General features: G+C 71.2%; 50 protein-coding genes, 2 pseudogenes and 1 riboswitch (1 of these 53 running past the window's edge). Of the genes and pseudogenes, 12 read left to right on the forward strand and 40 right to left on the reverse strand.

Features of this window, described 5'->3' with window-relative positions; all coding sequences use genetic code 11:
• Nucleotides 1–66: 66 nt before the first annotated feature.
• Nucleotides 67–1239 (reverse strand): acyl-CoA dehydrogenase family protein, encoded by a 1173-nt coding sequence (locus AB0N16_RS13855; protein WP_365796304.1) that lies wholly within the window; start codon nt 1237–1239, stop codon nt 67–69.
• 330 nt (nt 1240–1569) lie between these two features.
• On the opposite strand from AB0N16_RS13855, the gene AB0N16_RS13860 reads away from it, so the two are divergent.
• The gene (locus AB0N16_RS13860) at nt 1570–2820 is read left to right on the forward strand and encodes a glycoside hydrolase family 18 protein (protein WP_365796306.1); all 1251 of its coding nucleotides are present in this window, start codon (nt 1570–1572) and stop codon (nt 2818–2820) included.
• Nucleotides 2821–2878: 58 nt separating this feature from the next.
• On the opposite strand, the gene AB0N16_RS13865 is transcribed toward AB0N16_RS13860, so the two are convergent.
• The 5 genes from AB0N16_RS13865 to AB0N16_RS13885 all read right to left on the reverse strand — a co-directional run bounded on the left by AB0N16_RS13865 (nt 2879) and on the right by AB0N16_RS13885 (nt 7891).
• On the reverse strand, nt 2879–3538 hold the full coding sequence (locus tag AB0N16_RS13865) for a TetR/AcrR family transcriptional regulator (RefSeq protein WP_365796308.1): 660 nt from the start codon (nt 3536–3538) through the stop codon (nt 2879–2881).
• 65 nt (nt 3539–3603) lie between these two features.
• Nucleotides 3604–3744 (reverse strand): SCO1431 family membrane protein, encoded by a 141-nt coding sequence (locus AB0N16_RS13870; RefSeq protein WP_365796310.1) that lies wholly within the window; start codon nt 3742–3744, stop codon nt 3604–3606.
• Between the two features lie 96 nt (nt 3745–3840).
• A complete protein-coding gene (locus AB0N16_RS13875; RefSeq protein ID WP_365796312.1) occupies nt 3841–5220 on the reverse strand; it encodes a peptidase C39 family protein in 1380 nt (459 codons plus the stop codon).
• Nucleotides 5221–5395: 175 nt separating this feature from the next.
• Nucleotides 5396–6850, reverse strand: a complete 1455-nt coding sequence (locus tag AB0N16_RS13880; protein ID WP_365797106.1) for an amino acid permease — start codon at nt 6848–6850, stop codon at nt 5396–5398.
• A 90-nt stretch (nt 6851–6940) separates the two neighbouring features.
• The gene (locus tag AB0N16_RS13885; RefSeq protein WP_365796314.1) at nt 6941–7891 is read right to left on the reverse strand and encodes a hypothetical protein; all 951 of its coding nucleotides are present in this window, start codon (nt 7889–7891) and stop codon (nt 6941–6943) included.
• 271 nt (nt 7892–8162) lie between these two features.
• Between AB0N16_RS13885 and AB0N16_RS13890 the strand changes: the two genes are divergently transcribed.
• Together AB0N16_RS13890 and AB0N16_RS13895 are read left to right on the forward strand one after the other, a co-directional pair.
• Nucleotides 8163–8783: a hypothetical protein gene (locus tag AB0N16_RS13890; protein ID WP_365797107.1), complete on the forward strand. Its 621-nt coding sequence runs from the start codon at nt 8163–8165 to the stop codon at nt 8781–8783.
• A 430-nt stretch (nt 8784–9213) separates the two neighbouring features.
• Nucleotides 9214–11076, forward strand: a complete 1863-nt coding sequence (locus AB0N16_RS13895) for an AAA family ATPase (RefSeq protein ID WP_365796316.1) — start codon at nt 9214–9216, stop codon at nt 11074–11076.
• Between the two features lie 258 nt (nt 11077–11334).
• Here the strand turns inward: AB0N16_RS13895 and AB0N16_RS13900 are convergent, their stop codons facing one another.
• The 10 genes from AB0N16_RS13900 to AB0N16_RS13945 all read right to left on the reverse strand — a co-directional run bounded on the left by AB0N16_RS13900 (nt 11335) and on the right by AB0N16_RS13945 (nt 20623).
• The gene (locus tag AB0N16_RS13900) at nt 11335–12423 is read right to left on the reverse strand and encodes a hemolysin family protein (protein ID WP_365796318.1); all 1089 of its coding nucleotides are present in this window, start codon (nt 12421–12423) and stop codon (nt 11335–11337) included.
• The gene (locus tag AB0N16_RS13905; RefSeq protein WP_365796320.1) at nt 12420–13748 is read right to left on the reverse strand and encodes a hemolysin family protein; all 1329 of its coding nucleotides are present in this window, start codon (nt 13746–13748) and stop codon (nt 12420–12422) included. Before AB0N16_RS13905 ends, AB0N16_RS13900 begins: the two co-directional genes overlap by 4 nt.
• A 257-nt stretch (nt 13749–14005) precedes the next feature.
• Entirely contained in the window at nt 14006–14461 is a 456-nt protein-coding gene (locus AB0N16_RS13910) for a PH domain-containing protein (protein WP_365796322.1), read from the reverse strand.
• Between the two features lie 14 nt (nt 14462–14475).
• Complete coding sequence (hisG, locus tag AB0N16_RS13915) at nt 14476–15333, reverse strand: ATP phosphoribosyltransferase (protein WP_365796324.1); 858 nt, start codon at nt 15331–15333, stop codon at nt 14476–14478.
• A gap of 47 nt (nt 15334–15380) precedes the next feature.
• Nucleotides 15381–15653: a phosphoribosyl-ATP diphosphatase gene (locus AB0N16_RS13920; protein ID WP_365796326.1), complete on the reverse strand. Its 273-nt coding sequence runs from the start codon at nt 15651–15653 to the stop codon at nt 15381–15383.
• A gap of 34 nt (nt 15654–15687) precedes the next feature.
• Nucleotides 15688–16173 (reverse strand): 6,7-dimethyl-8-ribityllumazine synthase, encoded by a 486-nt coding sequence (gene ribH / locus AB0N16_RS13925; RefSeq protein WP_351707026.1) that lies wholly within the window; start codon nt 16171–16173, stop codon nt 15688–15690.
• 21 nt (nt 16174–16194) lie between these two features.
• Complete coding sequence (locus AB0N16_RS13930; protein ID WP_365796328.1) at nt 16195–17538, reverse strand: bifunctional 3,4-dihydroxy-2-butanone-4-phosphate synthase/GTP cyclohydrolase II; 1344 nt, start codon at nt 17536–17538, stop codon at nt 16195–16197.
• Nucleotides 17535–18185, reverse strand: a complete 651-nt coding sequence (pnuC, locus tag AB0N16_RS13935; protein WP_365796330.1) for a nicotinamide riboside transporter PnuC — start codon at nt 18183–18185, stop codon at nt 17535–17537. The genes AB0N16_RS13930 and pnuC overlap by 4 nt, the downstream gene beginning before the upstream one ends.
• On the reverse strand, nt 18182–18787 hold the full coding sequence (locus tag AB0N16_RS13940) for a riboflavin synthase (protein WP_365796332.1): 606 nt from the start codon (nt 18785–18787) through the stop codon (nt 18182–18184). Before AB0N16_RS13940 ends, pnuC begins: the two co-directional genes overlap by 4 nt.
• Before the next feature lie 156 nt (nt 18788–18943).
• A riboswitch (FMN riboswitch) is annotated at nt 18944–19074 on the reverse strand.
• Between the two features lie 262 nt (nt 19075–19336).
• Nucleotides 19337–20623, reverse strand: a complete 1287-nt coding sequence (locus AB0N16_RS13945) for an ROK family transcriptional regulator (protein WP_365796334.1) — start codon at nt 20621–20623, stop codon at nt 19337–19339.
• A gap of 133 nt (nt 20624–20756) precedes the next feature.
• On the opposite strand from AB0N16_RS13945, the gene AB0N16_RS13950 reads away from it, so the two are divergent.
• Nucleotides 20757–21971, forward strand: coding sequence for an MFS transporter (locus tag AB0N16_RS13950; RefSeq protein ID WP_365797109.1), 1215 nt, complete (start codon nt 20757–20759; stop codon nt 21969–21971).
• Here the strand turns inward: AB0N16_RS13950 and AB0N16_RS13955 are convergent.
• On the reverse strand, nt 21931–22389 hold the full coding sequence (locus AB0N16_RS13955; protein WP_365796336.1) for a thioesterase family protein: 459 nt from the start codon (nt 22387–22389) through the stop codon (nt 21931–21933). The genes AB0N16_RS13950 and AB0N16_RS13955 overlap by 41 nt on opposite strands.
• 86 nt (nt 22390–22475) lie before the next feature.
• The gene (locus AB0N16_RS13960) at nt 22476–23753 is read right to left on the reverse strand and encodes an alginate lyase family protein (RefSeq protein ID WP_365796338.1); all 1278 of its coding nucleotides are present in this window, start codon (nt 23751–23753) and stop codon (nt 22476–22478) included.
• A gap of 166 nt (nt 23754–23919) precedes the next feature.
• Between AB0N16_RS13960 and AB0N16_RS13965 the strand changes: the two are divergent.
• Both AB0N16_RS13965 and AB0N16_RS13970 read left to right on the forward strand, forming a co-directional pair.
• A pseudogene (locus tag AB0N16_RS13965) lies at nt 23920–24081 on the forward strand (nitrate reductase); the annotation flags it as partial.
• A 181-nt stretch (nt 24082–24262) separates the two neighbouring features.
• On the forward strand, nt 24263–25645 hold the full coding sequence (locus AB0N16_RS13970) for a solute carrier family 23 protein (RefSeq protein WP_365796340.1): 1383 nt from the start codon (nt 24263–24265) through the stop codon (nt 25643–25645).
• 96 nt (nt 25646–25741) lie between these two features.
• On the opposite strand, the pseudogene AB0N16_RS13975 reads toward AB0N16_RS13970, so the two are convergent.
• Nucleotides 25742–26022 (reverse strand): annotated as a pseudogene (locus AB0N16_RS13975) (glycoside hydrolase family 6 protein); the annotation flags it as partial.
• Between the two features lie 232 nt (nt 26023–26254).
• Here AB0N16_RS13975 and AB0N16_RS13980 point away from each other — a divergent pair.
• Both AB0N16_RS13980 and AB0N16_RS13985 read left to right on the forward strand, forming a co-directional pair.
• Nucleotides 26255–26941 (forward strand): DUF5995 family protein, encoded by a 687-nt coding sequence (locus tag AB0N16_RS13980; protein ID WP_365796341.1) that lies wholly within the window; start codon nt 26255–26257, stop codon nt 26939–26941.
• Nucleotides 26942–27036: 95 nt separating this feature from the next.
• On the forward strand, nt 27037–27966 hold the full coding sequence (locus AB0N16_RS13985; RefSeq protein ID WP_365796343.1) for an LLM class F420-dependent oxidoreductase: 930 nt from the start codon (nt 27037–27039) through the stop codon (nt 27964–27966).
• Here AB0N16_RS13985 and AB0N16_RS13990 read toward each other — a convergent pair.
• The 10 genes from AB0N16_RS13990 to AB0N16_RS14035 all read right to left on the reverse strand — a co-directional run bounded on the left by AB0N16_RS13990 (nt 27963) and on the right by AB0N16_RS14035 (nt 39565).
• Nucleotides 27963–29675, reverse strand: coding sequence for an NAD(P)/FAD-dependent oxidoreductase (locus tag AB0N16_RS13990; RefSeq protein WP_365796345.1), 1713 nt, complete (start codon nt 29673–29675; stop codon nt 27963–27965). The two genes, AB0N16_RS13985 and AB0N16_RS13990, sit on opposite strands and share 4 nt — an antisense overlap.
• A gap of 58 nt (nt 29676–29733) precedes the next feature.
• The gene (locus tag AB0N16_RS13995; protein WP_365796347.1) at nt 29734–30522 is read right to left on the reverse strand and encodes a carbon-nitrogen hydrolase family protein; all 789 of its coding nucleotides are present in this window, start codon (nt 30520–30522) and stop codon (nt 29734–29736) included.
• Between the two features lie 151 nt (nt 30523–30673).
• The gene (locus tag AB0N16_RS14000) at nt 30674–31054 is read right to left on the reverse strand and encodes a DUF742 domain-containing protein (protein WP_365796349.1); all 381 of its coding nucleotides are present in this window, start codon (nt 31052–31054) and stop codon (nt 30674–30676) included.
• A gap of 7 nt (nt 31055–31061) precedes the next feature.
• Complete coding sequence (locus AB0N16_RS14005) at nt 31062–31604, reverse strand: roadblock/LC7 domain-containing protein (RefSeq protein ID WP_365796351.1); 543 nt, start codon at nt 31602–31604, stop codon at nt 31062–31064.
• Entirely contained in the window at nt 31594–34026 is a 2433-nt protein-coding gene (locus tag AB0N16_RS14010) for a nitrate- and nitrite sensing domain-containing protein (protein WP_365796353.1), read from the reverse strand. The genes AB0N16_RS14005 and AB0N16_RS14010 overlap by 11 nt, the downstream gene beginning before the upstream one ends.
• 95 nt (nt 34027–34121) lie before the next feature.
• Complete coding sequence (locus tag AB0N16_RS14015; RefSeq protein ID WP_365797111.1) at nt 34122–35528, reverse strand: HAD-IA family hydrolase; 1407 nt, start codon at nt 35526–35528, stop codon at nt 34122–34124.
• Nucleotides 35529–35628: 100 nt separating this feature from the next.
• Nucleotides 35629–36702 (reverse strand): ABC transporter ATP-binding protein, encoded by a 1074-nt coding sequence (locus AB0N16_RS14020; RefSeq protein WP_365796355.1) that lies wholly within the window; start codon nt 36700–36702, stop codon nt 35629–35631.
• Between the two features lie 3 nt (nt 36703–36705).
• On the reverse strand, nt 36706–37524 hold the full coding sequence (locus AB0N16_RS14025) for an ABC transporter permease subunit (RefSeq protein ID WP_365796357.1): 819 nt from the start codon (nt 37522–37524) through the stop codon (nt 36706–36708).
• On the reverse strand, nt 37509–38408 hold the full coding sequence (locus AB0N16_RS14030) for an ABC transporter permease (RefSeq protein ID WP_365796359.1): 900 nt from the start codon (nt 38406–38408) through the stop codon (nt 37509–37511). Before AB0N16_RS14030 ends, AB0N16_RS14025 begins: the two co-directional genes overlap by 16 nt.
• The gene (locus AB0N16_RS14035; protein ID WP_365796361.1) at nt 38405–39565 is read right to left on the reverse strand and encodes an extracellular solute-binding protein; all 1161 of its coding nucleotides are present in this window, start codon (nt 39563–39565) and stop codon (nt 38405–38407) included. Before AB0N16_RS14035 ends, AB0N16_RS14030 begins: the two co-directional genes overlap by 4 nt.
• 236 nt (nt 39566–39801) lie before the next feature.
• Here AB0N16_RS14035 and AB0N16_RS14040 point away from each other — a divergent pair, with 236 nt between their 5' ends.
• Complete coding sequence (locus AB0N16_RS14040; RefSeq protein ID WP_365796363.1) at nt 39802–40542, forward strand: GntR family transcriptional regulator; 741 nt, start codon at nt 39802–39804, stop codon at nt 40540–40542.
• A 178-nt stretch (nt 40543–40720) separates the two neighbouring features.
• Here the strand turns inward: AB0N16_RS14040 and AB0N16_RS14045 are convergent, their stop codons facing one another.
• From AB0N16_RS14045 to AB0N16_RS14065, 5 genes are all read right to left on the reverse strand, one after another.
• On the reverse strand, nt 40721–41173 hold the full coding sequence (locus AB0N16_RS14045; protein WP_046726552.1) for an Lrp/AsnC family transcriptional regulator: 453 nt from the start codon (nt 41171–41173) through the stop codon (nt 40721–40723).
• Between the two features lie 8 nt (nt 41174–41181).
• Nucleotides 41182–42636, reverse strand: a complete 1455-nt coding sequence (locus tag AB0N16_RS14050; protein ID WP_365796365.1) for an amino acid permease — start codon at nt 42634–42636, stop codon at nt 41182–41184.
• A gap of 312 nt (nt 42637–42948) precedes the next feature.
• On the reverse strand, nt 42949–44391 hold the full coding sequence (locus AB0N16_RS14055; RefSeq protein ID WP_365796367.1) for a GuaB1 family IMP dehydrogenase-related protein: 1443 nt from the start codon (nt 44389–44391) through the stop codon (nt 42949–42951).
• A 171-nt stretch (nt 44392–44562) separates the two neighbouring features.
• Nucleotides 44563–44874, reverse strand: a complete 312-nt coding sequence (locus AB0N16_RS14060; protein WP_365796369.1) for a barstar family protein — start codon at nt 44872–44874, stop codon at nt 44563–44565.
• An 82-nt stretch (nt 44875–44956) separates the two neighbouring features.
• The gene (locus tag AB0N16_RS14065) at nt 44957–45910 is read right to left on the reverse strand and encodes a Dyp-type peroxidase (RefSeq protein WP_365796371.1); all 954 of its coding nucleotides are present in this window, start codon (nt 45908–45910) and stop codon (nt 44957–44959) included.
• Nucleotides 45911–46218: 308 nt separating this feature from the next.
• Here AB0N16_RS14065 and AB0N16_RS14070 point away from each other — a divergent pair, with 308 nt between their 5' ends.
• Together AB0N16_RS14070 and AB0N16_RS14075 are read left to right on the forward strand one after the other, a co-directional pair.
• Nucleotides 46219–47514 (forward strand): MFS transporter, encoded by a 1296-nt coding sequence (locus tag AB0N16_RS14070; RefSeq protein WP_365796373.1) that lies wholly within the window; start codon nt 46219–46221, stop codon nt 47512–47514.
• A gap of 55 nt (nt 47515–47569) precedes the next feature.
• A complete protein-coding gene (locus tag AB0N16_RS14075) occupies nt 47570–48175 on the forward strand; it encodes a TetR/AcrR family transcriptional regulator (RefSeq protein WP_365796375.1) in 606 nt (201 codons plus the stop codon).
• 110 nt (nt 48176–48285) lie between these two features.
• Here the strand turns inward: AB0N16_RS14075 and AB0N16_RS14080 are convergent, their stop codons facing one another.
• Nucleotides 48286–50313: an ATP-dependent DNA helicase gene (locus AB0N16_RS14080; protein WP_365796377.1), complete on the reverse strand. Its 2028-nt coding sequence runs from the start codon at nt 50311–50313 to the stop codon at nt 48286–48288.
• A 322-nt stretch (nt 50314–50635) separates the two neighbouring features.
• The gene (locus AB0N16_RS14085) at nt 50636–51250 is read right to left on the reverse strand and encodes a TetR/AcrR family transcriptional regulator (protein WP_365796379.1); all 615 of its coding nucleotides are present in this window, start codon (nt 51248–51250) and stop codon (nt 50636–50638) included.
• 57 nt (nt 51251–51307) lie between these two features.
• Between AB0N16_RS14085 and AB0N16_RS14090 the strand changes: the two genes are divergently transcribed.
• Nucleotides 51308–52207 carry an alpha/beta hydrolase gene (locus tag AB0N16_RS14090; protein ID WP_365796381.1) on the forward strand — a complete coding sequence of 300 codons (900 nt, stop codon included), beginning with the start codon at nt 51308–51310 and terminating at the stop codon, nt 52205–52207.
• A gap of 182 nt (nt 52208–52389) precedes the next feature.
• On the opposite strand, the gene AB0N16_RS14095 is transcribed toward AB0N16_RS14090, so the two are convergent.
• The 4 genes from AB0N16_RS14095 to fmt form a co-directional block, all read right to left on the reverse strand.
• The gene (locus tag AB0N16_RS14095; protein ID WP_365796383.1) at nt 52390–53433 is read right to left on the reverse strand and encodes a sugar-binding domain-containing protein; all 1044 of its coding nucleotides are present in this window, start codon (nt 53431–53433) and stop codon (nt 52390–52392) included.
• Nucleotides 53434–53511: 78 nt separating this feature from the next.
• The gene (rpe, locus tag AB0N16_RS14100) at nt 53512–54198 is read right to left on the reverse strand and encodes a ribulose-phosphate 3-epimerase (RefSeq protein WP_365796385.1); all 687 of its coding nucleotides are present in this window, start codon (nt 54196–54198) and stop codon (nt 53512–53514) included.
• Nucleotides 54199–54361: 163 nt separating this feature from the next.
• Nucleotides 54362–55780, reverse strand: coding sequence for a transcription antitermination factor NusB (locus AB0N16_RS14105; RefSeq protein ID WP_365796387.1), 1419 nt, complete (start codon nt 55778–55780; stop codon nt 54362–54364).
• 84 nt (nt 55781–55864) lie between these two features.
• Nucleotides 55865–56717 carry the 3' portion of a methionyl-tRNA formyltransferase gene (gene fmt / locus AB0N16_RS14110; protein ID WP_365796389.1) on the reverse strand. Its footprint extends 80 nt past the window's final position, so the window shows 853 of its 933 coding nt (coding positions 81–933); its start codon lies off the right edge, out of view; the stop codon is at nt 55865–55867.

The following is a 56717-nucleotide window of genomic DNA, read 5'->3' on the forward strand; positions in this document are numbered from 1 at the left end:
CCCTGCCGGGCCGTCATGACCCGGAGTGGGTCAGGCTGGCGGCTCCGACGGTCTCACGCGGGCAGTTCAGCGACTTTCCGGTCCCGCCACATGACGGGCGATGACCATCCGCTGGATCTGGTTGGTGCCCTCGACGATCTGCAGGACCTTGGCCTCGCGCATGTAGCGCTCGACCGGGAAGTCCGCGGTGTAGCCGTAGCCGCCGAGTATCTGGACGGCGTCGGTGGTCACCTTCATCGCGGTGTCGGTGCAGTGCAGCTTGGCCATGGCGGCCTGCTTGGCGAACGGCCGGCCCGCGTCGCGCAGCCGGGCCGCCGCGAGATAGAGGGCCCGGCCGGCCTCGATCTGGGTGGCCATGTCGGCGATCATGAAGCGCAGGCCCTGGAAGTCGGAGATGGCGTGGCCGAACTGCCGCCGTCCGGTGGCATAGGCGACCGCTTCGTCCAGAGCCGCCTGGGCGAGCCCGATGGCGCAGGCGGCGATGCCGAGCCGGCCGGAGTCCAGTGCGGACAGGGCGATGGCGAAGCCCTGGCCCTCGTCGCCGAGCCGCCGTTCGTCGGGGACCCGGACGTCGTCGAAGTGGACCTGGGCGGTGGGCGAGCCCTTCATGCCCATCTTCTTCTCGGGAACCCCGCCGCTCAGGCCCTCGGCGTCACCGGGGACCAGGAAGGCGGTGATCCCGTGCGAGCCCTCCCCGCCCGTGCGGGCCATGACGGTGTAGAAGTCGGCGATGCCGCCGTGCGTGATCCAGGCCTTGGTGCCGTTGATCACCCAGTCGTCACCGTCCCTGACCGCCTTCGTGCGCAGGGAGGCCGCGTCGGAGCCGGAGGCCGGCTCGGACAGGCAGTAGGCGCCGAGCAGGCCGCCGCCGAGTATCGCGGACAGGTGCTCGACCTGCTGCTGCTTGGTGCCGTAGGCGGCGAGCGCGTAGCTCGCGAGGGTGTGCACGCTGACACCGAGACCGACGGTGAGCCGGGCCGCGGCCAGCTCCTCCAGGACCTGGAGGTAGACCTCGTAGGGCTGGTCGCCGCCGCCGTACTCGGAGTCGTACGGCAGGCCGAGCAGGCCTGATGTGGAGAGCAGGGTGAAGACCTCGCGCGGGAAGCGTCCGGCGTCCTCCTGCTCGGCCGCCTGCGGCGCGATCTCGCGCTGTGCGATCTCCCGGACGAGCGAGATCAGGTCCCTCGCTTCTTCCGTGGGCAGTTGACGCTCCACCGGCTGCGGGTCGCGGTCGGACATGGCGTCGCTCTCCTCCCTGTCGGGCCCGGGCGGTCACAGCCCGTCGGGTAGGGGCGGCTCCGCCTGTCGTTCGAGTGCGGCCGAGGTGGGCGTTCCGGGTTACGGAAGCTGCTGACCAGGGGCTGCGCAGTGAGTATGCCCGATCGGGGACCTTCCGTCACCAGTTAACGACCGCTTACTTCTCGAATTCCAGGTCAACACCCGACCGCCCCGAAATTGGTCCGAACCATTGACCCGACTGGTCTAGTCCTCCTAAGGTTCATGACCAACGCTTTACCGCGTTCATGCCAATCGGCGCGCGTTCCCCTCTCCCCCAGGAGGAGACACCCGATGCACACCTCTCACCGCTCCCGGTTCCGGGCGCTGCTCTCCGCGGCCTGTTGCGCCGTCCTCGGCGCCGGGCTGCTGGCCGGCGCGGGCACGGCGTCCGCGGCGGCCCCGTCCGCCCCGTCCGCCCCGTCCACTCCCCAGGTGCAGGCCGGCTCCAAGGTCGTCGGCTACTTCACGGAATGGGGTACCTACGACCGGAAGTACCTGGTCAAGAACGTCGAGACCTCCGGCTCGGCCGCGAAGCTCACCCACATCAACTACGCCTTCGGCAATGTCACCGGCGGCAAGTGCGCGATGGGTGACTCGTACGCGGCGACCGACCGCGCCTACACCGCCGCCGAGTCGGTGGACGGGGTCGCGGACACCTGGGACCAGCCGCTGCGCGGCAACTTCAACCAGCTGCTGAAGCTGAAGAAGAAGCACCCGAACCTCAAGATCCTCTGGTCCTTCGGCGGCTGGACCTGGTCGAGCGGCTTCGGCGAGGCCGCCAGGAACCCGGCCGCCTTCGCCCAGTCCTGCTACGACCTGGTGAAGAACTCCAAGTGGGCGGGTGTCTTCGACGGCATCGACATCGACTGGGAGTACCCGAACGCCTGCGGCAACACCTGTGACACCAGCGGCCGGGACGCGTTCAAGAACGTGATGGCGGCCCTGCGCTCGAAGTTCGGGAGCGGTGCGCTGGTCACCGCCGCGATCACCGCCGACGCGACCAGTGGCGGCAAGATCGACGCGGCGGACTACGCGGGCGCGGCGCAGTACGTCGACTGGTACAACCCGATGACGTACGACTACTTCGGCGCCTGGGCCACGACCGGTCCGACGGCCCCGCACTCACCTCTGAACTCCTACTCCGGCATCCCGACGGCGAACTACTACACCTCGGCGACCATCGCCAAGCTCAGGGGCCTCGGCATCCCGGCGGCCAAACTGCTGCTCGGCATCGGCTTCTACGGCCGCGGCTGGACCGGCGTCACCCAGGCGACCCCCGGCGGCACGGCGACCGGCCCGGCGGCGGGGACGTACGAGCAGGGCATCGACGACTACAAGGTGCTCAAGACCAAGTGCCCGGCGACCGGCACGGTGGCCGGCACGGCGTACGCCAAGTGCGGGAGCAACTGGTGGAGTTACGACACCCCGGCGACCATCGCGACCAAGATGACCTACAAGAACCAGCAGGGCCTGGGAGGCACGTTCTTCTGGGAGCTGAGCGGCGACACCTCGGGCGGTGAGCTGATCAAGGCCATCAACTGACCCCGGTCACGGGGGGCTTGGGGCGGGGGTTCCACGAGACCTCCGCCCCTTGCACGTGTCAGGCGTCCCGGCGGGCCGGGGCCGGGGCACGATAGGCGGGGTCCAGTTCCTCGATCGCGCGCATGGTGCCGCCGAGTGTCTTGACCAGCAGGTCGCGCATGGTGTCGCGGGAGAGTTCGGAGTTTGCGATCCAGGCGAGGGTGGCGCCCTCCACGCTGCACAGCCAGGAGAGCAGGCCCATCCTGGCGAGCGGGGCGATGTCGGCGCGGCCGTAGGCGCCTTCGGCGATGGTCGCGACGATCGCCTCGCGCACCCCGTCCCGGATGGAGTGCACCTCGGTGTCGAAGCCGACGCCGCCGCTGACGATCGTGCGGTACGCGGCCTGGTGGTGCTCGGCGTAGCGCAGATAGCTGTCGATGGTGCGGTGGACGCGGTCCACCTGAGGCAGATCCAGGCCGCTCGCCGCGTAGGTGACCAGGTCGGCGACGGAGTCCTGGATGATCGCCAGGTAGTAGCCGCGCTTGGACTGGAAGTAGTAGTAGATCAGCCCTTTGGCGACATGCGCCTGCCTGGCGATGTCGTCCATGGAGAGCGCGTCGTACGAGGTGTCGGCGAACAACTTCCGCCCGATGGCGATGAGTTCGGCACGCCGGGCCACGGAGCGCTCAGTGCCGCGCGCCCGGGGACGGGCGGCGGCACCTTGTTGACTAATATTCAATTTAGACCCTGGTCTCAGCGGGCTGCGGGACATCCGCAGTATGCCAGGTCGGCTAGTGGGTCAGGTCACAGCAGTCCGAGTTGGGTCACCAGCATGGCGATGACCACGACAAGGGTCCAGCCCATCACGTGTTCCAGGGCCTTCGGGCCGTCGTCCTTGGGGCCGCCGGTGCGAGCGCGGGCGGCGGTGGCGGAGTGCGTGGTCATGCCGTCCACCATGCCACCGATTGCGGCTTTTGCGGCGGAGAGCTTGGTCACAGGAGAGCGGCCCCCGGTCCCTACGGGGGCCGCTGTCGTACCCGGTCAGCGCACGCCCACCGCCGCGAGCGCCTTGAGCTGGCTCGTGGTCGGGCAGGCGGGGAAGTACAGGTAGCAGACGCCTCCGGTGCCGGAGACGACCTTGCCACTGGCGTTGTACCGCTTGGTGCGCAGCCAGACGTTCTCGAACTCCCGCCGTGGATAGACCCGGCGGACCGCGGCGTCGTCGGCCGAGAACGGGTCGTTGGCGATCACGTCGCCGTCCGCGGTGAAGCCGATCACCGTCATGAGGTGCCCGGAGGTGCCGTAACCGGCACCCGTCAGTTCGCTCTCCAGGAACGACTGGGACGTTATGGCCGGGATTCCGGCCGCGATCAGCGTCTCCAGGTCGGTGAGCGAGCCGAGTCGCGTTATCACGCCCTGGATGTCCTTGTAGGTGGCCGCGTAGGCGGCGTTGAACGGCCAGTTGCCGCAGCCCGCGTACTGGTAGTCGTAGGTGTATCGGGCCGCGAGGCAGATCTGGGGATCGGTGTATGACGGGTCGACCCAGGCCAGTTGCGCGGGGGTGGGCCGGCCGCCCCAGTACTCGACGATCATCTGCGAGGAGGTCGGGCTGCACCAGGCCTCGCCGCCGTTGTCGTACTCGGGGTACTGGCCCTTGTGGATCTCCTGCGAGTAGCGCGGGACCTTCAGCTCCCGGGCCAGGCCCGGGGTGGAGGCCGGGACGGTGAAGCGGTCCGGGATGTCCGAGCCCATGGCGCCGACCCGCCAGACGGTCGGGGTGAGCTTGGTGCCGGGCTTGCGGTAGAGGGTCAGGCGCAGCTGGTACGAGGCGAGCCGCAGGCCGGTGGTGGCGTCGTCGATGGCGAAGGTGTCCGTCCAGATGCTGCTCTTGCCGTCGGCCTGGCCGTCCACCGAGGTGCGTCTGATGTCCTGGTCGCCGGCCGCCCAGCGGCCCATCACGTACCAGGGGGTCGCGGTGCCGTCGGAGTAGGTGCCGTGCAGTTCGACCTGGATCCAGGTGCCGGCCGGGGTGTCCGCGTTCCAGGAGGCGATGGTCTCGGTGGCGGGCACGGTGAGCCGGTGCACCGGGCCGGTCCAGGTGCCGTACTCCCAGCCGGCGGTGGTGCCGGTGTGGGGGTCGGTGTAGGAGGTGGTGCCGGCCGGGGTGCCGATGACCGCCCCGGGGCGCTTCCCGGCGACCGCCACGACGCCCTTGGCGGTGCCGGTCTCCCAGTCGCCGTAGGTGGTCCATGAGCGGTAGTCGACGGGACGGGTCTGGGCCCGGCCGGTGTCCTCGGTGTCGGTCTCCGGCGCCGCGGCCGCGGGGACCGCCGGGACCACTCCCTGGGCCACGGCGGCCGCCGCGACGGAGGCGGCGACGGCCAGGACTGTTCTGCGGGACGGCTGTTCGGCTCTGCTCATGGGTGGAAGACCCCCAGGTGGGCACGGAGCTGCTGGTCCGGTACGGGACTGTGCGCCAACTATGGAGCAGGCTGCATGCCCCTGCCAGCACTTCCGCCCATGCCACGCCCACCAATATTGGTCTTGTCCACTGAAAGGGCCCCGGCGCTCTTCGCCGGGGCCTCCTTCACCGCCGTCAGATGAGGTCCATCGCGGCGACCTCGTCGGGGCGGCCGTAACTGACCGGGCCCTGGAAGCGGCGGCGGGCGGTGGCGAACCACCAGGCCGTGGCCACGGCAAGGACGACGGCCAGGGCGATCGGCGCGTAGTTGAAGGTGTCGACGGTGATCGGTGAGGCCTGCGGCAGCATGAACAGGACACTGCTCAGCAGGATCCAGGTCACCGCCAGCCAGCCGACCGGCCTGCTCCACCGGCCCAGGTTCCAGGGCCCCGGCTGGAACTCGTCGCCGAGGCGCAGCCGCAGGAACACCGGCACGGCGTAGGCGAGGAACAGTCCGACCACGTTGACGCTGACGATCGCGGTGAACGCCGTGTGCGACCACCAGCCCGGCACGACCAGGGCCACGGAACAGGCCACCGCCAGCCATACGGCCTTGACGGGCGTGCGGGTCCGCGGCGAGACCGAGTGCCACAGGCGGGAGCCGGGCATGGCGCCGTCACGGGAGAAGGCGAAGATCTGCCGGGTGTTGCTGGTGAGGTTGGCGAGGCCGCAGAAGAGCATGGCGCCGATGACGACGAGCAGCATCGCCTTGGCCCAGCCCATGCCGAGTCCGTCGATGAGAATCTGGACGGGCGGCGCGGAAGAGCGCGCCACCTTGTCGTAGTCGCCGATGCTGTACACCAGCGCGAGCATCAGGACGAGGCCCGTGATCGCCGAATAGCCGATCGAGCGGATGATCCCCCTGGGGGCGTTCACCGTCGCCCGGACCGTTTCCTCGGACATGTGGAAGCTGCCGTCGAAGCCGGTGAAGGTCCAGCTGGTGACGAGCAGGCCGAGCATGCCGCCGTAAAGGCCGTTGGTGAAGCCGGTGTTGTTCACGAAATGCGTCACGAAGGTCGCCGACTGGTGGTGGGCCGGCATCACGGTCAGGGTACTCACGATCACCACGAGTCCGACCAGCAGCCACCACACGGAAATCCGGTTCAGCAGGGCGACGAGCTGCACGGTGTAGGTGTTGGCGAGCCCCTGCACCACGATGATCAGGGCCGTGATCAGAACCGTCTGATGGGCGGTCGGGGTGTACGAGGGCCACTGCAGGGCGATGAAGGCCTGGATGAAGGTGGCGGCCGCGTATCCGGTGGCCGCCGTGCCGCCGATCTGCCCCACGAAGTTCAGCCACCCCGTGTACCAGGACCAGGCGCCCTTGTGCCGCTTGGCGAGCTTGCCCGCGGAGAAATACAGCGCGCCGCTCGTCGGATAGGCGGAGGCGACTTCCGCCATGGCGGCGCCGATGCACAGCACCATCACGCAGACGCCGATCCAGCCGAATACGAGAATGCGGGGGCCGCCCGCGTTCATACCGAATCCGAAGGACGAGAAAATACCCGAGAGGATATTGATGATGGTGAAGGATATCGCGAAATTGTCGAACGCCTGGAATCGGCGGGTGAGTTTCCGCGGATAACCCATCGCGTGCAGGGTCGCGTCGTCGTCGTCGCGGGTGACGGGGTCCGCTGTGCGTTCTGACACTTGCCGGCCTTTCTCTCTGTGAGGGTCTCGCTACGAGGGGACGGGCAGGCCGCAGGCGCGGCGGGCCCGGGAGAGCTGCTCGACGGGCTCGCCGAAGACGCTCCAGGGCATGCGTGAGGCGTACCGCCCCATGGCCGTGAAGACCGCCCGGGCCTCGAACTCACGCTGGGCCATGACCAGCGCGTGCGCGAGGTAGGCCAGGTCGAGCACCGGGGTGAAGCGGTATCCGGCCACCGTGGGCAGCCAGTTGTGGTAGATCGACAGCGCGGTGGCGCGCCACTGCGGCTGCTCCCAGACCCGCTCGGCGAGCAGCTGGGTGGGGTTGTGGCTCTCCACCAGCGCGACCAGGGGCAACAGCCGTATCGCCGAGTCCGCGGGGGCCCGCTGGGCGAGGAAGGCGGCGACGTCCCAGGCGGCGTTGACCGAGCCGCCGTAGCGGGTGAAGAAGAAGGACAGGAAGCGGTGGTGGGCCTCACGGTGCCAGGGGTCGAGGGCGAGGGTGTGCGCGAACAGCCGCCAGGGGCCGGGCGGCGAGGTCAGCAGGCCGCCGGGGGCCGGGTCGTGCGGGCGGTGCAGCCGTGCCATGGCCAGCTTGGCGGCCCAGGGGGTGGGGTCGGCGGGGTTGGTGACGGAGGCCCGGTCGCAGGCGGCGAGGGCGATCCGCTCCAGCGCCTCGGCGCGCGCGTCGCGGGCGTCTGCCGCCCGGATCGCCCGCTGTACGGCCACCCGGGCCCACATCAGCGCGGACTCGGGGCTCGGCTCCTCGGCCAGCCAGCGCTCCACCAGATCGGTGCCGGCCGCCTCGGAGGCCAGGACCAGGGAGCGGTGGGCGCGCAGGGCGAAGTCGGTGCGCGTCTCGGCCAGGGCCTCGCGGGCGCTGCGATATCTCCCCGCGCGCACATCCACGCACACGCTCGCGAGCGAGCGGTCATCGGCCGCCGGATGCCATACGTACTGCCCCTCGAATAACTCCGCGGCCATCTTCCCCTGTCCATCCCCGTTCGACGTGTCGCGGTCGCACAGAAAGCACCCTACTCAGCGGCGGGCGCACCGGGAACGCCCGATTTCGACATATCGGTCAGCCGGTCGGAAATATTAGCGGGGTCGCCGGAAAACGGCCCGAAGTTAGTTCAAGCCGCTACTTTTCCGGGGTGGTAAACGCCCGCTATGCGCCGCACTACTAGAATGTTTCCGGAAAACACCCCACACCACGCGACACCACACCACACCTCAGCACACCTCGGGAATCGTCATTCACCGTCTCGCCTCCGCGCTCCAGGGCCTGCCGCCCTCCTGCGGCCCGGTCCGTCTCGTCGGCGTCGACGGGCACGCCGGCTCCGGAAAGACCACCTTCGCCGGGCAGTTGGCCACCGCGCTGGGCGGGGCGCCGGTGCTGCACCTCGACGACATCGCCAGCCACGACGAGTTGTTCGCCTGGACAGACCGGCTGCTGACCCAGGTGATCGAGCCGCTCGGCCGCGGCGAGACCGCCCACTACGCGCCCTACGACTGGCGCGCCCGCGCCTTCGGCCCGCCCCGCCCGCTGCCGCCGGCCCCGGTGATCCTCCTCGAGGGCGTCGGCGCCGGTCGGCGGGCGCTGCGCCCGTTCCTGGCGCGGCTGCTGTGGATGGAGGTGCCACGGGAGGAGTCCTGGACCCGGGGCAGACTGCGGGACGGCACGGAACAGGGGGACTTCTGGGTCGAATGGGTCCGATCGGAACGCGCGCATTTCGCCGAGGACCCCTCAAGACCGTACGCCGACCTTCTGGTGACACAGTCACAGAAGGGGTACGAGGTACTTCCGGGACCCGTGAAAACCGTTGGACCGGACCAGACGGTCACCCACCGTGAGGGACCGTCGGCAGTGTGCTGAACTTGTGAAGAGGGGCCTCGAAGAAGTTGCCTCAGTACCTCAACTCAGCTTGACCCAAGGGCCGTACAGGACTTACGTTCTGAATGTGCGGCCCTTGGGAGCCGCCCCACAGACGCGAAGCCCCCGGTTGTTCCCCCGTGATCGGGGGCTTCGTTCTGCCCTTTACCCCTTTTGTGTGCGCCGCGTGCGCTTCCGTGCTCACCCTCGGTCACCGAGCGGCGCCCGCCCGATCTGCTCCCACCTCGCCAAACGGCCTGTGCGGCACCCTTCGGCGGGCGGTGGAACCGCAGGTACGATGCCCTCGGTGCGACCTTCGAACGGCTGCTTCGCGCATCTGCAACTCCGGTCCGCGGCACAGCGGTTCGACCAACGGCGGCCATCGGGGGGAGCCCGGGGGCCAACCACGGGGGCACGGTTTGTGGGGGACGTGATGGATTTCGGCACGCAGGGCCCCGAGGCCCCGGCCGACCTCGCCTGGCTGCGAGGCGTGGACGCCTACACGATGGGCGCCTATCCGCAGGCGGAGGAGGAGTTCCGCGCCGCGGTACGGATGGATCCCGGGATGGCCGACGCCTGGCTCGGGCTGCACGCGCTGCGCGTCGACACAACGACCGCGCTGCTCAGAATGTTCCGGCACCGGGACCGCTTCGGCGAACAGCGCGCCCGGCACCGACGGGCGCTCAACTCCTGGTACTGGCTGGGCTGGTGGGTGCAGCCGGTCCTCGAGAACCCGCGCGATCTCCTGCTCGCCCACGCCTCGCACTGGCTGGACGGCCGGCACGTCCCGGAACTCGACCGGGCGCTCGCCGGGCTGCCGCCCGTGGACGCCGACCCCCAGGTCCGCTTCCTGCACGCCTGCCGGGCCTACCTGGTCAAGGACTGGGAGCAGCTGGTACGGCACACCGACCCGCTCCTCGACGACGCCATGCTCGGCATCGAGGCGGGGCTCTTCGGCGGCATGGCCCGGGTCCGCCTAGAAATGTACGGCCAGGCCGAACCGCTGCTCTCGGCGGCGCTGATGCGCTGCCGCAGCGAGCAGCCGCAGCGCAAGGAGCTGCGCTACTGGCTGGCGCGGGCGCACGAGGGCACCGGGCGCAGCGCCGCCGCGCTTCCGCTGTACCGGGCCGTGCACCGGGTCGACCCCGCGTTCATGGACACCTCGGCACGGCTGGCCGCGATCTCCGAGGGCGACGGGTACGACGACAGTGCCGACCTCGCCGCGATCACGCTCACCGGCGCCGGGCAGGACGTCGTGGACGGGCCGGACATGCTCGACCCGCTCTTCGGCACGGAGGGCCGTGATCTGCGGTTCGGGGAGTCCGAGCCGGCGGCCGGGGCGATGCCGTCGGTGGTCGATCCGGCGGTGCGCGAGAAGGTCGTACCCTCGCCTCCGCTGCCGGCCGGGCCGACCGACCCCGCGTTGCTCGAGGAGGCGCTGGCCGAGCTGGAGCGCATGGTCGGCCTTGAGCCTGTGAAGCGGCAGGTCAAGGCGCTGTCGGCGCAGCTGAACATGGCCCGGTTGCGGGCCGGGCAGGGGCTGCCGGTACAGCCGCCGAAACGCCACTTCGTCTTCTCCGGACCGTCGGGCACCGGGAAGACCACGGTCGCCCGCATCCTGGGCCGGGTCTTCTACGCGCTGGGGCTGCTGGGCGGCGACCACCTGGTGGAGGCACAACGGGCCGACCTGGTCGGTGAGTACCTGGGCCAGACCGCCGTGAAGGCGAACGAGCTGATCGACTCCGCGATCGGCGGGGTGCTGTTCGTGGACGAGGCGTACTCGCTCTCCAACTCCGGCTACGGCAAGGGGGACGCGTACGGCGACGAGGCGTTGCAGGTGCTCCTGAAGCGGGCCGAGGACAACCGCGACCACCTGGTGGTGATCCTGGCCGGCTACCCGGAGGGCATGGACCGGCTGCTGGCCGCCAACCCCGGGCTCTCCTCCCGCTTCACGAGCCGCGTGGACTTTCCCTCCTACCGTCCCCTCGAACTGACCTCGATCGGCGAGGTGCTGGCCGCGGAGAACGGTGACGCCTGGGACGAGGAGGCGTTGGAGGAGCTACGGTCGATCGCCGGGCACGTGGTCGACCAGGGGTGGATCGACGAGCTGGGCAACGGACGGTTTCTGCGGACCCTGTACGAGAAGAGCTGCGCGTACCGGGATCTGCGGTTGTCGGTGTATCCCGGGGCGCTGTCGCGGGACGATCTGGCCACGTTACGGCTGCCGGACCTGATGCAGGCGTACGGGGAGGTGCTGTCGGGGCGGGGACCGCAGGATCCGGCGGCCGGGATGTAGGGCTGGCGGCGGGGGTGTCGCCTACCGGCGCTTGCCGGGTGCCTCCCCCACTCTCGGCTCCGCTCGAGCGGGGGGCCTTCATCGCCCACCCGTGTCGCCCGGGTGCCTCCCAAGCCCTCCAGGCGCTGGGGGAGGCGCGCCTGCCCGCAGCTGGGCGGCTGTGGGCAGCGCCTCGTCGGGGGCGCGGGGCTGAGCCGATGTGCGGCTCCGCCGCGTGGGCGCGACCAGCCCCCACGCACCCGCAGCCGAACTACGACCTCACCCGGCCATGGCCTCCTCCGGCTCCCCGCTCGCCCTCGGCTCCGGCGCCCGCGGCGGCGTCGGCCGGTCCCGGTGCGCCGGGTCCGTCACCTCGCCGACCAGCAGCTCCAGGACGTCCTCCAGCGCCGCAAGCCCCAGCACCCGGCCGTTCGCGTCGGCCACCTGGGCCAGGTGGGTCGCCGCCCGGCGCATCACCGTGAGCGCGTCGTCGAGGGGCAGCTCGGCCCGCAGGGTCGTCATCGGGCGCCATACCTGCTGCGGCACCGCACGGTCCGAGTCCTCCAGGTCGAGCACGTCCTTCACATGCACGTAGCCCATGAAGGCACCGGACTCGGCGGCGACCGGGAACCGTGAGTACCCGGTGCGGGCGGTGAGTTCCACGATCTGGCCCGGGGTGACCGACGGGGGGACCGTGATCAGGGACTCGCGGCGCAGGAGTACGTCCGTCACCGGGCGGGAGCCCAGTTCCAGCGCGTCCTCCAGCCGCTCCTGCTCCTCGGGGTCGAGGAGGCCCGCCTGACCGGAGTCCTCAAGGAGCCGGTTGAGCTGTTCGCTGGTGACGACGGCCTCGACCTCGTCCTTCGGCTCCACCCGGAACAGCTTCAGGATGCCCTGGGCACAGGCGCCCAGGGCGACCGTGATCGGCCGGCACACGCGGGCGAACGCCACCAGGCCGGGGCTCAGCCACAGCGCCGCCTTCTCGGGCGCCGCCATCGCCAGGTTCTTCGGCACCATCTCGCCGATGACGAGGTGGCAGAAGACGACTCCGGCCAGCGCGATCACATAGCCCAGCGGGTGGATCACGCCCTCGGGCAGGTGTACCGCCTCGAACACCGGCTCCAGCAGATGCGCCACGGTCGGCTCGGCCACCGCCCCCAGCGTCAGCGAGCAGACGGTGATGCCGAACTGGGCCGCGGCCATCATCTGCGGGAGGCGTTCCAGGCCGTAGAGGACCTGGCGTGCCCGGGCCGTGCCCAGCGGTTCGATCTGGCTGCGGCGGACCGAGACCAGCGCGAACTCCGCGCCCACGAAGAAGCCGTTGGTGAGCACCAGCAGGGCGGCGAAGACCAGTTGGAGGACGCTCATCGGACGGCCTCCGCGACGGCGGGGGCGGTGCGGACCAGGCGGACCCGCTCGGCGCGGTAGTGGCCGACCCGGCGGACCGACAGCCGCCAGCCGGGCAGCTCGGCGCGGTCCCCGGGCGCCGGGATCCGGCCGAGGAGGTCGGCGACCAGGCCGGCGACCGTCTCGTAGGGGCCCTCGGGCACGTCGAGTCCTATCCGCTGGAGGATGTCGACGCGGACACTGCCGTCGACGTCCCAGGCGGGCTTGCCGTCCTGCGACGGGACCGCCGCGAGTTCCGGTGCGTCCGGGCTGTCGTGCTCGTCGCGGACCTCGCCGACGAGTTCCTCGACGATGTCCTCCAGGGTGACCACCCCGGCCGTACCGCCGTACTCGTCGACGACGACCGCGATGGGCTGCTCGGAGCGGAGCCGGGCGAGCAGCGGCTGGACCGGAAGGCTCTCGGGAACGAGTAGCGCCTTGCGGGCGATGCGGCCGACGGGGGTGCGCAGCCGGTCGCGGACCGGGACCGCCAGGGCGTCCTTGAGGTGGGCCATGCCGACGATCTCGTCGATCTTCTCCCGGTAGACCGGGAAGCGGGACAGACCGGTGGCCCGGGTGAGGTTGACCACGTCCTCGGCGGTCGCCGAGTCCTGGAGCGCGCTGACCTTCACTCGGGGGGTCATGACGTGCTGCGCGGTCAGCTCGCCCAGAGACAGGGTGCGGACGAACAGGTCGGCCGTGTCCTGCTCCAGGGCGCCGGCCTGGGCGGAGTGCCGGGCCAGCGAGACCAGCTCGCCCGGGGTGCGGGCGGAGGCCAGCTCCTCGGCGGGTTCGACGCCGAGGGCGCGGACGAGCCGGTTGGCGACCGTGTTCAGCGCGGCGATGACCGGGCGGAACAGGCGCGAGAAGCGGGCCTGCGGACCGGCGACGAAGCGCGCGACCTGGAGCGGCTTGGAGACCGCCCAGTTCTTGGGCACGAGTTCGCCGATCACCATCTGGATCGCCGAGGCGAGCAGCATGCCGACGACGACCGAGATACCGGAGACGGCGCCCTCGGGGAGGCCGATCGCGGTGAACGGGCCGCGCAGCAGCTCGGCCAGTGCCGGTTCGGCGAGCATGCCGACGACCAGGGAGGTGATGGTGATGCCGAGCTGGGTGCCGGAGAGCTGGAAGGACAGTTCCTTCAGCGACTCCACGACCGTACCGGCGCGCTTGTCGCCGTCGGCGGCGGCCTTCTCGGCTTCGGGTCGCTCCACGGTCACCAGGCCGAACTCGGCGGCCACGAAGAAGCCGTTGGCGAGGATGAGCAGGAACGCGGCCGCCAGGAGCAGCAGGGGGGTGGTCATGATGCCGCCGCCTCCGATTCGTCGCGGACCCCGAATCGGGGGTCCGCGGTATGTCGGGAGGGGGCGGCGCAGGTACTACAGGACGATCCGTCCATCGCCGGAGAGGGTCACTCCTCGGGTAGCAGGAACCCCTGTGCGCCGGGCGCGCGACAGGGGCGGAGGCGGGACGTGAAAAAGCCTCCGCCAACAGATTAATCAAGACAGGGCCCACTGCGGCAGGGTGGACGACCCCGAGGTGGCCCCGAAGTTGCGTGATTTCAGCCCTGGTGCTGCTCGGGGTCGTGGATCGCGTGCGCCTCGGCGAGGGCCCGCAGGGCCTTGGCGTCGGCGATCGCGCGCTGCTTGGCGATGCCCGGCTGGATGCCGAGCGCGGGCAGGCTGGTGCCGTCGCTGAGGTTCAGGAACACCCACGGGTCACCCGGTCGGAGGTTCACCTGGAGGATCTCCGCCCAGTCCAGACGCCTCTTGCTGGCGATGTTCACGACGGTGACCCCGGACTCGTCGGCGACCACCTTCACCCGGGCCAGCTGGGCCAGCGCCCAGAAGATCAGCGCGCCGGTGATGACGAAGCTGAGCTGCTCCCCCGGGCCGAGTTGTTCGAGGAGCAGCGCGACCCCGGAGATGGTGGCGAAGATGGCGACGCCCGCGGTGAGCAGGATCACGCGGGTGTGGCCCGGCCGGAAGGTGACGGGAAGGGAAGGAAGCTCGGACATCTCTCGGGGGCGTTTCAGAGGCGGCAGGCGTGGATGGCCGTGGTCAGGATGGCGCGGGCGCCGATGTCGTACAGATCGTCCATGATCCGCTGCGCGTCCTTGGTGGGGACCATGGCGCGGACGGCGACCCAGCCCTCGTTGTGCAGCGGGGAGACGGTCGGGGACTCCAGGCCGGGGGTGAGCGCGACGGCCTTCTCCAGCTGCTCGACCCGGCAGTCGTAGTCCATCATCACGTACGTCCGGGCGACCAGGACGCCCTGGAGGCGGCGCAGGAACTGCTGGACCTTCGGCTCGGCAGCGTCCTCGGCGTCGGCGCCGGCCCGGCGGATGACGATCGCCTCGGAGGTCATGATCGGCTCGCCGAAGACCTCCAGGCCGGCGTTGCGCAGCGAGGTGCCGGTCTCGACGACGTCGGCGATGACCTCGGCGACACCGAGTTCGATGGCCGTCTCGACGGCACCGTCGAGGTGGACGACGGAGGCGTCGACACCGCTGTCGGCGAGGTGCTTGGCGACGATGCCCTCGTAGGAGGTGGCGACCGTCTTGCCCTTCAGGTCCGCCAGGCCGTCGGCCGCGCCGGGCCTGGAGGCGAAGCGGAAGGTGGAGCGGGCGAAGCCGAGCGGCAGGATCTCCTCGGCGTGGGCGCCGGAGTCGACGAGCAGGTCACGGCCGGTGATGCCGATGTCGAGGCGGCCGGAGGAGACGTAGATCGCGATGTCCCGGGGGCGCAGGTAGAAGAACTCGACGTCGTTGACGGGGTCGACGATGCGGAGTTCCTTGGACTCCCTGCGCTGCCGGTAGCCGGCCTCATGCAGCATGTCCGCCGCAGGTCCTGAGAGGGAACCCTTGTTGGGGACGGCGATGCGCAGCATGAGGTCGGCTTCCTTCGCTTGAAAAAGGGCGTTTGTCGGAAAGGGTTCTACAGGTGGGCGTAGACGTCGTCCAGCGAGATTCCGCGGGCGACCATCATCACCTGGATGTGGTAGAGCAGCTGCGAGATCTCCTCGGCGGCCGCTTCCTTGCCCTCGTACTCGGCGGCCATCCAGACCTCGGCGGCCTCCTCGACGACCTTCTTGCCGATGGCATGGACCCCCTTCCCGACCAGCTCGGCGGTGCGGGACGTGGCGGGGTCGCCGTGGGCGGCCTTGTGCTGGAGCTCGGTGAAGAGCTCCTCGAAAGTCTTGTTGGACATGGTGAGCGCCAGACTACGCCAAACGCCGCGTCGCTCAGTGCCAGGGTTCAGATACTGAGCGGAGGGTGGCCGCCGTCGCCACCGCCGCCGTCACCGCCTCGTGGCCCTTGTCCTCGTTGGAGCCCTCCAGGCCGGCCCGGTCCAGGGCCTGCTCCTCGTTGTCGCAGGTGAGCAGGCCGAAGCCGACCGGGACGCCGGTCTCGACGGAGACCTGGGTGAGGCCCTGGGTGACGCCCTGGCACACGTACTCGAAGTGGGGGGTGCCGCCGCGGATGACGACACCGAGGGCGACCACCGCGTCGTAGCCGCGGCCGGCGAGGGCCTTGGCGGCGACGGGGAGCTCCCAGCTGCCGGGGACCCGCAGCAGGGTCGGCTCGTCGATCCCCAGGTCGCGCAGGGCGCGCAGGGCGCCGTCCACCAGACCGTCCATCACCTTCTCGTGCCACTGGGCCGCGATGACGGCGACCCGCAGATCGCTGACATTGCGTACGGACAACTCCGGTGCACCCTTGCCGCTCACGTCTCTCCTCAGTGCTGTTTCTTACTGGTTGCCGCAGCCGGACACGGCGGGGGTGTCCAGCCAGGGCAGGTCGTGGCCCATCCGATCCCGCTTGGTGCGCAGGTAGCGGAGGTTGTGCTCGCCCGCCTGTACGGGCATCGGCTCCCGGCCGGTGACCTTGAGGCCATGGCTGAGCAGCGCGTCGGTCTTGTCGGGGTTGTTGGTCATCAGCCGGACACCGCGGACGCCGAGGTCGGTGAGGATCTGGGCACCGGCGGCGTAGTCGCGGGCGTCGGCGGGCAGGCCGAGTTCCAGGTTGGCGTCGAGGGTGTCGCGGCCGCGCTCCTGGAGTTCGTAAGCGCGCAGCTTGGACAGCAGCCCGATGCCCCGACCCTCGTGTCCGCGCAGGTAGACGACGACACCGCGGCCCTCGTCCTGGATGCGCTCCAGGGCGGCGTCGAGCTGGGGGCCGCAGTCGCAGCGGGCGGAGCCGAAGACGTCTCCGGTGAGGCACTCGGAGTGGACCCGGACCAGGACGTCCTCGCCGTCGCCGATCTCGCCGTGGACGAGGGCGACGTGCTCGACGCCGTCGGTGCTGGAACGGTAGCCGTACGCCGTGAAAGTCCCGTGCTTGGTGGGCAGGTTGACCTCGGCCTCGCGGCGCACGGTGGGCTCGGCGGAGCGCCGGTAGGTGATCAGGTCCGCGATGGAGATGATCGTCAGTCCGTGCTTGCGGGCGAACGGGATCAGCTCGGGGACGCGGAGCATCCGGCCGTCCTCGCCGGCGATCTCCACGATGGCGCCGGCCGGGCGCAGACCCGCGAGCCGGGCCAGGTCGACGGCGGCCTCGGTGTGGCCGTTACGGGTCAGGACACCGCCGGGCCGGGCGCGCAGCGGGAAGACGTGGCCGGGCCGGACGAAGTCCGTCGCCTCGGCGCCGCCGCTCGCCAGCAGTTGGAGCGTGGTGGCGCGGTCGGCGGCGGAGATGCCGGTGGTGACGCCGTGCGCGGCGGAGGCGTCCACGGAGACGGTGAACGCGGTCTTCATGGACTCCGTGTTGTCGCCGACCATCTGCGGCAGCTGGAGCCGGTCCAGCTCCTCGCCCTCCATGGGGGCGCAGATCAGACCGCGGCACTCGCTCATCATGAAGGCGACGATCTCGGGGGTGACCTTCTCGGCGGCGATGACGAGGTCGCCCTCGTTCTCGCGGTCCTCGTCGTCGACGACCACGATCGGGCGGCCGGCCGCGATGTCGGCGATGGCCTGCTCGACCGGGTCGAGGGTGAGGTCCTCGACGCCGTCGGTGCGGTAGAGAATCGGTGGGACAAGAGGGACGGCGCGAAGCGCCTCGTTCGGGGTGGTGGCGGGCGACGGGTGGGCGGTCATGCGGGTGCCCCTTCCAGAGCGGGCCGCGAGCCCTGGCGGGAGCGCAGCCACCAGTCGCGCATGCCCCACAGGACGAGCGCGCCGTAGATGACGTAGACGAAGCCGGAGAAGGCGTAGCCGTTGGCGAAGTTGAGGGGGACTCCGACCAGGTCGACCAGGAGCCAGGCGATCCAGAACTCGACCATGCCGCGGGCCTGGGCGTACATGGCGACGACGGTGCCGACGAAGATGTAGGCGTCCGGCCAGGGGTCCCAGGACAGGGACGGGTAGGCCTTGAAGAGCAGGGCGACGGCGACGGTGCCGACGGCCGCGGCGGCGACCATCGCGCCGCGCTCCCGCCAGCTGGCGAAGCGGGGCACGATGTGGCCGTCACCGCCGTCCTCGGCCCGGCCCTTGTCGCGGTTCCACTGCCACCAGCCGTACAGCGCGACGACCATGACGACGGCCTGCTTGCCGGCGCTGCCGGTGAGGTGGCCGTAGAAGGCGCCGAAGAGGATCAGGCCGGAGGCGAACTGGACCGGCCAGCTCCACAGGTTGCGGCGCCAGCCGAGGGCCAGGGCGGCCAGGCCGAGGATGTTGCCGATCATGTCCGACCAGAGGATGTGCTGGCCGAACATGACGAAGGCCTCGGAGTTCAGCCAGTTCACCGGCCTGCTCCCTGCGTGTTCGCGAGCAGCCGCTCCACGTACTTGGCGACGATGTCGACCTCGAGGTTGACCGGGTCGCCGGGCTGCTTGCGGCCGAGCGTGGTCAGGTCGAGGGTGGTCGGGATGAGGCTGACGGTGAAGTAGTCGGAGCCCACCTCGACGACCGTGAGGCTGATGCCGTCGACGGTGATGGAGCCCTTCTCGACGACATAGCGGGCGAGGTCGGCGGGGAGGGAGACCTTGACGATCTCCCAGTTCTCGGAGGGGGTCCGGGACAACACCTGACCGGTGCCGTCGACATGGCCCTGCACGATGTGGCCGCCGAGCCGGGAGCCGACGGCGGTGGGGCGCTCCAGGTTGACCCGGGAGCCGACGTCCAGCGCGCCGAGGGAGGAGCGCTTGAGGGTCTCCTGCATGACGTCCGCGGTGAACTCGTCGCCCTCGTGCTCCACGACGGTCAGACAGACCCCGTTCACGGCGATGGAGTCGCCGTGCTGTGCGCCCTCGGTCACTACGGGGCCACGGAGCCGGAAACGGGAGGCGTCGCCGAGGTTCTCGACGGCGGTGATCTCACCCAGCTCTTCGACGATTCCGGTGAACACTTCCCGGGTCCTCCTGCCTCAACGGGGCACGGACTCCGGGGCCTGTCGACGAACGACAGAAAGGACGGAAGAGCACACCGGGAGCGACGCCGACAAGGCCCCGCCCGTGACGGACGAGACCAGATACGGCGGCGCGCACAGGTACATGCTCGCCCGCCGCGCACTGCCTCCCATCCGGACTTTAACCGTCGGTCCAGGAATTTCACCTGGTCAACCGGCCGCTGGAAGCGGACGGGTCGCGGACTGTAACCGCCGGTTCGGAGTTTCACCGACCCCGGAGTGCGCTGCTTCTGGTACACGGCCAGTGTGCCACGCCCGGAGGTGATCCAGACAAGGGAGCCATGTGGGCTGCCTCACAGGCCATACCGCTGGACTCCCCTGACGGACCGTCATATGTCCGACCCGCACTCAACGGCCCCTCAGACCAGGCATCTTGACTTGATCCGCGACTATTGACCCTACTGGTCTAGTCCATTTATCGTTCGTGCGAGCCCGGCGGCGGTGACGACGGCCCTTGCCCGTCGCCGGGTCGTCCACCCAGCGGTCGGGTCAGCGGTCCCGCGGCGCGAACAGTTCGTCCTGCGCGCGCTCCCGTGCCGTCAGCAGCGCTCCGCGCAGCACCGCCCCGCCGCCGAGGGCACTCGCCCGCACCTCCGTGGCCAGCGGGGACATCCGGCGCAGCCGCTCCTCGACCCGTGCGGCGAGCGCGGCGCCGCCGGCCGAGCCGATCTCGCCGCCGAGGACCACGCACCCCGGGTCCAGGATGGCGACGACTGCCGCGACACCTACGGCGATGCGGTCGGCCAGGGCGTCGAGGAAGAGCGCAGGGGCTGCCGGACCGGGTCGGCAGCCGTCTGCGGGACCGTCGTGGCTGCTCGCGCAGTTCCCGGCGCCCCTTCGGGGCGCTTCCCTGAGCCGGACCGCCTCCCCCACCAACCGCGCGGCCGCGGGCTCGGGGTCCGCCGACCCGGCCGGGTCCAGCCCGTACTCCTCGGCCAGTTCGGCGATCGGGGTCGCCCCCACCAGCGAGTGGTAGCCGCCCGCGCAGTCCGTCGCCGACGGCAGTGCGAGCGTGCCCGGTACCGGCAGGAAGCCGATCTCGCCGGTGCCGCCGGAGGCGCCCCGGCGCAGGCTGCCGTCCAGGACGACGGCGGCGCCGCAGCTGTGCCCCAGCCAGAGCAGGACGAAGGTGTCGCGGTCGCGGGCGACGCCCTCCTGCTGCTCGGCGAGGGCGGCCAGATTGGTCTCGTTCTCGACACTGACCCGGGCCTCCGGAAACCGCTCCTGGAGGGTGGCGACCAGCCGGCGGTGCCAGGCCGGCAGGCCTGCCGTGTCGCGGAGTTCGCCGCTCGCCGGGTCGATGAGCCCGGGGGCCCCGATGCCGACGGTGTGCAGCCGCCCGCCGCCGGCGGCACCCGCCTCCTTGGCCGTCCGCTCGACCAGTTCCACCGCCTGCTCGACGGCCGCCGCCGCCCCCGCGGCCGCCTGTCCCGCCTCCGGCCCGACCGGCACCGACCCTTCGGCCAGCACCCGCCCCACCAGGTCGGACACCAGCACCGAGACGCTCTCGGTGCGGACGTCGACGGCGGCCAGACAGGCGCCGTCGGCGACGATGCCGTACAGCCGCGCGTTCGGTCCCCGGCGCTGTTCGCCGGACTCGCCGACCACGGTGATCAGGCCGGACGCGGTGAGCCGTTCCACGAGGTCGGCGACGGTCGGCCGGGACAGCCCGGTCAGCTGTTTCAACTGCCCTGCCGTGAGCGGGCCTTGCTGCTGGAGCAGGGTCAGCGCGAGCCGGTCGTTGATGGCCCGGGCGGTGCTCGGTGATGCGGGCATGACGGGCATCCTCCCAGATCGACGCGGCCCAGGACGGCCACATCGCTCCCTATCTATCAGGCAGGGTCCCTGATAGTTTACGGCGCGACAGCGGGGCGGCACCCGCCCGGGGAGGGGCAGGACCATGAAAGCCATGAAAGACGTGGACTACGAGCAGCACGAGGTGAAGCGCGCGCGGTACGCCGTGGCGGCCGTGTTCACCGTGCACGGTGCCGTCACCGGCTCGTTCGCGACCCGGGTGCCCTGGATCCAGGACCATGCCGGCCTGAGCGCCGGCCAGCTCGGCTTCGCGCTCGCCTTCACCGCGTTCGGCGCCTCGTGCTCGATGCCGCTGGCGGGCCGGATCAGCCACCGCTTCGGCAGCCGTACGGCGCTGCGCGGACTGATCGCGATGTGGACGCTCTCGCTGGTCCTGCCGTCCCTCGCGCCGAACCTGTACACCCTCTGCCTGGCGATGTTCGTGTACGGCGCCAGCGCGGGCATGGCCGACGTCGCGATGAACGCGCTCGGCGTGGAGGTCGAGCGGCTGCTCGGCAGGTCGGTCATGTCGGGGCTGCACGGCATGTGGAGCGCGGGCGCCCTGATCGGCTCGGCGGCGGGCACCCTCGCCGCACACCTCGGCTCGGACGCCCGGCTGCACTTCGCGCTGGCCGCCGCCGCCCTCGCCGTGCTCGGTGTGCTGGCGGCCGGATGGGTGCTGGACGTGCAGCCCGCCGAGGACGAGGAGCCGCCGCCGCGGTTCGCGCTGCCGCCCCGGTCGGCGCTGCTGATCGGCACGGTCGGCTTCTGCGCGGTGTTCGCGGAGGGGGCGAGCCTGGACTGGTCGGCGGTGTTCCTGCGGGACCGGATGGACAGTTCGGCCGGGCTCGCGGCGGCCACCACCACGGGGTTCATGCTGACCATGGCGGTCGCCCGGATCAGCGGGGACGCGGTGGTGAACCGCTTCGGCACGGTCCGTACGGTGCGCGCCGGGGGCGTGTTGGCCGCGCTCGGCGGGCTGCTGATCGTCCTCGCCGGGCATCCGGCGGTGGCGATGACCGGGTTCGCGCTGATGGGCCTCGGCATCGCGGTCGTCGTACCGCTGTGCTTCGCGGCGGCCGGGCATGCCGGGCCGAACCCCAGTCAGGCCATAGCCGGCGTGGCGACGATCACCTACACCTCGGGGCTGATCGCGCCCAGCCTGATCGGCGGGGTGGCCCAGGCGACCAGCCTGGTGGTGTCGTTCGGCGTGGTCACGGTGCTCACCTGCGGCCTGGTGGCGTTCGCGGGTGTGCTGCGGCCCGGGGAGCGCGCAGTGCGGGCGGAGGTCAGTCCGCCGGCCGCAGCAGTTCCCGGCCCGCGGCCCTGAACCGCTCGCTCCAGGGGGCGGGGCGCAGGGTGGCCGCGTCCAGCCGGACCAGGACCCGGGTGCCGTGCGCGTAGGTGGTCGCGCCGTCCGCCGAGCAGAACCGGAAGCCGTAGGTCAGGCCGGTGTTGCCGAGCCGTTCCAGCCACAGGTGGACTGCGTAGGCGCCCGGCCGGGTGACCGGCGCCTCGTAGCCGATCCGGAGTTCCTTGACCGCGTTGCAGGCGTCCTCGGCCGCGGTCCAGTCGCCCTCGAAGGCAAAGCCGTGCCCCTGCCAGAACTCGGCCCAGGCCCGCTCGACCATCACCGGGTAGCGGGCGTTGTGGAGCAGCCCGAGCGCGTCCAGGTCGTCGAAGTGGACGGTGACGGGGATCAGCCGGCCGTAGGACAGGGCGGGGGCGGTCGGGGCTTCGGCGGTCACGGGTGGGGCTCCTGGCGTTGCTGACATTGCGCTGACCTTCAGCTGACGCCAGTCTAAGCGGGCGCTCAGGAGCCCCACCGGCGGCCTCAGCCCGCGATCGAGTCCAGCTGCTCGGGGGCCGGCCGCAGTGCCCAGAGGTCACCACCGGGCGGGGCCTCCAGCCGGGGCACCGCCTGCTGGGCCGCCTTGTCGCCGGCGTCTGCGGCCGCGTGGACGACGTCGGACGCCGCGTAGCGGTAGAACTCCAGTTCCGGATGGGGCCACGCGGTGGCCCCGGTCGCTGCGGGCAGCAAATAGTCCACGGCCTTGAACAGGCTCTGTCCGTCCGGCCCCCGGTAGGTCCAGAGGTTCACCCCGACATGCCGGCCGATGGCCGCCAGCCGGGTGTAGGCGACCAGGTCGAAGGTCGAGTAGTGCCAGCTCCTGGTCCGGGTCAGCTCCTGCGGTTGGCTTCCGTCGGCCGCGATCTGCGGGTCGATCCGTCTGGCCCGCGCGTCCAGCACGGTCTTCTTCGCCAGTGCCTTGTCGCCGGTCGCGTAGGCGAGGGCGGCGAGCTGCATGTCGTAGAAGGTGCCGTGGTTGTTGACGGCGGCGCCCTCCTCCTTGCCGAAGGCGCTGTTCTTCAGCCAGTCACGGAAGTCCGTGTTCCAGCTGCGCATCCCGGCGCGGTCGTCGGCGCTCCAGCCGGGTGCGCCGGTGGCGAGGATCGCGAGGGCGTCGACCACGCTCGTGTACGACTGGGAGAAGTCGATGATGCCGATGGCCCGGCCGTCGTACTTGCACGGGATGAACTGGGCGTGGTCGAGGTTCGGGTTCATCCGGGTCGCCGGGTCGAGGAACCAGGTGCGCAGGACCTGTCCGGCTTTCTCGGCGTACTGCCGCTTGCCCGTGTAGTACCAGGCCAGGGAGAGGTCGTAGGTCGAGTCGAAGACCTTCTCCGCGTCCTGGCGGTCGGTGCCGGTGTCGACCTCGGGATTGCGCCGGCCGTCGCGCTGGACGTAGGGGCAGCCCCAGGGATTGTCGGCGGTGGGTGTGGTGGTGGGCCACCAGTAGGGGGCCTGGCTCAGGTAGTCGTGGACGTCGCCGCCGGGCGCGGGCTTCGGTTTGTCGACGACCGTCCAGGGACCCTGGCCCAGCCAGGCGTCGGCGCGGGTGGTCAAGTCCTTGACGGCGCGCCGGAGTCGGGGGTCGCCGTGGTCGAGGTCAGCCTTGGTCCGCTGGAGGCGAGCACCGTCGAGCACGGCGGTGTCGGGTGCCTTCGGGGCTTTCGGGGCCCTCGCGGTCGCATGGGCGGAGGGGACGAGGACGGCCCCGATGGCCGCCAGTGCCGTCAGGACGACGGCCGTGCGGGATCTTCCACTCATCGAGCACTCCGATCAGACAGGAAGCAGCCGTTAGTCATGTACGTGAACTAGGTTCACGAGTGAGACCGTGTGAGCGTAGGACCCCCAGGTAGCCATGACAATGGTTCGGACCGTCTTCACGTACGAAACCGTCTTCACAGCACTTCGAAGAAAGCGAACCCCCGCCATGGATCTCGGCGTGCGCCGGAAACCGCACGGCGACGGGCGCAGGCCGACGCCCGGAGCGGTGGTACGCCGCGGCGAACGGCTCTCCTGGCCGCGCGCTATCGGGCTCGGCGCCCAGCACGGCGTGGTCGCGTCGTTCGGTGCGTCCTTCGTGGCGCCCCTGAACGCATGATGCGTGCGAAGACCGGCGCTTCCCCGCCGAGCACGACGCCGCGGGTCGAATCCCCACTCTCACGGCCCGTCCTGTGGGCATGCCCCTGAACTGCGTGTTCCGCTAGTCGTCGAGCCCCGGTGCGGCCGGCGGGTCTCAGTACCACTCCCGCAACACATCAAGGAGCAGGACCATGGCGGGCTTCGGCTGGAAGCTGCACGGCGACGGCAAGAGCCTCGCACCGGGTGAGGTGGTGAGACCGGACGAGCGACTCACCTGGGGGCGCACCGTCGGTCTCGGCGCGCAGCATGTGGTCTCCATGATCGGAGCCTGCTTCGTCGCCCCCATCTTGATGGGTCTCGATCCCAACCTTGCCGTGATGGCCTCCGGCGTGGCCACCATTCTGTTCCTGTTCATCACCCGCGGCCATATTCCGAGCTACCTGGGCAGCAGCCTGTCGTTCATCGGTGTGGCCGCCGTCATCAAGGCACAGGGGGGTGACGCTGCGACCCTCACTGGCGCGCTGCTGGTCGTCGGCGCGGTACTTTTCCTGTGCGGGGCGGTCGTACGCGCTCTCGGGGCCCGCATCATCCACGCCGTACTGCCTCCCGTGGTCACAGGCGCGGTGGTCATGCTGATCGGGTTCAACCTGGCTCCGGTCACCGCGGGAACCTATTGGCCGCAGGATCAGTGGACGGCTCTTCTGACCATGCTGTTCACGGGTTTCGCCCTTGTTGTACTGCGCGGCTTCTGGTCCCGTATCGCGATCTTCCTCGGGCTGGCCTTCGGGTATGTCATCTCATGGATCCTCGACCGCGCGTTCGGTAAGATCCACTCCCCCGCCGGCGGTGCCAAGCCGGTCGACCATTGGCGTCTCGACCTCTCGGGCGTGCCCAAGGCGGACTGGATCGGCCTACCGGCTTTCCATGCCCCGAGCTTCGCCCTCTCGGCGGTTGTGGTCGCCCTGCCCGTCGTCATCGCCCTCGTCGCCGAGAACGCGGGACATGTCAAGGCTGTCGGTGAGATGACCGGTGAACCACTGGACGACAGGCTCGGTACGGCGATCATGGCCGACGGTGCAGCGACTGTGCTGTCGACGTCTGTGGGCGGTCCTGCCACGACCACGTACGCCGAGAACATCGGCGTCATGGCCGCCACGCGTGTCTACTCGACCGCTGCCTACTGGTGCGCCGCCGCCTTCGCGATCCTGTTCGGGCTCTGCCCCAAGTTCGGTGCCGTCGTGGCCGCCATTCCCGGCGGCGTCCTCGGCGGAATCACGGTCATCCTCTACGGCATGATCGGCCTGCTGGGCGCCCAGATCTGGGTCCGTTCCCGCGTCGACCTCTCCAACCCCCTGCACCTGGTTCCGGTGGCTGCGGGGCTCATCGTCGGAATCGGCAACGTGAGCCTGACACTCACACCCAACTTCCAGCTCAGTGGCATCGCGTTGGGAACGCTGATCGTCACCATCGGATACCACGCCCTGCGCGTCCTGGCTCCCGCCCACATGACGGACGAGCCGCCGCTCCTTGAACCGGGCAATCCGGGGTACGACCGAGGTCTTGGCGAATCCTGATCGCAGCCCCGGCCGCGGCGGGCATCATCATCGGCGTCGGCAACGTCAGCATGCAGCCAAGGGGGCGGGAACCGCTGCTCGACGAGGGCACCAGCTCTACGACGCCGCCAAGTCGTAGGCGTACGCCGGGGTGAAGGTGCCGGCGGCGCCCTTGCAGCCGTCGGACTCCCCCGGCAGCTTGATCCATAGGCGTCGATCCGCGCCCGACCGGTGTGGAGCGTGGGCGCCTGCCCGATCCGCCGCCCCGCCGGGTCGCACCAGGCGCCGTTCGCCGGGGGGCCGTTGCCGTTACGGCTGGTGTCGATCACCGCGCCCAGCGAGGCCGGACCGCCGAGGGCGTCGAGGACCCGGCGGTCGTAGGCGATCTCGTGGGCGGTGGTCCGGAAGGCCCTCCTCGCCGAGCGCCGAGAGCATCCCAGTCGCGGTGCCCACGGCGGCCACGACCGAGGCGACCGCGAGCATGACCGCCCGCCTGCCCTCGCCGCTCCGCCGGGCATGTGAGCCAGGCACGCTGTGCTCCCCCTCCCGTGCCCCAGGCCCGTCCCCCGTTCCGGGGATACGCCGGGCCCGTCGGCACGCCCGCCAGCCTAGGGCTGGGACCCTTCCCCCATGGCGCACTCGGAATACCTCACCGCTCCGGTCGGCACCGTCGTGTCCCGGATGCGCGCCCTGGACGCGGCGCTGCCCGAGCGGGACGGGATCGCGGTCTTCAACCGTGTCTACCTCTGCGTCACGGAGGAGGTCGAACGGGGGCTGGACGCGGGCCGGTTCGGGGATCCCGGAGCCGCCGCGACGCTGGACGTACGGTTCGCCGAGCGGTACCTGGCCGCCGTGGACGCGGCCGCCGGCGACCGCCGTCCGCCGGCTTGCTGGCGTCCGCTGTTCCAGCTCCGCCGGCATCCCGGTGTACGGCCGCTGCAGTTCGCGCTCGCGGGTATCAACGCGCACATCGGGCACGACCTGGCGCTGGCCGTGGTGGACAGCTGTCGTACGCTCGGCTGCGAACCGGCCGATCTGGAGGACGAGTTCGACCGCGTGGGTGAGCTCCTCGTCTCGCTGGAGGAGCGCATCCGCGAGGATCTGATGCCGGGTCCCGACCTGCTCCAGATCGCCGATCCGCTGACCCATCTGCTCGGTTCCTGGAGCCTGGAGCGGGCCCGGGACGCGACCTGGTCGGCGGCGCGGGCGCTGTGGGCACTGCGCCGGTTCGGGGACCTGGCCGAGGAGTTCGCCGAACGGCTGGACGCGGCCGTGGGGCTGGCCGGCCGGATGCTGCTCACTCCGCTGCGCGGCTGACGTGGCCTGATCCGATCGATGCGCGAGCCGCTTCGGGATCTCCTTGTGAGCGCTTTACGTTGACGCCTCGGACCCGATCGCGAAGGAGCACCGGAATGACGACGCGGCTAGGCCTCAGCCTCCCCCAGATGCGGCAGTATTCCCTCGGCACGGACGTCCCCGACGTGGCCCGCACCGCCGAGGAGATCGGCTACGACAGCCTGTGGGTCTTCGAGCGGGCCCTCTTCCCGGAGCCCGCCACCCAGGGCCTGTACGGCATCGAGGGCCTCCCCTGGCCGGACGCGTACCGGGACGTGGCCGAGCCTCTGGTCACGCTCGCCCTCGCCGCCGCGGCCACCGAGCGGGCCCGGCTGGGCAGCAGTGTGCTGGTGGCGCCGCTGCACGTCCCCTTCCAGCTGGCCAAGTCGCTGGCCTCGCTGGACGCGGCGAGCGGCGGCCGGGTGATCGCGGGCCTGGGCACCGGCTGGTCGCTCGACGAGTACGCGGCCGCCGGAATCCGGCCGTTCGAGGAGCGCGGCAGTGTGCTCGACGAACTGATCGAGGTGTGCCGGGCGGTGTGGGGCCCGGACCCGGTGCAGTACGACGGCCGGATGACGAAGATCGCCTCCGCCGTGGTCGGCCCCAAGCCCGCCCGGCCCATCCCGATCCTGCTGGCCGCGGGCAACAAGAAGGCCCGGCGACGGCTGGTCGACCACGCCGACGGCTGGCTGCCGGTGGGCATGGGCGCCGAGCAGCTGGCCGCCCAGTGGCAGGAGTTGCGGGAACTGGCGGCCGAACGCGGCCGCACGGAACCGATCCAGACGGTCGTGCGGGTCAACGCCGTGTACACGGCCAAGCCCTATGACGGCCCTGACCGCCAGCCCTTCCAGGGCAGCGCCGACCAGATAGTCGAGGACCTGGTGGCCCACGCGGCGGTCGGCCTGGAGGAGATCCTGGTCGACCTCCAGACCACTCCGCGGGACGCCCAGGAGCTCAAGGACGTCGCCGCGGAGGTGTACGAGAAGGCTCGGGCGGCCGGGGTCTAGTCCTCGGGGAGTTCGACCGGCGCGATCTCGTCGTAGACGTCTCCGGGGCCCGGGTTGGCCGGGTCGGTCTCGCCTCCGAAGTGGTGCATGACGCCCCAGACCGCGTTCAGCGCGGTCTGGACGGCGCCCTCGGCCCAGCCCGCCGTCCAGGAGATGTCGTCGCCGGCGAGGAAGATGCCCCGCTTGTCCGCGGGCAGCCGGTCCTGCACGAAGTGCGTGAACAGGCGCCGCTGGTAGCGGTAGTGGCCGGGCAGGTTGGCCTTGAACGCGCCCATGAAGTAGGGCTCGTTCTCCCAGGAGACGGTCACCGGGTTGCCGATGATGTGCTTCCTGATGTCGACCTTCGGATAGATCTCGCCGAGCGACTTCAGCATCACCTCCATCCGCTCGTTCGCGGACAGCGGCAGCCACTTCAGGCTGTCGTCGCACCAGGTGTAGGAGAGGCAGATGACGGCGGGCTTGTCCGGGCCGTCGTCGAGGAGGTAGGTGCCGCGCGTCATGCGGTCGGTGAGCGTCATCGACATCACGTCCCGGCCGGTCGGGTTTCCGCTGTCGTCGACGGCCTTGTCCAGCCAGAACGGCCGGTCGACGGGCACGAACAGCTTGCTGGACTCCATGTAGTGGGTGCGCTCGATAGCGGTCCAGTGGTCGATCGGGAAGAGCGCGTCGTCGCAGGCGATCTTCGACAGCAGCATCCAGGACTGGGCGGTGAAGATCGCCGCCTGGTAGGTGCGGATGTCGCCGTTGGCGTCCGTCACCGTGATCCGGTTGCCGGTGGTGCGGTGCAGCCGGGTCACGGCGGGACGGGGCTCGCCGTTCTCGTGCAGTCGCGCGAGCGAGGTGCCGTAGGCCCAGTGCACGATCTTCTCCGGCTCGCGCTCCCAGAGCCGCAGCGGGAGTTGCTGGCTGCCGCCGACGATGCCGCGGTGGTGGTCGTCGGCCTCGGTGTAGACGACGCGCAGGATTTCCAGGATCGAGTTCGGGAAGTCCGTGTCCCAGCCGCCCGTCCCGAAGCCGACCTGGCCGAAGATCTCGCGGTGCCGGAAGGACCTGAAGGCCTCGGAGTCGCAGAGGAAGCCGTAGAAGGTCTGGTTGTCGAGTTTCTCGACGAGCCGGGACCAGATCTCGCGGATGCGCGGCACGTCCCGCTCGCGCAGGGCGCGGTTCATGTCGGAGAAGTCGGCGCCGTCTTCGAGGCACTTGTTCCAGGCGTCGGCGACGTCACGGTAGACCTGCGGCAGGTCGGCGGCCGTCTCGGCGTAGTGCGACTCGCCCTTGAGGTCGACGACGGTCGAAGGGGTCGCCTCCGCGAGGGGGTTGGGGAAGGGCCGGGTCTCCAGTCCCACCAGGTCGATGTAGTGCTGCAGGGCGGTGGAGGACGGCGGGAAGCGCATCGCGCCCATCTCGGCGGTCAGCGAGGGGTCACAGCCCTCGAAGCCGACGGTCCGCAGCCGGCCGCCGATCCGGTCGGCCTCGTACACGACCGGCTTCAGGCCCATCTTCATCAGCTCGTAGGCGGCCACGATGCCGGACAGGCCGCCGCCGATGACGGCGATCTCGGTGCCGTGCTCGGTCGCCGGTATCTGGCCGAGGCCCGCCGGGTGCGCGAGGAAGTCGTCGTACGCGTACGGGAAGTCCGGCCCGAACATGGTGATCGGCGGCTGCTGCTCGTCTGCGTGCTCGACGGCGTTGGGCACGGTGGACGTCATGGGGTACGGACTCCTTGCGACATGCGAAAAAGGTGCGAGAAGAGGGGCCGGGGGGAGGTCAGGCCAGGGACCCGTAGAGGCCGGGGCGGCGGTCCTTCAGATACGGGTTCGCCTCGCGGGAGGCGGCGAGGAGGGCGGGGTCGATGTCGGCGAGGAGGAGTTCCTCGCCGCGGCCTGCGCGGGCGCGGGCGACTCCGTCGGGTCCGGCCAGCGCGGAGAGCCCGAAGAACTCGAACTCGCCTTCCTGGCCGATGCGGTTGGCGTAGGCCACGTACATCTGGTTCTCCCAGGCCCGCACCGGGACCAGGGACTCGGCGACGAGTTCGAACGGGTGCATGTTCGCCGTCGGGACGAGCAGCAGGTCGGTGCCGGCCAGGGCGTGGGCGCGGACGGGCTCCGGGAACTCCACGTCGTAGCAGATCATGATCCCGACGGTGAGGCCGTTCAGCTCCGCCTGGACGACCGGCTGGTCGCCCGGGGTGAAGTGGTCGCGCTCGAAGCCGCCGAAGAGGTGGGACTTGCGGTAGTTCGCGAGCCGGGTGCCGTCGGCGGAGATCAGCTGGGCGGAGTTGTGGACGGCGTCGCCCGCGCGCTCCGGGTAGCCGTAGGCGATCGCCAGGCCGTGCCGGTGGGCCAGCTCGGCGATCGTGTCCGCGCTGTCACCGTCGGCGGGCTCGGCGAGGCGGGCGATGTCGTCGCCGATCGCGTAGCCGGTCAGGAACATCTCCGGGGCGACGAGCAGCGCGGCGCCCGCGGCGGCGGCCCGGCCGGCGGTTTCGTCGAGCACCTTGAGGTTCTCGACGGTCGAGCCGGGACGGCCGGAGCTCTGGAGCAGGGCGGTGCGCATACGGGTCCTCACCGGGTACGGACGGGGTCTGGGGCCCTTTAGACGGTAAGTCGGCGGGCCGGGCCGGACAAGGAGGAGCCGTTGCGCGTGGCAGAGCGGTTCGTTGCGTGATACAGGTGCCGGGCGGCGATTCGTTGCGCCCGAACCCTCCCTACAGCTCCCTCAGCCGCTCGATGATCTCCTTCAGCAGCGCGGGGTCGGCGCCCGGACCGGCCGGTTCCACGCGGCGCGGCCGGTCGATGCGGACCAGGCCGGCCTCGGCGAGGTCACCGAGCAGGACGCGTACGACGGTGAGCGGCAGGTCGGCGTCCGCTGCGAGTTCGACGACCGGGCGGGCGCCGCGCCGCACCAGGGCGAGCAGGGCGGCGCGGGCATGGTCGACGTCCGGCTCGGCCGGGTCCGCGTCCACCGCGGTGACCTGGGACATGAGGTCGATGGTGTGCCGTCCGGACGGCTCGGTGCGGCCCCGGGTCACGGTGTAGGGGCGGACCAGCGAGCCGGTCTCGTCCTCGTACCAGTACTCGTCGCTCACCGCGGGGTCAGGGGGTCGAGCGTGCGGCCGCGTCCAGGTGGCGGCCGAGGCGGCGGACGAGCAGGGCCATCTCGTGGGCGAGCTGGCCGACGTCGGTGCGGACGTCGCTGAGGACGGCGAGCCGGCTGCCGTGCCCGGCCGGGGTCACGAAGAGGTAGGCGTCGTCGAGCATCACCATGGTCTGCCGCACCTCTCCGGCGCCGAACCGGTCTCCGGCCGAGCGGGCCAGGCTGTGGAAGCCGGAGCAGACGGCCGCGAGATGCTCGATGTCCCGCCGCCGCATGCCCTCGGAGTGGCTGAGCGGAAGGCCGTCCGCGGTGAGCAGCACGGCCTGCCGGACGTGGTCGGTCCGGGCGACCAGATCATCGAGAAGCCACCCGAGGTCACTACCGGGCCGGGCATCGGAGCCTGTACCGACAGCAGAAAGCGGGCCACGCCCGAACCGGGAGGCGGGGGCGGCGCCAACGGGACCTGTGGTCGAGTCAGGGGCGGTGGTCGGGCTGGAATCGGCGGTGGCGTCGGGCGGCTGGGGCTGGTCGTCACTGGTCATGGTCGGCGCGCGTCCTTTCCTCGTTGTGGTCCGGCTCCTCGGGTCCGGTCGGCAGCCCCCTGCGCCCTCGGTCCAGGCCGCGCTGGAAGGCTCCGAAGACCGCCCGCATCTCGTCGGCGTCCAGATCGCGCTCGGCGGACGGGGCCGGGGCCGGCGGCCCGGCGGCGCGCAGTTCGGGGGCGAGGGATGCCTGGCGGGTGCGGGTGGGCAGGGCCGGGGGCCCGTCGGGGGCGGAACCCTCGATCCGGCTCGGCCGGGGCTCCGTGTCGTGGCCCGCTCCGGCCCCGCCGGCCGGCGCCGGCGCGTCCGCTCCGCCGAGCGCCGGGGGTTCCCCGGCGACCGCCGTACCGCCGTGGGGCGGCAGGACGCCGACCGCTGATGCGGGTCGGCCCTCCGCACGCGCCGGCCGACCGCCGTGTTCCTCCGCGGACGGCCGCCGGCCTCGCTCGCCTCCCCGTCGGCCGCTCTCCGGCTCCACCTCCGCCAGTACCGCCGTCGGCAGCAGCACCACCGCCGTGGTGCCCCCGTACGGCGAGTCCCGCAGGGTCACCTCGATGCCGTGCCGGGTGGCCAGGCGGCCCACGACGTAGAGGCCGAGGCGGTCGTGGCGGGTCGGGTCGAAGGCCTCGGGGTCGGTGAGGGTGCGGTGGGCCTCGGCGAGCTGCTCGGCGTCCAGGCCGAGGCCCCGGTCGTCCATCTCCAGGGTGAAGCCCCGGCCGACCCGCCCGGTGCGCAGGGTGACCTGGGTGTGCGGCGGCGAGAACACCGTGGCGTTCTCCAGCAGCTCGGCGACCAGGTGCACGACGTCGGCGACGGCGTCCGCGGCGACCCCGACCTCGGGCATCGGCGGCACCACGACCCGGGTGTAGTCCTCGATCTCGCCGACGGCCGAGGACACCACGTCGGCGATCGGCACGGGCCGCCGCCAGCGCCGCCCGGGGGTCGCGCCGGAGAGGATGATCAGGCTCTCCGCGTGCCGGCGCATCCGGGTGGTCAGATGGTCGATGCGGAACAGCTCGCCCAGGACGGCCGGGTCGTCGGTGCGCCGTTCCAGCGTGTCGACGAGTTTCAGCTGCCGGTGGACCAGGGCCTGGTTGCGGCGCGCGATGTTGAGGAGGACCGCGAACAGGCCCCTGCGCAGCGTGGCCTGCTGCACCGCGGCCTCGACGGCGGCCAGCCGCGCCCTGTTGAACGACCGGCCGACGTCCCCGATCTCGTCGTCCCCGGCCTCCCGGGCGGCCAGCGGCGGTGCCTCGGTGACCGCGTCCACGTCCTCACCTGCGCTCAACCGGCCCATCAGGGCGGGAAGTTGATGGGCGGTGAGCAGGTCGGCCGCGTCCCGCAGGCTCTCCAGGCGGCGTGAGATACGGCGTGCCCCACGCACCGCGAACCACAGCGAGAGCCCCACCGCCGCCAACCCGGCCACACCGACGACGGCCGCCTTGGTCAGCTCCTGGTAGGCGAAGGCCCGGCCGCGGGCGGCGGAGTTCTCGGCGGACTCGCTGCACAGCAGCATGTACTGCTTGACGGCCCGGTCGGTGGTCGACCGCCAGGTGCCCGCGGCGACGGCCGCACCCGCCCGGTCCGCGCCCGCCCGCAGCAGCGCGTCCTCGCCGCGCACCAGCGAGCGGTGCAGTTCGCCGCGCTGGAACCGCTCGAACAGTGCCCGTGAGTCGGACGGCAGGTCGGGGACATAGGTCCGCTCGAAGACGCGCCGGTCCTCGACGGTCGCGGTGAGACCGTCGTACTGCCCGTCGGTGAGCCGCCCGGCGGCCCGTGCCCCCGCGACCAGCGCGTCCTCGCGCGAGACGAACTCCCGCACCCGCACCAGGTCGATCACCACCTGCGACTCCCGGGCCAGCTGTCCGGCCTGCAGGGCGGTGAGGGTGGACTCGACGTCGAAACCGGGCTCCACCAGGGCGCTGTAGGCGCTGACGGCGCTGTCCCAGGAGATCGTCCGGGACAGTACCCGCTCGCGCAGTCCCTCCAGCCTGCCGGTGGCGGTCACCATCGCGTCGAGGGCCTGGCGCTGCCGGTCGCTGAGGCGGCCGCGGTCACGGCCCCGGATCGCGTCCCGCATGGCGTCCACCGCCCGGTCGGTGCGCCGCTGCTGGGCGAGCAGGCCGGCGGCGTTCGCCGTGTCGAGCCGGGCGCCCAGGTAGGCCGCCGACAGCCGCCGTTCGATCTGGATCTGCCCGACGGTGGTGTCGACGGGGGTGCCGAAGTCCTCGTACACACCCTGGAGCCGGATCAGCGCGCGTAGTTCGGCGGTGACGGAGACCATGGCGAAGCTCCACAGAGCCGTCAGTGCGACGGCCGGTGCGAGGGCGAGCGCCACGATCCGCGCGCGGACGGTGGTGGGTCGGCGGGCGAAGCGAGACGAAGGTCCCCCCGGCCGGAGGGTGCGGGAGGGCCAGCGCATGGGTTACCTGCCGGTGTTACCAGTCAGTAAGGAGGCGCGGCTCAACCTACGGGATCCCCACCATGACCGCAATGGTCGCCCCGGGTAACCCCGGGTCAGGGCCCGACCGCGAAGGTGCTGACGACGGCCGCGTGGTCGGAGGGCCAGTCGTTGCCCGCCACCTCGGGCCAGGGCGCCGGGGTGCCGCTGACACAGGTCCGGGAGTCGAGCACGCGCAGCCCCCTGTGCAGCACGTAGTCGATCCGGTCCTGCGGCTCGGGCCGCCCGCTGCCGTCCTCCCGCACGGGGTGGATGGGCGACCAGGTGTGCCCCGGCGCGGTCACCGGATCCGGATGGACCTCCCGGTAGGAATCACGGAACCCGGCCTCCTCGGCGGCCTTGGTCACCGGCCACTCGACGTCCGTCCAGTCCAGGTGGGACGGGCAGTTGAAGTCCCCCACGAGCACCACCGGCACCGGGCCGTCCCCGATCCGCCGCAGCGCCTCCCGGAACTGCCCGAGCCGCACCTCCTCGTGGGCGATCAGCTCGGCCGCCCCGAGCCCGTCGAAGTGGAACTCGTAGGGCCCGTACGGGGTGTAGTGCAGGTGCGCGGTCCAGATGTCGACCTCGTGTCCGGGGCGTACGGCGATCCGCACCCCGGCGGCTCCGTAGAAACCGACCTCCGGGTCGCCGAAGCGGGCGGTGATGGGGTACCGGCTGATGATCCCGAGGTTCTCGCCTGCCGTGTGGTGGTGCCAGCCGAGGGCCTCGGCGAGTTCCCGGGCCGAGGTGCCGGCGGTCTCCTGGAAACCGACGACGTCCGCTCCGGCGTCGAGGACGGCCTTGACCTGCTTGGCCCGGTGGTCGTCGATCCGGCTGCCGCCGAGCCACAGGTTCCAGGACATGACCCGCAGTTCGGGTACGGCCATGTCGCTCAGCTCCTTCGGGGTGACCCCGACGAGGGTGTCCCGGACGGTCCGGCCCGGGGCGCCCCCGATCGGTGCGAGCGAGGGCACGGCGAGGACCGCGCAGCCGGCGGCCTCGGCGGAGGCGACCCCGGTCGCGGTGTCCTCGACGGCGACACAGCCCGCGGGGTCGACGCCGAGGGCCCGGCAGGCCGCGAGGTACGGGTCGGGGGCGGGCTTGGTGCGGCCGGTGTCGTCGGCGGTGACGGAGGCGGCGAACCGGCCGGCGCCGAGCGCGTCGAGCACGAGGTCGGCGACCGCGCGTGGGGACGCGGTGACCAGGGCGGTGGGAACGCCGGCCGCGGCCAGCGCGTCCAGCAGGTCGAGGGCGCCGGGGCGGGGCACGATGCCGGTGCGGACGCGGTCCGCGAACTCCCGGTGCAGCTCGGCCGCGAGGGCGGCGCTGGACCTGCCGGTGCCGCCGGCCAGCCACTGGGCGGTGTACTCGACGGGCCGGCCCAGCACATCGGGCTCGTCGGCCTCGCCGAGCGTCCGCCCGGCAACGCGTTCCACCGCCTCCCACCACAGTCGCTCGGTGTCGACGAGCGTTCCGTCCATGTCGAACAGGACGGCCTGGAGCGGGAGTCGGGGGTGGGGGGTCACGTTGTCGTCATTCCTTACTTCTGGGCTTCTGGATACTTCCGGACTTCTGGAAGCGTTACTTCTTGGTACGGTCCGCCACGAGTACCGGCCGCTCGGGCAGCGACACACTCACAGCGGCTCCCGCGCCCAGACCCGCGGCCTGGTGGGCGGGCAGATCGGCCTTGGCCTCGGTGCCGTCGGCGAGCCGTACGGTGACCCGGACGACCGCGCCCAGGAAGGCGGTGGCGACGACGGTGGCCGTACCGGTGTCGTCCGCGCGCACCTGGACCGCCTCGGGCCGTACGAGCACGTCGACGTCGCTCGCGCCCGGCGCCTGTCCGTCGACCGGCAGCCGCTGGCCGAGCACCTCGACCCGGCCGTCCTTGACCGTGCCCGGGATCCGGCTCATCGTGCCGACGAACTCGGCGACGAAGGCGGTGGCCGGACGGCCGTACAGCTCGGCGGGCTCGGCGCACTGTTCGAGCCGCCCGGCGCGCATCACGGCGACCCGGTCGGCGACGGACAGCGCCTCCTCCTGATCGTGCGTCACGAACAGCGTGGTGATGCCGAGTTCCTGCTGGAGGCGGCGGATCTCCTCGCGGAGCGTCAGCCGGACCTTGGCGTCGAGGGCCGACAGCGGCTCGTCGAGGAGGAGCACCCGGGGCCGCAGGGCGAGGGCACGGGCGAGCGCGATGCGCTGCTGCTGGCCGCCGGAGAGCTGGTGCGGGAACCGCTCCCCCTTGTCACCGAGCCCGACAAGGTCCAGCAACTCCGCGGCCCGCGAACGCCGTTCACTCGTGCGCACCTTCCGCATGCGCAGCCCGAACGCCACGTTGTCGACGGCGTTCAGATGCGGGAAGAGGCTGTACGACTGGAAGACCATCCCGGCGTCACGGCGGTGCGCCGGGACCGAGGTGACGTCCTCGCCGTCCACCAGCACCGCGCCGGAGTCGGGGTGTTCGAACCCGGCGAGCATGCGCAGCGCGGTGGTCTTGCCGCAGCCGGACGGGCCGAGCAGGGCCAGGAACTCCCCGGGGCGGACGGTCAGATCGAGTCCGTCGAGGGCGACGGTGGCGCCGAACTCCCGTCGCAGCGACCGGAATTCGACGGTGGCGGCGGTGGTGGCCTTCTCAGGCGTGCTGACACTCATGGTTCATCCCCGGGAGGAAGCGGTACGGTCACGGCCGCCGGCACCGGCGAGCGCGAGGAGCAGGGCCCAGGTCACCAGGAGACTGAGCACGGACACGGCGACGGACATCTGGGCCTGCGAGCCGCCGACGTTGTAGATCCACACGGCGAAGGGCTGGAAGCCGAGCAGCCGGGCGACGGTGAACTCGCCGAGCACCAGCGCCAGGGTGAGGAAGGCCGCGTTCAGCAGCGCCCCGCGCAGATTGGGCAGCACGGCCCGGACCAGGGCCTGCGGCCAGTTGGCACCGCAGCTGCGGGCGGCCTCGACGAGGGTGCGCACGTCGATCGCGCGCAGTCCGGCGTCCAGCGCCCGGTAGACGAAGGGCAGCGCCATCACGACGTACGCCAGGACCAGGACGACCGGGAAGTCCGGGTTCTGGACGGCGACGAACGTCTCGAACAGCGGGGTCCGGGAGAGGTGGTCCGGCCCCCACTTGAGCACGCTCGCGATGCCGGCGACGAACGCGATCGGCGGCACCACCAGCGGCAGCGAGCAGACGATCTCGACCACCGGGCGCAGCTTGGGCGCGCTGAGCCGCAGGGCGACCACGGCTGGCACCATCAGCAGCAGCACGACGGCGATGGTGGCAACGGCCAGTTCCAGCGAGAGCAGCAGGCTGGAGAGGAACCCGTCGGCGGACAGGATCTGGCTGTAGGCGTCGAAGGTGACGCCCTGGCCGGGCACGTCGACCGTGAAGACGACGGAGGCGCCCAGCGGGACCAGGAAGTAGAGGGCGGCCAGGCCGAGGACGGCCCAGCGCCAGGGGGTCAGGCGTCGAGCCATCGGGCACTCCGTCGTTGCAGGGGCAGGTACACGGCCATCACCACGCCCGCCACCAGCACCATGTCGAGGCTCAGCGCGAGGGCCACGTTCTCCTGGCCGACCAGGACGTTGCCGGAGAGGGCGTCGGCGATCTGCAGGGTGACCAGCGGGACCGCGCTGCCGACCATCGCGGCGGCGGTGGCGTAGGCGGCGAAGGCGCTGCCGAAGAGCAGCACCAGGCCGCCGAGCAGCGAGGGCGCGAGCACGGGCAGCGCCACGAACCGCCAGTACTGCACCCCGGTGGCGCCGTTGTTCAGCGCGGCCTCCCGCCACTGCGCCCGCAGTCCGTCCAGGGCCGGGGTGATGGTGAGGACCATCAGCGGGATCAGGAAGTAGAGGTAGACGAGGACCAGTCCCCAGAAGCTGTACAGGTTCCAGCCGTGGTCCGTGAGGTGCAGGCGCACGGTCAGCACACCGGCGTTGCCGAGGGTCGCCACGAACGCGAAGGCCAGCGGCACGCCGCCGAAGTTGGCGAGCACCCCGGAGGCGGTGAGCACGGCCTCGCGCAGCGCCCGGGAGCGGGAGCTGACGACGGCCTGTGCGAGCGGCAGCCCGAGGACGGCGGCGATGAGGGCGGAGAGCGCGGACAGCTTGACGCTGCCGACGAGGGCGGTGAGGTAGGGCCCCTGGAGGGAGTCCGTGAGGTTCCGCCCGGTGTACGAGGACACCCCGCTCGTCGGGTCCTTGACCGTGAAGGCGCCGTTCAGCATGGCCACGGCCGGCAGCCCGAAGGCGACGGCCGTGAAGACGAGCAGCGGGACGACGGCCAGCCAGCCGGGGGCGCGGCGCCGCCGCTTCTGGGAAGCGGCGGACGCCACGTCGGCCCGCGTGAGCGTGGCCGTCATCCGGAGACGGCCTTCGACCAGCCCGTCCCGAGGACCGTCTTCGCCTTGTCCTGCTGGGCCTCGGTCGGGAAGGACGGCGTCCCGGTGACCGCGGGCAGCTTGGCGGCGGCGGTCTTGTCCAGGGTGCCGGCGGACTCCATGGAGGTCATCAGGACCGGGCGGGCGTAGCCCTTGAGCCACAGGTTCTGCCCCTCGGTGCTGTACAGGTACTCCTGCCACAGGCGGGCGGCCGCCGGGTGCGGGGCGTCCTTGTTGATGGCCTGGGAGTAGTACTGGGCGTACTGGCCGTCGGTGGGGATGGTGACCTTCCAGTCCACGCCCTTGGACTTGAACTCGTCGGCGTACCCGGCGTTCAGGTAGTCCCAGTCGATCGAGATGGGCGTCTCGCCCTTCTCGACGGTGGCCGGGGTGGACTCGACGGGCGTGTAGTTGCCGTTCTTCTTCAGCTCGGCGAAGAAGTCGAGGCCGGGCTGGATGTCGTCGAAGGAGCCCTTGTTGGCGAGCGCGGCCGCGTACACGCCGCCGAAGGCGGAGCCGGACTTGGTCGGATTGCCGTTGAGGGCGACCTGGCCCTTGTACTGCGGCTTGAGCAGGTCGGCGAAGGTGGTCGGGCAGGTCTTGACGCGCTTGGCGTCGCAGCCGATGGAGATGTAGCCGCCGTAGTCGTTGTACCAGCGGGCCTGCGGGTCCTTCTGGCCGGTGGGGATGTCGGCGTACGAGGTCACCTTGTACGGCGCGAGCAGCCCCTGCTGGGCGGCGCTGAGCGCGAACGACGAGCCGAGGTCGAGCACGTCCGGCGCGCGGTCCTGGCCCTTGCGCGAGGTCACGGCGTTGATCTCGTCCTGGCTGGAGCCGTCGGGGCTCTCGTCCTCGATCTTGATGCCGTACTTCTTCTTGAAACCGTCGATGATGGCGCCGTAGTTCGCCCAGTCGCGGGGCACCGCGATGATGTGCAGCGTGCCCTCCTTCTTGGCGGCGGCGACCAGCTTGTCCATGCCGCCGAGGTCGGCGGCGGAGGTGGCGGTGGCGGCGTTCTTGCCGTCGGAGGTGGTGGACGACGCGTTGTCGGGGGCGGCGCCGCAGGCGCTCAGGGCGAGCGCGGCAACGACGGCGAGGGAGCCGCCAAGGACGGCGGTTCTCGGCAGGGACACGGTCACGGTCTCTCCAGGGAGTACGCACGAGGGTGGGTGGCGCTGTGGGTGGCACCGGGCGAACTTGTCTGAACAAGTTGGCCCCAGTACGCCCGGCACGGGTGTCGGGAGTGTGAACACCGCATAAACCCTGGACCCCAATTCCCTGCACAGTCCTGGCCGGTTCCGGGCTGACACGAATCACCGAAGAGCGTCGATTACCCTGGTCACGCTGTGCACAGCGGCCTACTCAGAGGGGAAGCATGACGGCGCGACACGAGGAGATCGCCGACGAGTTGCGGCGCGCCATCGACCGTGAGGAGTACACCGTCGGCAGCCGGCTGCCCGCGGAGACGGAGCTGGCGGCGCAGTACGGCGTGTCCCGCGGCACCGTCCGCCAGGCCGTCGCCGCGCTCACCTCCGAGGGGCTGATCGGCTCCCGCCAGGGCGCCCGCCGGGTGGTGCTGGCCAGCCGCCGCAGCCAGAGCTTCGCCGAGCTGCGCAGTTTCGCCCAGTGGGCGAGGTCGATGGGCCGCGAGGCGACCGGACACGTGATGTCCCAGGAGTACCGCCCCGCCACCCAGGAGGACGCGGTCCGCCTGCAACTCCCCCTCGGCACACCGGTATTGCACGTACTCCGGGTACGCGGCCTGGACGGCGAACCGGTGTTGCTGGAGCGGACGGTGTACGCGGACTGGATCTCCCCGGCGGTGGCGGCGATAGAGCCGGAGTGCCCGTCGGTGACGCAACGCCTCTACGAGGAGACGGGGTTGGTCTTCGCGTACGGCGAACACGTCATCGACGCGGTCGCCTGCGGCGCGCGGGACGCCGAACTGCTGGGGGTGCGCCGGTCGAGCCCGCTGCTGCGGGTGCGGCGGGTGACGACGACACGGGAAGGACGCCCGGTGGAGTGGTCGGACGACCGGTACCGGTCGGACGCGGTGAGCTTCAGCGTGCACAACTCCATCGGCAGCAACGCGCTGGCGCGGATGACCGCGGAATAGGGGGCGGGGGGTGCGGTCGTGTCGCCGGGTGCGGGCCGGTGGGGGCTGTTCGCGCAGTTCCCCGCGCCCCCTCAGGGCGCGGTACTGCCGCCGGCCAAGGGGCGCGGGGAACTGCGCGAGCAACCACGAACCACCCGCACCCGGCGTACGACAGCGCACCCCGGGCTCTGTCCCGTACTCACCCCGGTGCCCCTGAGGAGAACCGGCGCAGCAGCGGCGACAGCACCAGTACCGACTTGGTGCGTTCCACGAACGGCTCCCCCGCGATCCGCTCCAGCACCCTCTCGAAGTGCCGCATGTCGGACGCGAAGACCTGCACGACCGCGTCGGCCTCACCGGTGACCGTGGACGCGGCCACCACCTCCTGATACCGCTCCAGCCCCCGCTGGATCGTCTCCGGAGAGGTGTTGCGCCGGCAGTAGATCTCGACGAACCCCTCCGTCTCCCAGCCGAGGGCCGCCGGATCGACCCGCACGGTGAAACCCGTGATCGCCCCGGTGGCGCGCAGCCGGTCCACCCGCCGTTTGACGGCGGGCGCGGACAGGCCGACCAACTGCCCGATGTCCGCGTAGGAGCGGCGGGCGTCCTCGGCGAGGGCGTGCACGATGCGTTCGTCGAGATCGTTCAGCAAGGGGTCGTTCAGCTCTCAGGTGTTGCAAGACGGGACCGGCGATAGCCGTACAGGAAGTAGAACACGAGCCCGACCGCCAGCCAGGCACCGAAGACCACCCAGGTGACGGCCGAGAGGCTGCCCATCATCCAGACGCAGAATCCGAAGCCCAGCGCGGGCAGCAGCGGGGACAGCGGCACCCGGAAGGTACGCGGCATCGCGGGACGCGTCCGGCGCAGCACCACCACCGCGATGTTCACCAGGCCGAAGGCGAACAGCGTGCCGATGCTGGTGGCGTCGGCCAGCTGCCCCAGCGGGATGGCGGCCGCCAGGACCCCGCAGAAGAGGGAGACGATCACGGTGTTGGCCCGGGGCGCGCCGGTCTTCGGGTGGACCTTGGCGAACACCTTGGGCACCAGACCGTCCCGGGACATCGCGAAGAGGATGCGGGTCTGACCGTAGAGCACGGTCAGGACGACGCTGGCGATGGCGACGACCGCGCAGGCGGCCAGCAGGGTGCCCCAGAAGCTCTGGCCGGTCACGTCGCGCATGATCTGGGCGAGGGCGGCCTCGGAGTCGCTGAACTGCCGCCAGGGCTTCGCACCGACGGCTACGGCCGCGACGAGGACGTACAGCGCCGTCACGATGACCAGCGACAGCATGATGGCCCGGGGCAGGTCGCGCTGCGCGTTCTTCGCCTCCTCGCCTGCGGTGGAGGCGGCGTCGAAGCCGATGTACGAGAAGAACAGCGTCGCGCCGGCCGCGCTGACGCCGGCCATGCCCAGCGGCATGAAGTGCGCGTAGTTGCCGGACCTGAAGCCCATGAAGCCGATGACGCAGAACAGCACCAGGGCGGCGATCTTCACACACACCATGATCGTGTTGGCGCGCGCCGACTCCTTGGCGCCGCCGAGCAGGAACACCATCGCGAGGAGCACGACGATCAGGGCCGGCAGGTTGAAGACACCGCCGTCGACGCCGGGCGGCGCGGACAGGGCCTTCGGGAGGGTGACGCCGATGGTCCCGGCGAGCAGCTCGTTGAGGTACTCGCCCCAGCCGACCGCGACCGCGGCGACCGAGACGCCGTACTCCAGGAGCAGGCACCAGCCGCAGACCCAGGCGATCAGCTCGCCCATCGTCGCGTATGCGTAGGAGTAGGAGGAGCCGGCGACCGGGATGGTGCCCGCCAGCTCGGCGTAGGAAAGCGCCGAGAAGAGCGCGGTCAGCCCGGCGATCACGAAGGAGAGGGTGACGGCCGGGCCGGCCTTGGGGACGGCCTCACCGAGGACCACGAAGATGCCGGTGCCTAGGGTGGCGCCGATGCTGATCATCGTCAGCTGCCAGAGCCCGAGGGAACGCCGGAGCGTGCCCCCTTCGCCCTGCCCGCCCTCGGCGACCAGCCGCTCGACGGGCTTGCGCCGCATCAGCCGGGCACCGACGGAGGGGGAGGCGTCGGTTCGTGGGGGTGCGCCTTGGTCGAGCACGCGCGGCTCCTTCGTCGCTGCGGGTCTGGGCGGCCGGGACCGGCGGCGCCCATCCCGCAGGGCCCCACCGAGCGGGGTCCCGGCCACGCCACGTACAGCGCATGACCCTATGAGCCCGCCCTTCACGGGCGTAATGCAGCAACCTTGCTCGTACCCGCAGGATCGTTGCGTGTGTGGAAGGAGGGTGCACATTCATTGCGTCGGTGGTGGAGCGCCCCTCAGGGGCGCGGGCTGTATCGACATGCGGCTCCGCCGCGCGGGCACGATCACCCCCACGCACCCGCACCCAAAACGCCGCCGCCGGCGAAGCGCCTAGCTCCAGCTGGCGTGCAGCGGCTTGCCCTCCGCGTAGCCCGCCGCGCTCTGGATCCCCACGATCGCCTTTTCGGCGAACTCCTCCAGGGACCCCGCACCGGCGTAGGTGCACGACGACCGCACGCCCGCGATGATCGAGTCGATCAGGTCCTCCACACCCGGCCGGGCCGGGTCGAGGAACATCCGGGACGTCGAGATGCCCTCCTCGAAGAGCGCCTTGCGGGCCCGGTCGTAGGCCGACTCGTCGGACGTGCGGTTGCGCACCGCACGCGCCGAGGCCATGCCGAAGGACTCCTTGTACAGCCGGCCGTCGGCGGTCTGCTGGAGGTCGCCCGGCGACTCGTACGTGCCGGCGAACCAGGAGCCGACCATCACGTTGGACGCGCCCGCGGCCAGCGCCATGGCGACGTCCCGCGGGTGCCGGACACCCCCGTCGGCCCAGACGTGCTTGCCGTACTTCTTCGCCTCCGCGGCGCACTCCAGGACCGCCGAGAACTGCGGCCGGCCGACGCCGGTCATCATGCGGGTGGTGCACATGGCGCCGGGGCCCACACCGACCTTGATGATGTCCGCGCCCGCGTCGACGAGGTCCTTGACGCCCTCGGCGGAGACGATGTTGCCGGCCGCGATCGGGACCTGCGGGTCGAGGCCGCGGACCAGCTTGATCGCGCTGATCATCGACTCCTGGTGGCCGTGCGCGGTGTCGATGACGAGCGTGTCGACGCCGGCGTCGAGCAGCTGCTTGGCCTTGTCCGCGAAGTCCCCGTTGATCCCGACGGCGGCGGCGATCCGCAGCCTGCCCTGCGCGTCGGTGGCCGGGGTGTACAGGGTGGCCCGCAGGGCGCCCTTGCGGGTGAGGATGCCGGCGAGCTTCCCGTCCCGGTCGACGGCCGGGGCGTAGCGCCGGTTGGCCGCGTCCAGCTTGTTGAACGCCTCGCGCGGGTCGATGTCCGCGTCGAGCAGCAGCAGGTCGCGGGACATGACCTCGGCCAGCTGGGTGAAGCGGTCGACACCGCTGAGGTCCCGGTCGGTGACGACACCGACGGGGCGGCCGTCCTCGTCGACGACGACCCCCGCGTTGTGTGCGCGCTTGGGCAGCAGGGCCAGCGCGTCGGCGACCGTCTGGTGCGGGGCGAGCACGATCGGGGTGTCCAGCACCAGGTGGCGGCTCTTCACCCAGGTGATGACGTCGGTGACCACGTCGATCGGGATGTCCTGCGGGATCACGACGAGTCCGCCGCGCCGGGCCACCGTCTCGGCCATGCGCCGGCCCGCGATCGCGGTCATGTTGGCGACGACCAGCGGGATGGTGGTGCCCGTGCCGTCCGGCGAGTTGAGGTCCACGCCCTGACGCGAGCCGACCGCGGAGCGGCTCGGCACCATGAAGACGTCGTCGTACGTCAGGTCGTACGCGGGCTGGATGTCATTGAGGAAACGCACGTGCCGCACATCCCGGTCGATCAGAGGTGACCCCCGGACCGGCCGGCCAAGGGGAAGAGCACGTACTTCATTGTCCCATGGCGACCGGTATGCGGTGCCCGGGACGAACATCCAGGCAGGTCAGAGGCGCTTGGGAGGAACCTCCAAGGGCGGTGCGCACGCCTTCTCGGGTCAGCCGAGGGCGAGCGCCACCGTCAGTCCCGGTTCGCCGGCGGCCGCCTGGGCGAACACGTCCTGGGCGGTCCTCCACTCGTCCGGCCGGGTCCCCGCGTAGCCCTGCCAGCCGGTGACGACGAGGAGGAGCCCGCGGGCGACGGCCTCCGGCGGCCAGACCGAGGGGTCGCGGAGGCTGTCCGCGAGGGCGTCCCAGTTACGGCCGAACCAGTCGGGCAGGCTCAGGGCGGCGGCGGTGCGGTCCATGAGACCGGCCTTGTCCGCGACGCCGGCGAGGTCGAGGGTCACCAGATGCGGACTCGTCGTCATCTCAGCACCGCCCGGGAGGGGTTGTAGGCATCACCGGTGTAGTAGATCCCACCGGTGCACCGGGTGACAACGCGCACCGGCGTCATGCCCTCTCGGGAGCCGCGGGCAGGTCGTCGAGGAAGTCCCCGGACGGTACGTGGAAGAGCGTGCCGGTCACCGCCGTGGAGAAGTCGAGGATCGGGTCGTGGGCGGCGTCCTGCGTGCCGAGGAACATGTTGCGCAGCATGCGCTCGATGACGTCCGGAGTACGGGCGTACCCGATGAAGTAGGTGCCGAACTCACCCCGGCCGGGGCTGCCGAAGGGCATGTTGTCGCGCAGGATGTCCTGCTCCTCGCCGTCCGGTCCGGTGACGGTGTTCAGGTCGACGTGCGAGCCCGGCTCCTCCAGCTCGATGTTGGTGGCCTTGGTACGGCCGATGATCCGCTCCTGGGTCTCGACCGGCAGCGCGTTCCAGGCGTCCAGGTCGTGCAGGTACTTCTGCACGATCACATAGCTGCCGCCGGCGTGCGCGGGGTCCTCCGCGCCGATCAGGACAGCCCTGCGGGCGGCGGCGCCGACCGGGTTCTCGGTGCCGTCGACGAAGCCCAGCAGGTCGCGTGCGTCGAGGTACTTGAAGCCCTGCACCTCGTCCTCGACGGTCACCGCGTCCCGCAGCCGGTGCATGATCTCGGCGGCGAGCCCGAAGCAGAGGTCGAAGCGGCCGGCCCGGATATGGAAGAGGACGTCGCCGGGGGTGGCGACCGCGGTGTGCCGGGAGCCTTCCAGGGGCCGGAAGGGATGCAGTCCGGCCGGGCGCGGGTGGTCGAACAGCCGGTCCCAGGCCTCGGAGCCGATCCCCGCGACACAGCTCAGGGCGGCCTCCGGGGCGCCGAACCCGAAGCTGCGCCGCAGCGAGCTGAGATCGCCCAGCACCTCCCGTACCCGCTCCTCGTGCCCGGGGCGGACGGTGACCACCAGGAAGATCGCCGCGGTCGTCAACGGCCCCAGCACGGGCTGTGGTTCGGCTTCCCCTGCGAGCTCGGATCCAGTGCTCACCGCGTCCTCCCGATGCGATCGGCGCTCGGCCTGTCGTACACGTACGCCATATACATGATCGGGGTAGGCGACGCCCAGTCGGCGCAGACGCTCCATGGGACAGCGTCGGGATCGGCTCACACGGAAGGCGGGTCAGAGTGCCGGCCCGTGGCGGTCACCGCCCATGCGGTTCCTCGAAGATTTTTCGCCGCGCCGGAATAGACAGACCTGTCTATGGGGTTGGCCAGGTCATGTAGACAGACCGGTCTACCCACTCAGCGCCTGTGAACCGACGGTCTCCGGCCCCGCCCCCGCGAAGGATCTCCCCGATGAACCACCTCGCACCGCACGAGCGAACCAAGCCGTCGAGCAAGCCGATCCCGCCGCGCGCGGCGTTCTACGTGCTCGCCTCCATCGTCGTCTCCTTCCTCGCCGCCTCCAGCGCGCCCACCCCGCTCTACGCGTCCTACCAGGCCGAATGGGGCTTCAGCCCGATCACCACCACGGTCGTCTTCGGTATCTACGCGATCGCCGTCCTCTCCGGCCTGCTGGTCCTCGGGAAGCTGTCCGACCACGTCGGCCGCCGCCCGGTCCTGATCGCCGCGATCGCCGCCCAGGCCCTCGCGATGGTGCTGTTCTCCACCGCCGGAGGCGTCGGCGAACTGCTCGTCGCCCGGGTCGTGCAGGGCCTCTCCACCGGCGCGGCGCTCGGTGCCGTCGGCGCCGCGATGATGGACATCAACCGGCCCCGAGGCACTGTGGCGAACGCCTTCGCCCCCGGCCTGGGCACCGCGACAGGCGCCCTGGTCAGTGGTTTCGTCGTGCAGTACCTGCCCGCGCCGACCCACACGATCTACCTCGGCCTGCTCGGTGTGTTCGTGGCCCAGGCCGTCGCCATCGCCCTGATCGACGAGACCGTCACCCGTGAGCCAGGCGCCCTGGCCACCCTGGTGCCCGAGATCAGGCTTCCGCGCGCGGTCCGCGGCGCGGCCCTCGCGGCGGCCCCGGTCATCTTCGCCGTCTGGGCACTCGCCGGGTTCTACGGCTCCCTCGGCCCCGCCCTGGCCCGTACCCTGGTCGGCTCCGACTCCGCCGTCTACGGCGGCCTCGGCCTCTTCGTCCTCGCGTTCGTCGCGGCCGCCTCCGTCCTCGTGCTGCGCAACGCCCGGGCGACGACCGTGATGTACACCGGCATCGGCGCCCTGGTCGCCGGCGTCGCCGTCACGCTGCTGGCCGTCGACCAGAGCGCACCGGTGCTGTTCTTCGTCGGTACGGCCGTCGCCGGCTTCGGCTTCGGCAGCGGCTTCCAGGGCGGCATCCGCACCGTGCTGCCGCTGACCAGGCCGCACGAGAGCTCGGGCGTGCTGTCCCTGCTGTTCGTCGTCGCCTACCTCGGCATGGGCGTCCCCTCGGTCATCGCCGGAACGCTGGTGGTGCACGGCGGCGGACTGGTCCCGACCTCCGAGGAGTACGGCGCGGTGGTCATCGCCCTGGCGCTGCTGGCCCTCGCCGCCCTGCTGCTGCGCGGCGGGCCGGGGACCGCGCCCGGGGTGCTGGTCGCCTCGGGAGGCTCGCCCGCCGTCGAGGCGAGGGAAGCCGAGCGCGCCGACGTGGCGTCCCGGTGACTGAGTAGACCGGTCTGGTCAGACGTAGACTGCAGGAGTCGAGAAGGTGAGTGGCATGACGAAGACGTTGAGTGCCAAGGCTCCCACGGCCCGGGAGCGGCTGCTCTCGGCCGCGAACGAGTTGTTCTACGCGGAGGGCGTGCAGACGGTCGGCATCGACCGGATCATCGAGCGCGCGGGGGTCGCCAAGGCCTCGCTGTACAACACCTTCGGCGGCAAGGAACAGCTCATCCGCGCCTACCTCGACTCCCGGTACGCCCGGGTGTCCGCCCGGCTGCTGCGTGCCGTCGACGGCACTGGCCCTGATCCGCGGGAGCGTCTGCTGGCCGTCTTCGACGCGCAGGCCACGTTCTTCGCCGAGCAGGGCTACCACGGGTGCGCCTTCCTCGCGGCCAGCGCGGAGGCCAAGCAGGGCAGCGCCATCGAAGAGGTCTCCGACACCTACCGCGCCTGGGTCCGAGCCCTGTTCACCGACCTCGCCGGGGAGGCCGGCGCCCCGGATCCCGAGGGCCTCGCCCGCCAGCTCCACCTGCTGTACGACGGGGGCGGCGTGTCCGCGCGGATGGACCGCGACCCGTCGGCGGGTGCGGTGGCCCGGCAGGCGGCCGCGGTCCTGATCGACGCGGCGCTGGCCACCCGTTCGGCAGAGCCCGTTTCCTGAGGCCTGTTGGGGTAGCGCCGAGGTGAGGCCAGAAGCCGCGAATGCTTGATCTTGACGTCCGGCCGGTGGTGGCCGTCGGCCGCCGCCCTCGAGGGCGGCCCGCCGAGTCGTCAGGCGGGCTGTACGGTGATGGTGCACAGGCGCTTGGTGGCCCGGGTCAGGGCTACGTACAAGTCCCTTTCCCCACCTGGGCGGGCCCTGATGATCTCCTCGGGGTTCATGACGACGACCCCGTCGAATTCCAGGCCGCGTGCTTCGGACGCCGGCACGACGCGTGCGTGGTGAGCGACGCCACCGGCCGTCAGCCCACTCACCCTGGTGTCCGCGCAGATCACTCCCAGAAGCTCGCCCGGGTGCGCGGTGCTCTGGGCGCGGAGTTCCTGAACGACGGCGGTGACCAACCCGTCCGCAGGTGTGGTCACGGTGCGAGGGTTCTCACCGCTGCGCAGTGACCGTGTGGGCTTCTGGTCCGGGGCGATCCGCGTGAGCAGGTCCCGGACGCTCTCCAGGATCTCCTGCGTGGTGCGGTAGCTGACGGTCAGGTTGTGCAGTCTGAACCGCGGTCCGACGTGCGGGCTCAGTGCTTCCGTCCAGTCGCGTGCGGTCGCGACCGGGCCTGCCTGGGCGAAGTCACCCACCAGCGTCATCGCCCTGGCCGGGCAGCGGCGGACGATCATCCGCCACTGCATGGGGGTCAGTTCCTGCGCCTCGTCGACGACGACGTGCCCGTACGTCCGCTCGGGGGGCCCGTCGACCAGGCTCGCCGCCTCGTCCAGCAACGGCACATCGGCATCGGTCCACGGGTCGTCCGGACCGCGCAGCAGAAGGGACCGCTCCCGCGCGGTCAGGCGGGGCAGACGCTCGGCGAGAGCGCCGGCGTTCGTCAGGAGCGCCTTCACGAGGTCACCGGGTTCCAGCCGCGGCCACAACGCCTCGACCGCCCGGTCGACGTCGGCGTCGTCGAGGAGATCGGCTCGGATGGCGTCCAGGTCCAGCTCGTGGACCGGACCCGGGTCGGCCGCACCTTCGGCACGGCGCTGGGCGGCTCCGGTGAACCGGTCGAGGTTCAGGCCCGTCATCCTTTCGGCATCGGCGTCGATCTGCTCCAGGAGGTCGCCCATGTCTCGTTGCATCGCGTCGGTGACGGCGTCGACCAAGAGCTCCCTGAACACCTGGCGCGCGGGGTTGTGCCCCGATGCGGCCGCCACGGCGGCGTCGCGTGCCGTGGCGACTTCCTCGTCGGACAGGTGAACCAGTTCCTGTCCGATGCGGACGGTGAAGTCACCGGCGGGGGCTTGGTGGACGCGCAGCAGGCCGGCCAAGGCGTCGGCGAGGTCGGAGCTGCCCTTGAGGCGCGCCGTATCGAACGGGTCCGCCGTGGCCGTGGACACTCCGGCCAGTTCCCGGCAGGTCGCCAGAACGACGTCGTTCTCTCCGAGCGAGGGAAGGACCTGGGAGATGTAGTCGAGGAACCGCGCGTTCGGGCCCACCACCAGGACACCCTCCTCCGCGGCGCGTGGGAACGCGTACAGGACATAGGCCGCCCGGTGCAGGGCGACCACCGTCTTGCCGGTGCCGGGCCCGCCCTGCACCACACTCACCCCGCGGTGGGCGGAGCGGACGATCTCGTCCTGCTCGGCCTGCAGCGTCGCGACGGCCGCGTGCATCCTGCCCGTACGCCGTGCCGACAGAGCCTCGGTCAACGGGCCGTCTCCCACGACGTCCTCGTCGGTCGGGGCAGTCCCGTCCAGCAGTTCGTCGCTCACCGAGATGACCGTGCGCTCATCGAGGCGCAGGTGCCGGCGCCGCCGCAGGTCCATCGGGTGGACCGGTGTCGCCTCGTAGAAGGGCCGCGCCGCGTTCGCGCGCCAGTCCACGAGCAGAGGCAGGCCCTCCTCCTCCGTATGCAGTCCGATCCGCCCGATACGCAGGGCCGTGCCATCCGTCCAGTCGATGCGCCCGAAGACCAGCCCCTTTTCGGCGCCCTCCAGCCGGCCGATTTCCTTGGCCAGACGTTCGGCGGCGATTTCTCTCTCGTATGCCTCACCGGCGCTTTCCGCCGGGGCCTTCAGCACCCTCGCTCGGTGTACTCGCACCTCGGAAAGCCGCTCGGTGAGTAACTCATACAAGGAGGACACATATTCCTGCTCCGATTCAACCGCACGCACAGCGGGATCATTCATTTTCGACAACAGGGGGCTCCTTCGATTCGAGCCACACCATACGGTCAAAGTTCCCTAAAGATAAGTCTTGACTTACTTGTTGAAGCCATGTCCCTACGACTGAATCCATGACGCCTGACCGTATGGCATATCACCCATTCCGCCGTTCCATATATCGCTCATTGCGCTCCCGATGCCCGCCTGCCTTATGGGCGAGCCCGCCCTTGGATACCGGCGATGTTTTGCCGCGCTCGGGAAAGGGGGGGAAGATCCGGCGAGGCGACCGGCGCCGTCGAGCTCACTGCCTGGGGGCAGCCGGCCGTTCGGCCGGCCGATTCGGCGGAGCCTTGGCATTCTTGGCGGCGGCTGCCGCGACGGTTGCCAGGTCTTCGCCCGAGAAGCCGGCCCGGCTCAGCACCGCCAGGGATTTGTTCGTCGCCAGCGTGCACAACGCCAGCTCTGCCGCCTCCTGCTCACCGGCCCCCGCCGCCAGCAACGCCTGCTCCAGCCTCGTCCGCAAACCGTCGATCATGGCGCGGACCATCGCCCGGCCCTCCGCGTCAAGCGCCGGGAACTGCGTTGCCGACACCGTGAGCAGGCAGCCATCCGGGACCGTCGGGTCGGCGATACGGTTCAGGGCGACCTGCAGGAAGGCAGCCACGACGGCGCTCGGGCTCGGGTGGGGGCCGGACAGTGCCTGCTCGTACAGCGGGTGGTAGGTCTGCGCGTACCGTTGGAGGCTTTTCCGGAAGAGGGCGCTCTTGTCGCCGAAGGTGCCGTAGAGCGAGCCCCGGCCCAGGCCCGTGCCCTCGGCCAGGCGATCGATCGAGGCCTCCGAATAACCCCAGCGCCAGAAGACATGCATCGCGCGTCGTAGCGCCTCGTCCACGTCGAACTGCTTGCGGCCTGCCATGGTCCGTCAGCCTACACATCTTGTACCGATCGTTCAAAGATGGGTATGGTCGCCGGCATGACAAGCTTGAGTTCGCTGCGGCTGCCTGACGGATTCCTCGACGTCTTCACCAGCCGGCTCGTGGAGGTGAACGGACTGCGGCTGCACGCGGTCACCGGTGGGGACGGCCCGGCGCTGCTGCTGATCGGCGGGTGGCCCCAGACCTGGTACGCCTGGCGGGAAGTGATGCCCGCGCTCGCCCGCCAGCACACCGTCGTCGCCGTCGACTCGCGCGGGGCCGGGCTCTCCGACAAGCCCGACGACGGGTACGACGCCGGCACGCTCGCCGCCGATCTGGTCGCGTTGATGGCCGCGCTCGGGCACGACCGGTTCGACGTGGTCGGCCACGACATCGGTACGTGGACCGGGTACGCCCTCGCCGCCGATCACCCCGAGCGGGTGGGCCGGCTCGCCATCCTCGAAGCGGTGATCCCCGGTCTCACGCCGTCCCCGCCGTTCTTCGGCCCGGCAGAGGCCAACCTGAAGCTCTGGCAGTTCGGCTTCAACCGGCTCACCGACCTCAACGAGGAACTGGTCCGGGGACGGGAGCGGCTCTTCTTCGGCTGGCAGTTCGCCACCAAGGCCGCCACGCGGACCGCGATCCCCGCGTACGCCGTCGACGTCTACGTCGACGCGATCACCGCGGATCCTCGCGCGCTGCGGGCGAGCTTCGCGTACTACCGGGCGCTGGACGAGACGATCGCGCAGAACGAGCAGCGCAGCAAGACCCGGCTGACGCTACCGGTGCTCGCCGTCGGCGGCGCGCTGTGGAGCGGCGCGAATGCCGCCCAGACGATGCGGCTGGCGGCCGACGACGTCACGGGGGTCGTCCTCGACGACTGCGGCCATTACCCGGCCGAGGAGCAGCCGGCGCGGTTTGTCGAGATCCTGGAGGACTTCCTGGTGGCCAACCTGTAGCAGGCACACCACACGGCTGAACTTCCCGAACGACAGGCGGAGCTTCACAGACTCCGCTACGGACCGCGCTCGGCGGCGCGAGTGCCGTCCTGGCGACCGCTGCCAAGGCCGATGCCCCGGACGGGCGGGAGCGCCGCGGCAGCGTTGTCATCGACGCCGCCGCGGCGTTGCCGTGGTCCCCGTCAGGAACCGTCGGGGTCGGAACGGTTCAGCGTCGGCTTGGGCGTCGGTCCCGCCGTCATCAGATAGTCGGCGGCCGAGGTGTCGGTGACGAGGCTGGTGACCAGCCCCGACCTCAGCACCGCGTCGATGGCGGCTGCCTTGCGCTGCCCGCCCGCGATCGCGACGACCTCGGGGATGCGGCGCAGCTGGTCGGCCTTGACCGTGATGCATCGTTCCCCCAGGTCGCGTCCGACCCGGCGGCCGTCGGCGTCGAAGAGGTGCGCGGCCATCTCGGCGGCGACGCCGAGCGTGGCGTAGTGCGCACGCTCCTCGTCGCTGAGCATGTCGTGCACCGTCGAGATGCCGCGCTCCCAGGAGCCGATGGACACACAGGCGACCGTGACCTTGTCGAAGTACTCGAAGGCCCGGGCGATGCCGGTCTGGTTGCGCAGCGCGGCCGCGGTGGCCGCGTCCGGCAGCAGCATCGGCGCGTAGATGGGGTGGGCGTCGCCACCCGACACCTGGGCGGCACGACGGACGGCCTCGACCGAACCGCGCTCGGAGGTCCCGGCGTCGTACACGCCCGTCAGCTGCACCACCGTGCACGGGGGCAGCCGGTCGAGCGCCACCGCCATGTGGATGGTGGACCGGCCCCAGGCGAGACCGAGCACGTCGCCCTCGTTGACGAGCTCGCCGAGCAGGTCTGCGGCGACCTCACCGAGGTTCTCGGGGTCGGGGGTCTCCTCCGCCTCGGCCGGGGACTCGACCACGACGGCGTGCCGCAGGCCGTAGCGGGCGCGGAGCGCGTCGGAGCGCTCGGCGTCCAGTTCGGCCGGCACACGGATCTCGATGCGTACGAGATCCCTTTCGAGGGCAGTCTCCAGTACCCGGGCCACTTTGAAGCGGCTGACGCCGAACTCCTCAGCGATCTGGATCTTGGACTTGCCCTCAAGGTAGAAGCGGCGGGCCATGGCCGCCGCCTGCACCAGCTCAGCGGGTCCCATCCGCATGGCTGACCGGCCCGCCGACATACCCGACACGGTCATCTCCTCACTGCTGTTCACACTCTGGATACGCCGTTCATCCTTGCAGATCCGGCGCAGTCGATCAGCCCTGATCGGAGCCGTTCACGTTCCCGTACCTCAGTGGTCGCACGCCCAGGACGCGGCGGCGGTGGCCGCCTCGGCCTGGGTGCGTAGTGCACGTACCGCCTCTGCCGGGTCGTTTGCCCCGTACACCGCGGAACCTGCCACGAAAACGTCGGCTCCGGCGTCCGCGCACCGCTCGATCGTCGACGCCGAAACTCCACCGTCCACCTGGAGCCACAGCTCCAGTCCGTGCTTGCTGATCAACTCCCGGGTGCGGCGGATCTTCGGCAGCATGATGTCGAGAAAAGCCTGGCCGCCGAAGCCCGGCTCCACCGTCATGATGAGCAGCATGTCCAGCTCGGGAAGCAGGTCCTCGTACGGTTCGATGGGCGTCGCGGGCTTGAGCGCCATGGAGGCGCGGGCGCCCTTCGCGCGGATCTCGCGCGCGAGCCGCACCGGGGCGGCCGCCGCCTCCACGTGGAAGGTGACGGAGGAGGCACCCGCTTCGACGTACTGGGGTGCCCAGCGGTCGGGGGCGTCGATCATCAGATGGCAGTCCAGCGGGGTGTCCGTGGCCCGGGCCAGGGACTCTACGACCGGCACGCCGAGCGTGAGGTTCGGGACGAAGTGGTTGTCCATGACGTCGACGTGGAGCCAGTCGGCGCCTTCGACCGCCTTGGCCTCGTCCGCGAGGCGGGCGAAGTCGGCGGACAGGATGCTGGGGTTGATCTGCGCGGCCATGCGTCAAGCGTGCCATGCCCTGAGGGGGAGAGCCGCGTGGGGTGCGGAGGTGGGCAGGGCGGTGGGTCCACTGCGGGTGGGCGGGGGCTGATCGCGCAGTTCCCCGCGCCCCTTCGGGGCGCTGTAGTCGCGCCCACCCGGGCGAGCGTCCCTGCCCCCCACTTCAGCCAATCCTCCGGATCAGCGCCAGGTACATCGCGTCCGTGCCATGCAGATGCGGCCACAGCTGGACATCCGGGCCCTCGCCCAGAGCGGGCACACCCGGCAGCAACGGACGCGCGTCCAGCAGCTCCGTCTCCGGCCGCTGCTTCAGCACGTCCTGGACGACCGCCCGCGTCTCCGCGAGATGCGGCGAGCACGTGGCGTACCCGACGACCCCGCCCACCCGCACCGAGTCGATCGCCGTACGCAGCAGCGCACGCTGCAGCGGGGCGAAGTTGTCGAGGTCCTCGGGCCGACGGCGCCAGCGCGCCTCCGGACGCCGGCGAAGGGCGCCGAGACCGGTGCACGGCACGTCCATCAGCACCCGGTCGAAGGTGCCGGGACGCCACGGCGGCCGCGTGCCGTCGGCGGTGATGACCTGGTAGGGCCCCGGGTTGCCGTGCAGCGCCTTCTCCACCAGGCCGGCCCGGTGCGGCTGCTTCTCCGAAGCGAGCAGGACCGCCCCGCGCTCCGCGGCGAGCGCGGCGAGCAGCGCGGCCTTGCCGCCGGGCCCGGCGCAGCCGTCCAGCCAGGTCCGGTCCGGGCCGTCCAGGGGCACGTTGGCGAGCGCGAGGGCCACCAGCTGGCTGCCCTCGTCCTGCACCCCGGCCCGGCCCTCCCGCACGGCCTCGATGGCGCCGGGCTCCCCGCCCTCGCTGAGCCGTACCGCGTAGGGCGACCAGCGTCCCGGCACGGCCGCGTCCTCATCGAGCAGTTCCTCGGCGGTGGCCCGCCCAGGCCGGGCGACCAGCGTCACCTCGGGCCGTTCGTTGTCGGCGGCCAGCAGCTCCTCGATCCCGGCACGGCCCCCGCCCAGCGAGTCCCAGAGCGCGGAGACGACCCACCGCGGGTGCGAGTGCACGACGGCGAGGTGGTCCTCGGGGTCCTGGTCGTAGGGCGGCGCGACCTTCGCGAGCCAGCCGTCGAGATCGTCCTGCGCGACCTTGCGCAGCACGGCGTTGACGAACTTGGCCCGCCCGTCGCCCAGCACCACCCGGGCCAGCTCGACGGAGGCGGACACGGCGGCGTGCGACGGGATCCGGGTGCCGAGCAGCTGGTGCACACCGAGGCTCAGCACGTCAAGCACCGGCGGGTCGACCTCGCGCAGCGGCCGGTCGACGCACTGGGCGATGATCGCGTCGTACGTCCCCTGCCGGCGCAGCGTCCCGTACACCAGCTCGGTCGCGAGGGCAGCGTCCCTCCCGTCGAAGTCGCCTTTCTCCCGCGCCTTGCGCAGCAACGGCGGCAGCACGAGGTTGGCGTAGGCGTCCCGCTCGTCCACGGCGCGCAGCGCCTCGAAGGCGAGGAGGCGGACCGGGTCCTTCTGGGGACGGCGGTAGGGCTTGGCGGGCCGACGCGGCCCCCGGGACTGCTGGCTCACGAAAAAGGTGCTCCGGGTATGGGAATGATGCGACTCCCAGGGTACGCCGCGCGCACCGGAAAGCCGCTGTTGAGAAGGGCAGGCTCAGTCGCCGAGGGTCTCCCCGGCGCCGATGCGCACGCCACGCGCCCAGTCGGCCGCCCGCATCGGCTTCTTGCCCTGGGCCTGGACCCAGAGCAGTTCCACGGCGTACGACCCCGTCCCCACGTGCGCGCTGTTCTTCCCGACGGCGATCTGGGCCGGGGCGAGATCGGTCCGCTCCGGCACCGGGGTGACGTGGATCAGCTTGAGCCGTTCACCGCGGAAGGTGGTCCAGGCACCGGGGGCGGGAGTGCAGCCCCGCACCACCCGGTCGACCCGCAGCGCGGGCGCGGACCAGTCGACCTTCGCGTCCTCGACGGTGATCTTCGGGGCGAGGGTGATGCCCTCGGCCGGCTGCGGTACGGCCTTGAGGGTGCCGTCCTCGATGCCGTCCATGGTCGCGGCGAGCAGCCCGGACCCGGCGAACGCGAGCCGCGTCAGCAGATCACCGCTGGTGTCGGTGGGCCGGATCTCCTCGGTGACGGTCCCGTAGACGGGACCGGAGTCGAGGCCCTCCTCGATCAGGAAGGTGGACGCGCCCGTGATCTCGTCGCCCGCCATGATGGAGTGCTGGACGGGCGCCGCGCCGCGCCACGCGGGAAGCAGCGAGAAGTGCAGATTGACCCACCCGTGGGCCGGCACGTCGAGGGCGACCCGCGGCAGCAGCGCACCGTAGGCGACCACCGGGCAGCAGTCCGGCGCGATGGCCTTCAGCCGCTCCAGAAACTCCGGATCGCGCGGCTTCTGCGGCCTCAGTACCTCGATCCCGGCCTCCATCGCCCGTTCGGCCACAGGCGAAGCGATCAGCCTGCGGCCCCGCCCGGCCGGCGCGTCGGGCCGCGTGACCACGGCGGCC

Origin of the sequence: Streptomyces sp. NPDC051105 (assembly GCF_040682795.1) — a bacterium.
Taxonomy (GTDB): Bacteria; Actinomycetota; Actinomycetes; order Streptomycetales; family Streptomycetaceae; genus Streptomyces.

Bases quoted from the DNA above. Each gene is read 5' to 3' on its own strand.
- AB0N16_RS13855 (WP_365796304.1), bottom strand. From the start codon at position 1,239: ATGTCCGACCGCGACCCGCAGCCGGTGGAGCGTCAACTGCCCACGGAA.
- AB0N16_RS13860 (WP_365796306.1), top strand. From the start codon at position 1,570: ATGCACACCTCTCACCGCTCCCGGTTCCGGGCGCTGCTCTCCGCGGCC.
- AB0N16_RS13870 (WP_365796310.1), bottom strand. From the start codon at position 3,744: ATGACCACGCACTCCGCCACCGCCGCCCGCGCTCGCACCGGCGGCCCC.
- AB0N16_RS13875 (WP_365796312.1), bottom strand. From the start codon at position 5,220: ATGAGCAGAGCCGAACAGCCGTCCCGCAGAACAGTCCTGGCCGTCGCC.
- AB0N16_RS13880 (WP_365797106.1), bottom strand. From the start codon at position 6,850: ATGGGTTATCCGCGGAAACTCACCCGCCGATTCCAGGCGTTCGACAAT.
- AB0N16_RS13885 (WP_365796314.1), bottom strand. From the start codon at position 7,891: ATGGCCGCGGAGTTATTCGAGGGGCAGTACGTATGGCATCCGGCGGCC.
- AB0N16_RS13895 (WP_365796316.1), top strand. From the start codon at position 9,214: ATGGATTTCGGCACGCAGGGCCCCGAGGCCCCGGCCGACCTCGCCTGG.
- AB0N16_RS13900 (WP_365796318.1), bottom strand. From the start codon at position 12,423: ATGAGCGTCCTCCAACTGGTCTTCGCCGCCCTGCTGGTGCTCACCAAC.
- AB0N16_RS13905 (WP_365796320.1), bottom strand. From the start codon at position 13,748: ATGACCACCCCCCTGCTGCTCCTGGCGGCCGCGTTCCTGCTCATCCTC.
- AB0N16_RS13910 (WP_365796322.1), bottom strand. From the start codon at position 14,461: ATGTCCGAGCTTCCTTCCCTTCCCGTCACCTTCCGGCCGGGCCACACC.
- hisG (WP_365796324.1), bottom strand. From the start codon at position 15,333: ATGCTGCGCATCGCCGTCCCCAACAAGGGTTCCCTCTCAGGACCTGCG.
- AB0N16_RS13920 (WP_365796326.1), bottom strand. From the start codon at position 15,653: ATGTCCAACAAGACTTTCGAGGAGCTCTTCACCGAGCTCCAGCACAAG.
- AB0N16_RS13930 (WP_365796328.1), bottom strand. From the start codon at position 17,538: ATGACCGCCCACCCGTCGCCCGCCACCACCCCGAACGAGGCGCTTCGC.
- AB0N16_RS13945 (WP_365796334.1), bottom strand. From the start codon at position 20,623: ATGCCCGCATCACCGAGCACCGCCCGGGCCATCAACGACCGGCTCGCG.
- AB0N16_RS13950 (WP_365797109.1), top strand. From the start codon at position 20,757: ATGAAAGACGTGGACTACGAGCAGCACGAGGTGAAGCGCGCGCGGTAC.
- AB0N16_RS13960 (WP_365796338.1), bottom strand. From the start codon at position 23,753: ATGAGTGGAAGATCCCGCACGGCCGTCGTCCTGACGGCACTGGCGGCC.
- AB0N16_RS13970 (WP_365796340.1), top strand. From the start codon at position 24,263: ATGGCGGGCTTCGGCTGGAAGCTGCACGGCGACGGCAAGAGCCTCGCA.
- AB0N16_RS13980 (WP_365796341.1), top strand. From the start codon at position 26,255: ATGGCGCACTCGGAATACCTCACCGCTCCGGTCGGCACCGTCGTGTCC.
- AB0N16_RS13985 (WP_365796343.1), top strand. From the start codon at position 27,037: ATGACGACGCGGCTAGGCCTCAGCCTCCCCCAGATGCGGCAGTATTCC.
- AB0N16_RS13990 (WP_365796345.1), bottom strand. From the start codon at position 29,675: ATGACGTCCACCGTGCCCAACGCCGTCGAGCACGCAGACGAGCAGCAG.
- AB0N16_RS13995 (WP_365796347.1), bottom strand. From the start codon at position 30,522: ATGCGCACCGCCCTGCTCCAGAGCTCCGGCCGTCCCGGCTCGACCGTC.
- AB0N16_RS14005 (WP_365796351.1), bottom strand. From the start codon at position 31,604: ATGACCAGTGACGACCAGCCCCAGCCGCCCGACGCCACCGCCGATTCC.
- AB0N16_RS14010 (WP_365796353.1), bottom strand. From the start codon at position 34,026: ATGCGCTGGCCCTCCCGCACCCTCCGGCCGGGGGGACCTTCGTCTCGC.
- AB0N16_RS14015 (WP_365797111.1), bottom strand. From the start codon at position 35,528: ATGGACGGAACGCTCGTCGACACCGAGCGACTGTGGTGGGAGGCGGTG.
- AB0N16_RS14020 (WP_365796355.1), bottom strand. From the start codon at position 36,702: ATGAGTGTCAGCACGCCTGAGAAGGCCACCACCGCCGCCACCGTCGAA.
- AB0N16_RS14025 (WP_365796357.1), bottom strand. From the start codon at position 37,524: ATGGCTCGACGCCTGACCCCCTGGCGCTGGGCCGTCCTCGGCCTGGCC.
- AB0N16_RS14030 (WP_365796359.1), bottom strand. From the start codon at position 38,408: ATGACGGCCACGCTCACGCGGGCCGACGTGGCGTCCGCCGCTTCCCAG.
- AB0N16_RS14040 (WP_365796363.1), top strand. From the start codon at position 39,802: ATGACGGCGCGACACGAGGAGATCGCCGACGAGTTGCGGCGCGCCATC.
- AB0N16_RS14060 (WP_365796369.1), bottom strand. From the start codon at position 44,874: ATGACGACGAGTCCGCATCTGGTGACCCTCGACCTCGCCGGCGTCGCG.
- AB0N16_RS14070 (WP_365796373.1), top strand. From the start codon at position 46,219: ATGAACCACCTCGCACCGCACGAGCGAACCAAGCCGTCGAGCAAGCCG.
- AB0N16_RS14075 (WP_365796375.1), top strand. From the start codon at position 47,570: ATGACGAAGACGTTGAGTGCCAAGGCTCCCACGGCCCGGGAGCGGCTG.
- AB0N16_RS14085 (WP_365796379.1), bottom strand. From the start codon at position 51,250: ATGGCAGGCCGCAAGCAGTTCGACGTGGACGAGGCGCTACGACGCGCG.
- AB0N16_RS14090 (WP_365796381.1), top strand. From the start codon at position 51,308: ATGACAAGCTTGAGTTCGCTGCGGCTGCCTGACGGATTCCTCGACGTC.
- rpe (WP_365796385.1), bottom strand. From the start codon at position 54,198: ATGGCCGCGCAGATCAACCCCAGCATCCTGTCCGCCGACTTCGCCCGC.